This window comes from Cryobacterium lactosi (genome assembly GCF_004403945.1).
GTDB lineage: Bacteria > Actinomycetota > Actinomycetes > Actinomycetales > Microbacteriaceae > Cryobacterium > Cryobacterium lactosi.
In genome coordinates, this window is sequence record NZ_SOHM01000048.1 from 1 (window position 1) to 50971 (window position 50971).

A 50971-nucleotide genomic window follows, 5' to 3' on the forward strand; every position below is an offset into this window, starting at 1 on the left:
CGCCGCCGTCCGGGATGTTGCCGAGTTTCTTCACGTCGACGTGGATCAGCGACCCGGGTTTCTCATGCTCGTAACGCCGGACCGGTTCGCCGGTGCGGACGTCGACATGCCGCAACCGGTTCAGCCGGCACCGGGTCAGCACCGCATGAACAGTCGACGCCGGCATCCCGAGGCGGGCACCGATCCCGACCGGCCCGAGGCGCTTCTTCCACCGCAGGTGCACGACTTTCCGCACCAGATCCGGGCGGGTCTTGGCCGGACTGTGGTGCGGCCGCGAGGACCGGTCAGCCATCCCGTCGCGGCCCATCGCCGCATACCGGTCGGCCCACCGTTTCGCGGTCGGCCATGACACATGGAAGAACACGGCAGCATGGGCAACAGGCCAGCCGTCGTCGACGATCAGCCTCCCAATCCGTAGACGTTGAATCGGGGTGAGCGCAGCATTAGCGTGAGACACGAAGACCTCCGGGTTGAGGAATGGGACCTAGACAGCTCCACCCTCCACCGGAGGTCTTNGCGAGCCGCCTAGGCCGAGGCGCGCTGGATGAGCCGGGTCGGCATGATGTTGCGGTGCGGCACGTCGGGGTCGCCGGTGAGCAACCGCAGCAGCATGTCGGCCATGGCGAAGCCCATCTCGGCGGATGGCTGGCTGATGGTCGTCAGCGGGACCGCGGCGCCGATCGCGGCCGGACTGTCGTCGAAGGCGACGATCGCGATGTCGTCTGGCACCGCATAGCCCTGCTCCCGCAGCACGTCCAGGGCGCCGGTGGCCATCAGGTCGCTGGCCACGAAGAGCCCGTCGAGGTCTGAGCGGCGTTCGAGCAGCCGACGCATCGCCGCGGCGGCGGAGACGGCCGTGAAGTCGGCGTGTTCGACGGCATCCGCGGACAGGCCGGCCTGCTCGAGGGTGCGCTGGAAGCCGGTGAACCTGTCGATGCCGGCGGGCATGTCGATCGGTCCGGTGATGGAGCCCAGGCGTCGGCGGCCGATGTCGAGGAGGTGCTGGGTGCCGACTTGGGCGCCGGCGACGTTGTCGACGTCGACGTAGTACGTGTTCGGTCCGAAATGGTCCGATGGCCGACCGCCGAACACCAGCGGGATCAGGGACTCGATATCGGTCAGGAAGTCGTCGTGGGTGTGGTGCGAGACCACCAGCGCACCGTCCACATTGCCGCTGCGCAGGTACCGCATGGTCTTGTGGCTGGGATCGCTGGAGGCGACCAGCAGATTGAGGATGTACTGGCTCTCGTCGAGGCGCCGGGTGATGCCCTGCACGATGGCCGCGAAGTACGGGTCGCCGAAGAACCTGGTGATGTCCTCGGGGACGACCAGGGCCACGGCCTGGGTTTGCCGGCTGGCGAGCGAACGGGCGGCGCGATTGGGCACGTAATTGAGCCGTTCGATCGCCGCGGTGACCACCGCGACGATCTCCGGACTCACCTTGGTGGAACCGTTCACCACCCGGCTCACGGTGGCACGGGACACGCCAGCGGCTTCAGCCACCAACTCGAGTGTCGGTTGCGCTGGACGCGTCTGGCGCGTTCCGGTTGTCATGAAGGACATTCTATTTTGCGAGGAGCGGTTCCGCTGCCGTGGGCAGCGACCGAGCCGCGATGATGGCCGCGTAGGCGCGGCCGCTGTCCTTGACCGTGCGCCGCTGCGTGTCGTAATCGACGCGGATGATGCCGAAGCGTTTCTGGTAGCCCCAGGCCCACTCGTAGTTGTCCATCAGCGACCAGTAGAAGTAACCCTTCACGTCCACGCCCTCGTCGATCGCGTCGAGGACGGCGCCGAGGTGCAGCTCGAGGAACCGCGTTCGGTCGGCGTCGTGCACGGCGCCATCCGCTGCCACGACGTCGTCGTAGGCCGCGCCGTTCTCGGTGACGCAGAGGTCGGTGCCGGCCGGGCCGGTGTACTCGGTGGAGACCCGCACCAGCAGTTCACGCAGCCCGTCGGGCTGCACGTCCCAATCCATCGCGGTGCGCGGTAGCCCCTGGGAGTGGTTGTACACCCCGTCCGCGGCGGGAAACGGTGAACTGTTCACTCGTCCGACGGGGTCGTGTGAGAGCTGGGGGGACTCGTCCGGTCGGTCGCTCACCAGCGATCCGTTGTAGTAGTTCACGCCGAAGGTGTCGAGAGGTTGGCTGATGAGTTTCAGGTCGCCGTCCTGCACGAACCGGGCGAAGTCCAGGTGGGCCACATCATCGAGGACGTCTGCAGGGTAGCTCCCTCGAAAGAGCGGGTCCAGGAAGAATCGGTTGATCTGGCCGTCGATCCGCCGTGCCGCGTCCACGTCGCCCGGGCGGGCCGGGTCAACGGGCTTGGCCACGGTGAGGTTGAGGGTGATGCCGAGCTCCAGGCTGCTGTCGCGCTCGCGCAGGGCCTCGACGGCGAGGCCGTGGCCGAGCAGCAGGTGGTGGCCGGCGGCGAGGCCGTCGGTCTTGCTCTGCCGACCGGGCGCGTGCACGCCGGCCGTGTAGCCGACGAAGGCGGAGCACCACGGCTCGTTGAGCGTGGTCCAGACGCCGACCCGGTCGCCGAGGGCGTCGTGCACCGAGAGGGCGTAGTCGCGGAACAGTTCGGCGGTGTCGCGGTTGGCCCAGCCGCCCTTGTCCTCGAGCGCCTGGGGGAGATCCCAGTGGTACAGGGTGAGCCACGGCTTGATGCCGGCACCGAGCAGCTCGTCGACCAGGCGCGAGTAGAAGTCGACGCCCTTCGGGTTGACCGGTCCGTTGTCGGGGCGCACCCGCGACCAGGAGGTGGAGAACCTGTAGGTGCCCAGGCCCAGCTCCTTCATCAGCGCCACGTCGTCGGCGTAGCGGTGATAGTGGTCGCAGGCGACGTCACCGTTCTCCGCGTTGACGACAGCGCCGGGGATACGGCTGAAGGCATCCCAGATCGAGTCGGTGCGGCCGTCTTCGTGCGCCGCACCCTCGATCTGGTAGGCGGCCGTGGCCGCACCGAACAGGAAGTCGGACGGGAAGGCCCTGGTCATCCCTTGACCGCACCCTGCATGATGCCGGCAACGAGCTGCTTGCCGAGGAAGACGAAGAGCACGATCAGCGGGATGATCGAGAGCACCACGCCGGAGAGCACCAGCGAGTAGTCCACGTAGTAGGCGGCCTGCAGCTGCTGCAGGGCCACGGGCAGGGTGGGGTTGCCGGGGTCGAGCACGATGAACGGCCAGAAGAAGTTCGTCCAGGTGCCGATGAAGGCGAACAGGGCGAGCATCGCGGCGGCCGGCCGGGCCGCGGGCAGGCCCACGTGCCAGAAGCTGCGGATCATCGAGGCGCCGTCCATGCGCACGGCCTCGATGAGCTCGTCGGGCAGGGCGTCCTTGAGGTACTGGGTCATCCAGAACACCCCGAACGCGGTGACCAAGCCGGGGGCGATGACAGCCCAGAGGCTGCCCGTCCAGCCGAGCCGTGACATCACGATGAACAGCGGCACGATGCCCAGCTGGGTGGGCACGGCCATGGTGGCGATGACGAAGACCAGCAGGCCTTCACGGCCGCGGAACTTGAGTTTTGCGAACGCGTAGCCGGCCAGGGTGGAGAAGGCCACGACGCTCAGGGCTACGGCCGAGGACACGATGATGCTGTTCAGCAGGGCGTTCCAGAACGGGATGCTGTCGATGACGGTCGCGGCGTTGGCGAAGAAGTTGCCGCCGGGCACGAAGATCATGCCGTTCTTGTTGATGGCGGCCGCATCCTGGCTGCCGATCAGGAAGGACCACCAGATCGGGAAGAACGATCCCACCAGCACTGCGATCAGGACGCCATAGACCCAGAAGCCCGGGCGGCGGTCATGTCCGCCGATTGAACGTGACTTTCTCATGAGATTCCTCGTGCCTTGATGGGTCGAACCTTGATGGCTTTATCGCTCGTGGCGCTGATCTTCCGGCTGATGTAGAAGTTGAGCGCGGCGATCAGGATGATGATGAGGAACAGGAGCCAGGAGACGGCGGAGGCTCGGCCGAAGTTCCGCTGGTTCCAGCCCAACTCGTAGATGTAGAGGGTCAGCGTCTGCCATTGCCGGCTGGCGCCGCCCTGGCCGTACTGGTCGAACATGCGCGGCTCGTCGAAGATCTGCAGGCCACCGATGGTGGAGGTGATGATCACGAAGATGATGGTGGGGCGCATCAGCGGCACGGTGAGCGACCAGAAGGTGCGCCAGCGGCCGGCACCGTCGATGATCGCGGCCTCGTAGTAGTCGCGGGGCACTGCCTGCATGGCGGCCAGGAAGATCAGGGCGTTGTAGCCGGTCCAGCGGAAGTTGACCATGGTGGCAATCGCGAAGTGGCTGGGAATGACGTCGACGTGCCAACGGATGGACTCGAGGCCGACGGTGTTCAGCAGCTGGTTGATGACGCCGTACTTGTCACCGAACAGGTCATTGAAGATCAGGGCGACGGCGACGGGGGCCACCACGTAGGGCAGCAGCACGCCCATGCGCCAGAAGGTCTTGCCGCGCAGGTTGAAGTCGAGCACCGCGGCGATGGCGATGGCCGCGATCACCTGGGGAACGGCCGACAGCAGGAAGATGCTGAAGGTGTTGCGCAGGGAGATCCAGAAGTACGGCTGCGCGAGCACGGTCTGGAAGTTCTCGAGGCCGACGAAGTCGCCCTGGCCACCGATGAGGTTCCAGTCGTGCAGCGACACCCAGGCCGTGTACCCCAGGGGGAACAGCCCGATCAGTGCGAAGACGATGAAGAACGGTGAGATGTAAAGGTACGGGGAGAGCTTCACGTCCCAGTGGGAAAGGCGGTGGTTGAAGGCGATGCGGCGGATTGCGCGGGCATCGACTTCGGTCGCGGCTGTCATTCGAGTCCTTGAGGGTGGGAGCAGGTTGAACGAAAGGGAGCCAGGTGGAGGCAGGTGCCTCCACCTGGCGGGTACTGCGTTGGTGCGACGAACCGGCTGGTTAGCCCAGTGCCTTCACGTCAGTGACGAACTGTTCCCACGACTGTTCGCGGGTCATCGTCGCGTCTTCGACGCGAGTGAGGGCCTGCTGCATGGCGTCGTTGATCGGGAAGTACTTCACGCCCTTGAACGGGGTGACGTCAACGGCCGCGGCGCGGGTGGCGAGGATCTGGCCGACCGGTGCGTTGTTGAAGAACTCGTTCGTCGAGTCGAGCAGTTCAGGGCTCTCGAGAGCGTCGACCTGGCTCGGGAAGGTGCCCTTGGAGGCGAACGCCGAGAGCTGCTGCTCCGGGGCGGTCAGCCAAGCGGCAAGCGCCTTGGCTTCTTCGGGGTGTTCGGACTGCGTGGGAACGGTCAGGTACGAACCGCCCCAGTTGCCACCGCCACCGGGGAAGGTGTCGGCGATGTCCCAGCCGGTGACGCCGGCGGCGTTACCTTCGATGATGCCGAGCATCCAGCCCGGGCACAGCATGGTCGCGAAACCATCGTTCTGGAAGCTCGCGGTCCAGTCGTCGCTCCACTGCTGGAGGTGAGCCGAGAGGGTGCTGCTGGCGTCGAGGACGCTGTTGTACGCGGCCTTCACGTCGGGGTTCTCGGTCGCGATGACGGTTCCGTCATTCTCTTCGTAGGCGTTGTCGAACTGGTTGATGACGCCCTGCCAGGTGGCTCCGGCGGAGTCGAACCACGGCACGTTGGTGCCGGCAGCGGCGAACTTGGTTCCGGCTGCGTAGTAGCTGTCCCAGCTGTCGCCGAGGAGAGTGGCGACCTCGGCACGGTCGGTGGGCAGGCCGGCAGCGGCGAAGAGGTCGGAACGGTAGCAGACGCCCTCCGGGCCGATGTCGGTGCCGTAGGCGATCAGGTTGCCGTCGGCGTCCGTCGCGGCCTCTTCCTTCCATTCGAGCCAGCGGCCCTCGACGTCATCGCTGGACAGGTCGACGAACTGGTCGGAGTACTGCAGAAGCTCGGGGAGCCAGTCAACCTCGATGGCTTCGACGTCACTCAGGCCGCTGCCGGCGGCGAGCCGGGTGGTGAGGTTGTCGCGGGCCTCGTTGGATGTCGCGGCCTTCTTGGCGACGACGGTGATGTCCGGGTTTTCTTCCATGTACTTCTCGAACAGGCCTTCGTAGCCGAATTCGTTGAAGGTGGCGACGGTCAACTTGATCTTGCCGCCCTCTGATTCACTCGAGTCACCTGCGGGCGCACAGCCCGAGGCAAGCAAGGCGAAGGCTGCGGCGCCGGCAACGGCGGCCACAATCGTGGGGCGCGGGAAACGCTTCACGGTCACTCCTTTGTGTGTGTGGTGCTGGTGGTGTGGAGCGCCGCCGAAGAAAAGCTGTGAGAGCGCTCTCACGTGTGATGCCCACCATAGAACCCTGCCGGAGGCTGTGTCAAGAGAGCGCTCTCACGAAACCGTGCTGACAACCCATTCGTTATCTTCGCGGCGTTAAACGGCCCCCTTCGAGGGCCAGAAGCGCGACCTACCGGTCGTCAGGCGAAGGCGGCGACCGCGTCGGTCACCGATGCGGGTCCGGAAATGAGGTGCAGGATCGCGCGATCGCCCGCTCCGGTGCGCAGGAGCTCGGCCAGGACCGCGGCCACGTCGGCGCGGGGAATGCTGCCCTGGGTCTCCGGGTGCACCGCTCCGCTCTCGTCGGGTCCGGTGCGCTCGAGCCGCACGGTGCCGGTGGGCGCGTCGTCGGTGAGCGCGCCCGGCCGCACGATGGTCCAGGTGAGGTCGCGCCCCACGAGGTCCTCTTCGGCGCCGAGCTTGGCCTGCAGGTAGGCCACAAAATCGGCCGGCACTCCGTCGGGCGTGGCGCCGCCGCGCACCAGGTCGGCTCCGGTGGAGGAGATCTGCAGGAACCTCCGCACCCCGGCGGCTTCGGCTGCGTCGGCCAGCAGGACCGAGGCGCCCAGGTCGACGCTGCTCTTGCGCGCGTCTCCGCTACCGGCGCCGGCACCGGCCGCGAAGACCGCAGCATCGGCGCCGGCCATAACCTCGGCGACCTGGTCGACCGAGCTGTTCTCCAGGTCGAGGACCACGGGTTCGGCCCCGTCAAGGCGCAGGTCAGCGCCCTGCTCCGGATTGCGGATCAACCCGATCACGGTGTGTCCGTCGCGGGACAGCTCCCGGTTCAGGGATCGGGCGATTTTTCCGTGGGCACCAGCTACAACGATTCGCATACCCGGTTCAACAGGTGGTGGGGCGGAGGAATTCCCCTTTCACCGTATGCGGGAGCTTGCCCGGCGCTGCGGACGCGGGGATGTCGTCCGTGCAGGATAGGCTCGGCATCGTGTCAGAAGAATCGCGCCGGGGGGCGTCGCCGCGCGTGCGCCGTCGACGCACGCTTGTCGCGGTCACCGCAGCACTCCTGATAGTCACCGGCGGGACAGCCGTCATTCTGGGCGGTCTCACCGGGCGCGCCGCCTCGGACGAAACCGCACCGACCCCATCCGCCGTCGCTTCGGCCACCCCGACGGCCAGCACGCCGCCGCGCCCGGCGCCGTCGACAACGCCAGACCCGACACCGGCCCCCACCTTCGACCGCGCGGCCCGATCGATCGACGACCCGACCAGCATCTGGGTGGTCGTCGACAAGCTCCGCCCGCTCAACCCCACCGACTACGCTCCCGACGACCTCGTCGATGTGCCGATCCCGTTCGCGAACGCACCGCAGTTGCGGCAGGAAGCCTCGGACGCCGTCGTGGCCCTGTTCGCCGCGTTCACGGCCGAAACCGGACTGGCTCTGCAATCCCAGAGCGCGTACCGCGGCTTCGACGCCCAGACCCGGATCTACAACAACGATGTCGGCAACCTCGGTCAGGCCGGCGCGGACCTGAGCACCGCGCGCCCCGGCACCAGCGAACATCAGACCGGTCTCACCATCGACATCAGCGCCCTACCCGGCGAATGTTCGCTCAACGCCTGCTTCGCCGACACCCCGCACGGCCAGTGGCTCGCCGCCAATGCCTGGCGGTTCGGGTTCCTGCTGCGCTACCCGGCCGACAAGACCCCGGTGACCGGTTACGAATTCGAGCCATGGCATTTCCGGTACATCGGAATCGACCTGGCCACCGAGATGCACACCACCGGGGTTACCACTCTGGAAGAGTTCTTCGGCCTTCCGGCCGCACCCTCCTACGGCTGAACAACTCGCCGACGGCCGATTCAATCGATTCCATGCTCATGCATGGGTTTCGGAGGTTCTCCACAGGGTCCTGTCATGAGCAGGTGTTTCCCTAACGGGTCCCCACCCCGCCGACGAGAAACGATTCTGTGCGCCCCGCTTCCCCTCTAGACTCCCGAAAATCCAACCGACGTCAGCTCAGACTCCAGCAGAAGAGGGCCAGGCAGAAACGCCACCTCGTCATCGTGGCCGGCCTCACCGCCGGAACCACGGTGGTCGCGATCGTCACCGGCCTCGTGATCGACGGGGGCGCGTTCTCGGCCGAGGCCGGTCTCCCCGCCGCGACGGCCCAGGTCACGTCCGCCCCGACGCCCACCGCCACCATCTCGATGCCCACGGTGATCACCCCAGCCGTTCCGATCATCCGCAGCACGGTGCTCGCCGCCGATGGTGCCCCGGCCGGCCCGGTGACCGGCGGCACCCTGGTCACCGTCACCGGCACCGACCTTGAGGCCGTGACCAGCGCGAGCTTCGGCGCCCAACCGGCCCAGGTGGTGTCGGTGACGGCGGACACCGTGACGCTGCAAACGCCCGCCGCGACGGACCTCGGCGCCGTTCCGGTGACCCTGTTCACCGGCACCGGTGAACCCGTCCAAGTGGCCGGCGGAATCAGCGCCTCCGGCGATCCCGCCGCCTCGAGCAGCGCCGCCACCGCTGCCCTCGCCCAGGCCGTCGAGCCCGCGATCGGAGCCTCCATCGCGGCCGCGACGCCAGCCGCCGAACCGACGACGCCGTCCCTCACCTTCACCTATCTGCCGGACCCGAGGATCACCGCGCAGATCGATTACGCCCTCGCGCACTGGCAGGACTACAACACCGAGGTGTATGGCTCGATTGCCGGCAACGACTGCGTGAACTTCACCAGCCAGTCGCTCATCGCCCGCGGCTGGACGATGGACGCCGAGTGGTCCTTCAGCGCCGGCCAGTACAGCGCCGCCTGGGCCAGCTCAACGGTCTTTGCCGCCTATCTCAGCGCCCACCCCGAGCGGGCGACACCGCTCACGGCCGCTCAGCGTTCCGAGGTCAAGGTGGGCGATATCGTGCAGTTCGATTGGGACGACTCCGGCGACAAAGACCACACCGGCATCGTGACCCGGGTGGAGAACACGGCCTCGGGAGTTCAGGTTTACTATGCCGGTCACACGAACAACACCGACTACAGGTCAGTGGACGAATCGCTGGCCCTGGCGGGTGGCAGCGTCAGCTATTGGAGCGTCGTCTAGGTTCCGGACGGCATCGTCCGAAGACCCCGCAAGGCTCATGGTGCAGTCCCAGACTCTTCACCAAATCGTGTGGTTGGCTTAAAAGATTCGTCCCCTTCGAATAGAGGTAGTTGTGGCTTTAGCTCGACCAGCACGGATTGGCGTCATCGCCCTGGTCCTCGGCGGACTCGTCGTCGGAACCGTGGCCGTGGCAACGTCCGGCACGGATCGAACCGGCTCGGCCCAGGACGGCACGACCGCGGCCGATGTCTCCGCCGCCGGCTCGGCCGGCTCAGACGCTGCGCCGCGCCAGACGCCGGCGACCACAGCTGACCCCGTGGACGTGGACCCCGCGGTGCAGGCGCAGCTGAGCTACGCGCTGGCGCACTGGAAGGACTACAACACCGACGAGTACGGTGTGGTCACCGGCAACGACTGTGTGAACTTCACCAGCCAGTCCCTGGTGGCCAGAGGGTGGGCGATGGACGAGGACTGGTGGACCAGCGGAACCGGCTCCGACTTCGACTTCTCCTCGCCCTGGGTGAGCTCGACGGCATTCATGAACTACCTGGCCGACTCCGGCCGGGCGACCGCCCTGACCGACGACCAGCGTGATCAGGTGAAGCTCGGGGATGTTGTGCAGTTCGACTGGGACAACTCCGGCGATCGCGATCACACCGCCATCGTCTCCCGTATCGAGGGGACCGGCGACAACATCGTGATCTCCTACGCCGGACACACCGACGACACCGACTACCTGTCGGTGGACTACGCGATCACCGAGAAGCACCCGGGCGGGACCGCGTACTACTGGAGCATCCCCTAGCTCCACCCGGCCAGAACCGGTGCGCCCACAATGCCCCATCACGGATCGTGATGGGGCATTTTCGCGCAACTCGCGGGTGGGCGCTAGCTGATGGCGGCGTCGACGATGGCCTTGGCCTCGATCTGCACCTGCTTGAGGTGTTCCTTGCCCTTGAACGACTCGGCGTAGATCTTGTAGACGTCTTCGGTGCCGCTGGGCCTGGCGGCGAACCAGGCGTATTCGGTGAAGACCTTGACGCCGCTGATGGCCGCGCCGTTGCCCGGGGCATGGCTCAGCGCGCCGATGATCTTGTCGCCGGCGAGTTCGGTGGCCGTGATGGCCGCGCCGTCGAGCTTGCCCAGGGCGCTCTTCTGCGCCGGGGTGGCGACCGCGTCGATGCGCTCGTACGCCGGGGCGCCGAAGTGCTCGGCCAGCTCGGCGTAGCGCACGCTAGGCGACTTGCCGGTCACGGCCACGATCTCCGAGGCGAGCAGGGCCAGCAGGATGCCGTCCTTGTCGGTGGTCCAGACCGTTCCGTCGAAGCGGACGAAGCTGGCTCCGGCGCTCTCCTCGCCGCCGAAGGCGACCGAGCCGTCGATGAGGCCGGGCACGAACCACTTGAAGCCGACCGGCACCTCCCACAGTTCGCGGCCGAGGAACCCGGCGACGCGGTCGATCATGGTGGAGGACACCAGGGTCTTGCCGATCGCGGCGTCCGTACGCCAGCCGTCGCGGTGGCTGTACAGGTATTCGATGGCCACGGCCAGGAAATGGTTCGGGTTCATCAGGCCGGCATCCGGAGTGACGATGCCGTGCCGGTCGGCGTCGGCGTCGTTGCCGGTGAGGATGTCGAAGTCGTCTTTGTGCGCCAGCACCGACGCCATCGCGGAGGGGCTGGACGGGTCCATCCGGATCTTGCCGTCCCAGTCCAGGGTCATGAACGCCCAGGTGGGGTCGACGTGCGGGTTGACCACGGTGAGGTTCAGGTCGTAGCGGTCGCGGATGGCGGCCCAGTAGTTCACGCTCGCGCCGCCCAGCGGGTCGGCGCCGATGCGGATGCCGCTGGCCTTGATGGCCTTCATGTCGATGATGTTCTCGAGGTCGTCGACGTAGGCGCTGCGGAAGTCGTAGGTCTCCACGGCGCTCGGCTCGGCCATCCGCACGGCGCGCATCTCATCGGCGATGATCTCGTTGGCCCGGTTGGCGATCCACGAGGTGGCGTCACTGTCGGCTGGGCCGCCGTGCGGCGGGTTGTACTTGAAGCCGCCGTCCATGGGCGGGTTGTGGCTGGGGGTGACGACGATGCCGTCGGCCTGGTCGTCGTGGCCGGCCCGGTTGTAGGCCAGGATCGCGTGGGAGAGCGCCGGGGTGGGCACGTAGTCGTCGAACTCGTCGACCAGGACCCGCACGTTGTTGCCGACGAGTACCTCCAGGGCCGTGGTGGTGGCCGGTTTGCTCAGCGCGTGGGTGTCGGCGCCGATGAACAGCGGGCCGGTGATGCCCTGGCCGGTGCGGTACTCCACGATGGCCTGGGTGGTGGCGAGAATGTGGTTCTCGTTGAAGGCCGTGTTGAGCGAACTGCCTCGGTGGCCAGAGGTGCCGAAGACGACCCGCTGGGCCGTGACGGACACATCCGGCTTGAGGTCGTAATAGGCCCGGATGAGGGCCTCAACGTCGATCAGATCTGATTTCTGGGCCAGGGTGCCTGCGCGTTCGTTCATAGTGCCCAGTCTTGCACTCCAACTAGGCTGTGAGCCATGCCACAGACTCCCGATGTGCACTACAGCTTCCTGGGGCCGGCCGGGACCTTCACCGAAGCCGCGCTCGCCCAGGTGCCCGAAGCCCAGGGCCTGCCCTGGCGGGCGGTCAACAACGTGGGGGAGGCCTTCGCCGACGTGGTGAGCGGCCGCAGCGTCGCCGCGATGATCGCCATCGAGAACTCCGTCGACGGCGGGGTGAGCGCCACCCAGGACGCCCTCGCCAGCGTGCCGAACCTGCGGATCATCGGCGAATACCTGGTGCCGGTGAACTTCGTGCTTGTCGCCAGGCCCGGCACCACCCTCGAGGACGTCAAGATCGTCAACGCGCATCCGGTGGCGTACGCTCAGTGCCGCAGCTGGCTGGAGAGCACCCTGCCCAAGCACGGGCACATCCCGTCGTCGAGCAACGTGGCCGCAGCGGCCGCGCTGTTCGAACCGGGCCCGGCGGATGCCGCTGTGGCCCCGCCCGGCATCGAGAAGCACCACGACCTCACCGTGCTCGCCCGCAACATCGGCGACAACCCCAACGCCGTGACCCGGTTCGTGCTCGTCGGCCGCACCACGGTCATCCCGGCTCCGACCGGGGCCGACAAGACCAGCGTCATCGTTGAGCTGCCCGAGGACCGGGCCGGCGCCCTGCTCGAGATGCTCGAACAGTTCGCCACCCGCGGCGTCAATCTCAGCCTGATCCAGTCCAGGCCGATCGGCGACTCCCTCGGCCGCTACAGGTTCGTCATCGACGCCGACGGTCACATCCTCGACGAACGGGTCGCCGATGCACTGCTGGGACTGCGCAGATTCAGCCCCAAGGTGATCTTCCTCGGCTCGTATCCGCGGGCGGACAAGGCGGCCAATGTGTTCACCGACCGGTACGACAGCGGGGTGTTCATCGAAGCCAGGGACTGGCTGCGCGGGCTTGTCTCGGGGGAGCCGACGGAATGACCGGGTCAGGGGGGCCCGACCGGCCGGTCTTCGACCCGCGGCACGATGCCAGGTTCCAGCGCGGCTACCAGCCCGGCGACGCGCCACGCGCCCCCGAGCGGCCCGGACTGATCGGCGTGCCGCCGGCGTCCCCGGTCGCCGCGGCCGTCGGCACCGACGACTCGCTCGACCTCGACACCCTGGCCTTCGACGGTGATGACTTCCAGGACGAGCTGGAGAGCTCTCGGTGGAACCCCTTCATCGCTTTGCTCTGGGTGCTGGCCATCGTGCTTCCGGCCGGTGGCATGGTGCTGCAGTGGCAGGCCGTGAGCGGCATGTTCGGGAACAGCTCCTTCTCGGGCAACGGGGAACCGCCGGTCTCCTTTGTGCTCCAACAGTTCAGCTATCTGGTCGCGCCGCCCCTGATCTCGGCCGGGATCGTGATTTTGGGCGGCCTGCTGTTCTGGCACGCCGCGGCCTGGCGAGCACGCCGGCGCCGCATCGTCGAGGGTCGCTAGGCCGGACCGGTCAGGAATCGTCCGTCGGCTGTGCCCGGCCGGCCGGCACCCGCACCAGCAGAGCCCCGGCATCCGCCCGGAGGAACACGCTTGTCACCGGCCCGAATTCGTCGCCGTCCAGCTCGAACTCCTGCGGCTTGTCCGGCACGATCCGGATGTCGGTGCCGACCAGGGTGGTCATCGCGCGTTCGTTGTCGGCCTCGGTGAGTTCGATGATCCGCCGGCCGGCGGCCGAGCGGCGCAACACCCCGTTCTGCCAGGTCACCCGGCGCCAGATCTTGAGCCAGCCGAGCACACCCTTGGGCTGCAGCACCGCGATGTCGAGGATCCCGTCGTCCAGGCGGGCGTCGGGCAGGAGCTGGATGTTGCCAGGCAGCACCCCGCAGTTGGCGATCAGGATGGTGCTCACCAGCGCCTGGTGCTCGCTGCGGGTGCCCAGGCTGTAGCGGATGCGGAACGGTTCCGCCTTGGGGATGGCGCGCATTCCCGCATCCACGTAGGCCAGCCAGCCCACCTGCTTCTTGAGGTCGGGGCGTGTTGCGGCGATCATCTGGGCGTCGAGGCCGAGTCCGGCCATCACCAGGAAGACATGGTCGTCGATGCTGTTGTCGGCGTAGGTCACCGAGGCCACGCCCAGGTCGATGGACCTGTCGGCGCCGTCGAAAGCGATGGTGATGGCGTCGTCGAGGCTGTTCAGCGGAAGCTGCAGGTTGCGGGCCAGCAGGTTGCCGGTTCCCACCGGCAGGATGCCCAGGCTCACCTCCGAACCGCGCAGGGCTTCGGCCACCGCACGCACGGTGCCGTCGCCGCCCGCGGCGAGCACCATGGCCACACCCTGGCGGAGCGCCTGCCGGGTGACCCGCTGGCCGGGGTCGGCCACGCTCGTCTCGAGCCAGAGCGGAGCCGCCCAGCCGGCCGCTGCGGCGGCCGCGTTCACGGCCAGGCGCAACCTGTCGACATCCGTCTTCACCGGGTTGTACACCACCGCCGCGCGGCGGGCGCTCGAGAGGATCTCGCTGGGTCCGGAACTCGAGGCTGGCACCAGCACAGGCTAGCAAGGGGGGAACGGCTGGCGCTTGTAGACTGACCGAGTGATTGATCCGGTGCTGCTACGCGAAAATCCCGACCTCGTCAAGCGATCGCAGGAGGCGCGGGGTGACTCCGTCGAGGCCGTCGACGCCGCGCTCGCCGCGGATGCCGACAGGCGATCCTCCATCACAACGTTCGAGGCGCTGCGCGCGTCGCAGAACGCCTTCGGCAAGACCGTGGCGCAGGCCCCGCCCGCCGAGAAGAAGGCCCTCGTCGCCGAGGCTCAGAGCCTGGCCGCCGAGGTCAAGGCCGCCGGCGCCACCGCCGCCGAGGCCGAGGCCCGCTTCACCAGCGTGATGCGCACCATCGCCAACCCCATCATCGACGGCGTGCCCGCCGGCGGCGAAGACAATTTCGCCACCCTGCGCACCCACGGCGAGATCCCCACCTTCGACTTCGAAGCCCGCGACCACCTCGAACTGGGCGAGATGCTCGGAGCCATCGACATGGGTCGCGGCGCCAAGGTCTCCGGCGCCCGGTTCTACTTCCTGCGCGGCATCGGCGCCAGGCTCGAGATCGCCCTGATGAACATGGCGCTGGACCACGCCCTTGCGGCCGACTTCATCCCGATGATCACGCCCACCCTGGTGCGGCCGGAGATCATGGACGGCACCGGGTTCCTCGGCGAGCACGCCGATGAGATCTACCACCTGCCCGCCGACGACCTCTACCTCACCGGCACCAGCGAGGTCGCCCTCGCCGGTTACCACAGCGACGAGATCCTCGACCTGACCGACGGACCGCTCCGCTACGCCGGCTGGTCCACCTGCTACCGCCGCGAGGCCGGTTCGGGCGGTAAGGACACCCGCGGCATCATCCGGGTGCACCAGTTCAACAAGCTCGAGATGTTCACCTACGTGCTGCCCGAGAACGCCGAGGCCGAGCACAACCGGCTGGTGGCCCTGCAGGAGGGCATGCTGCAGGCCCTCGGCCTGAGCTACCGGGTGATCGACGTCGCCGCCGGCGACCTGGGCTCCAGCGCCGCCCGCAAGTACGACATCGAGGCCTGGGTGCCCACCCAGGACGCCTACCGCGAGCTCACCAGCACGAGCAACTGCACCACCTACCAGGCCCGCCGCCTGGACATCCGCTACCGCACCGAGAGCGGCAAGACCGCTCCGGTCGCGACCCTCAACGGCACTCTCGCCACCACCCGCTGGATCGTCGCCATTCTGGAGACGCACCAGCAGGCCGACGGTTCGGTCATCGTGCCCGAGGCGCTGCGACCGTACCTCGGCGGGCTCGAAGTCCTCACGCCCATCCGATGATCCGCCAGACGGACGCGCCCTGGCTCGTCGCCCTCGACATCGACGGCACCACGCTGCACGAGGACGGCACGATCAGCGAGGCCGTGATCCGTCAGGTGCGCAGGGTGCACGAGGCCGGCCACGAGATCATGCTCGCGACCGGGCGAAGCTCCGCGGCCACCCTGCCGGTGCTCGACCGCCTGGAGATCACCCCGCGGTTCGTCGTCTGCTCCAACGGGGCGATCACCCTGCGCCGCGACGCGGATGCCCCGACCGGGTACCGACGCGAATGGGTCGAGACCTTCGACCCCAGCGACGTGCTGCTCTCCATCCGCTCGCACCTCACGGACGCCAGGTACGCGGTGGAGGACGAGCACGGCTTCTACCGCTACACCGAACCGTTTCCCGACGCCACCATCGGCATCGACAGCGAGCACGTCGGCTTCGACGAGCTGCTCCGTCACGACGCCACCCGCGTCGTCGTCGTCTCTCCCGACCACGACATGGAGGACTTCCTCGCCGTGGTCGAGCGGATGGGCCTGAACCGGGTCAGCTACGCCATCGGTTGGACCGCCTGGCTGGACATCGCCCCCGACGGCGTGAACAAAGCCACCGCCATGGAACGGGTCCGCGCCGAGTGCGGCATCCCCCGCAACCGGGTGATGGCGGTCGGTGACGGGCGCAACGACATCGACATGCTGCTCTGGGCCGGTGCCGAGGGCCGGGGTGTGGCCATGGGCCAGGCGCCCGACGAGGTGCTCGAGGCCGCCACCGAGCTCACGGTGAGCGTGCAGGACGACGGCTTGGCCGTGGTGCTCAGTAGCCTCTAGGACCCAGCCGGAGGGCCGAGTCCGGCCGTGCAGGGGCTTGTCAGATTCGCGTGTCAGGCTACATATTCCGTGATCGGCTAAGATCGGGCGAAGTTCGTTGTTGGATCCGACCCGTCACGGGTTGGCCCTGCGCCGAACACGGGAGGGCTGTCCGAGCGGCCGATGGAGCCAGTCTTGAAAACTGGTGGGCAGAAATGTCTCGTGGGTTCGAATCCCACGCCCTCCGCGCCGCTAGGCGCTGCACCTGCATAATGACGAAAGGATCGTAAGTGAGCGACCAGTTGCGCCCCCGCTCGAAACGATCGAAGCAGATCAGCACAATCGCCCGACACGGCCGGCTCAAGCGGTCCAACGCATTCGCCAACATCGCCAAGGTGCTTGCCGCTTGCCTCGCCGTGGTCATGGTCAGTGGCGTGTCTGTCGCCGCCCTCGCCACTCTCAATGTGGCCACCAGCGTGAAGGATCCCATCCGCCTCGAAAGCGAGACCGAGGGTCCGATGCCGCAGATCAGCTCCATCGACGGCGGAGCCAACCTGCTCCTCGTCGGCAGCGACAGCCGGGCCGGCCAGGGCGGCGGCTATGGCGATCCCGAAGAGGAAACCGCGGTCCTCAACGACGTCACCATGCTGCTGCACATTGCCGAGGACCACAGCAGCGCGACCGTCGTCAGCTTCCCCAGAGACACCTACGTGCCCATCCCCGAGTGCACGGGACCCGACGGCGAAACCTACTCAGCGATGAGCAGCCAGAAGATCAACACCACCCTCAACTACGGCGGGCTGTCCTGCACGGTCTCCACGGTCGAGGAGCTCACCGGCCTGCCCATCCAGTACGCCGCCGTCGTGCAGTTCAACGGCGTCGCGGCCATGTCGGAGGCCGTTGGCGGGGTGCCCGTCTGCATCGCAGAGCCCATCGTGGACGAGCACACCGACCTCGACCTCGCGGCCGGCGAGCACGAGCTCAAGGGCCTTGAGGCCCTCCAGTTCCTGCGCACCCGGTACGGCGTCGGGGACGGCAGCGACCTCGGCCGCATCAGCAACCAGCAGGTCTTCCTGTCCTCGCTCGTGCGCACCCTCAAGAGCGCCGAGACGCTGAGCGACCCGATCAAGCTGTACTCGATCGCCAAGGCCGCCGTCGACAACATGGAGCTGTCCACCTCGCTGCAGAGCATGGACACCATGGTCTCCATCGCTATGGCGCTCAAGGACATTCCGCTGGACAAGGTCGTCTTCGTGCAGTACCCGGTTTACAACGTCGACGGCGGCGTCCAGCCCGACGAGAATGCGGCCGGCGACCTGATGGCCTCCATCCTCGCCGACGAGTCACCGTCGCTGGCGCCCGGTGAAGCCGACTTCCGCTCGGTAGCCGACCCTGCTGCCGGCGCCACAGAGGCACCTGTCGACCCGGCCGCCCCGGCAGACCCCGCCGACCCGGCCGCGGCCGAACCGGCCCCCACCGAGTCGGCGCTGCCCAGCAACGTCTACGGGCAGGACGCGTCCCAGTTGACCTGCTCGGCCGGCCGCACTCTGGCCGATCAGTAGGGCCGGCCCCGCCATCCGGGCCGGTGGTGTTCAAACCGGTGCCGCGGTGCAGTTAGTATGGTGGATGTGTGTTTGCGCAAGCAGACATCCGGGAGACGTCGCATAGCCCGGCTTAGTGCACCACCCTGCTAAGGTGGAGTGCCCTTCACGGGGCACCGAGGGTTCAAATCCCTCCGTCTCCGCTCTTCGAAAAGCCCGCAGGATCCTCGAGATCCGGCGGGCTTTTCTGCGCCGTGAGCAACCTTGCCTGTGAGAACTCACAGACAGTAAGGTGGACGGCAGGAGGACGGTACTTGAACATCCGATGAATTTCACCGGCTGGGCTACACGCGGCCGCAATGGAATGAAGCTCGACCTGAACCGCTCGGCGCTGGAACTTCACGGCGATACCGCCCGCGCCATCGAGGTGCGGGTTGCGGGGCGCCGTGTGCTCTCGCTGGCCGCCGACTTCGCCGAACCAGCTGCAGACGGCGTCATCCGTTACCCGCTGCCACCAGCCTTCGGCCTCACCCTGCGAGGCTGCGGGGAGCTCGTTGTGCACGCCGCCGGTGGTGGTGCCGAGCTCGCGAGGGCGCCGGTGCGCTCAGCGGTCGACCCGGACGGCGAGCTTCGCTTCACCGACGCCGCCGGTCAGGCCGTGGTCCTGAACAAGTGGGGCCACCATTCCCTCACCTTCGCTGACGCGAGCGCGGAGACAGTAGCGGACCTGTTGCGCCGTACCACCGAGGTGTTCGCGCAGCTGACCCGGTTCGGCCTGACCCCCTGGATCATGGGTGGAACATTGCTCGGGCCGGTGCGCTCGGGGGCCCTCCTCCCGCACGACGACGATGCGGATGTCGGCTACGTCAGCGCCCACGAGAACCCCGCCGACGTGGCGCTGGAAAGCTACGCCCTCCAGCGTTTCCTGGAGGAGACCGGCTACACGGTGATCCGGTACAGCGCAACGCAGATGCAGATCCTCTTCCCGGAGGAAGAAGGCACCGAGTTCCACATCGACGTGTTCGGGGGCTTCTACAGCGGCGACATGTTCATGCAGCCCTTCCACGTGCGTGCGCCGATACCCCGCGACACCTTCGAGAACCTCGCCGAGATCACCATCGACGGGTGGCCCTTCGCGGCGCCGAACCCACCCGAGCGCTGGCTCGAGGCCAACTACGGTCCGAGCTGGCGCATCCCGGATGCCGGCCACCGGTTTGTCACCCCGCCAGCCGCGGCCCGCCGGTTCGACAGCTGGTTCGGCAACACGAGCCAACAAGTGCATTTCTGGGATGAGCACAACCAGGTGAATCGGGACGAGCCGGCCCGGCCATCCGCTGCCGCCCGTGAGCTCCTGGCTCGAGCGCCCCGGGACGCCACCATCTACGAACTCGCGTTCGGCACGGGCGCTGACCTCCTGCACCTGGCCGGCGCCGGCCATCGCGTCGTGGGCGCGGACTTCTCCCCGTCGGCGGTTGCGGCCCTCACGCGCCGCCTCGGCGATGCCTACCCGGCAGTCGACCTGCGCCAGGTCGATCTGGGCGACCGCCGCCAGACCCTTGCCTTGGCGATCGCCGAGGCGAGGGTGGTCGGGCCGGCCCACGTGTTCACCGCGAACCTTCTGCACGTGATGACCACGGATGCGCGGCGGGCGTTGGTCACTCTGGTCAACGCGCTGTTGCGGCGCGGCGGGGAATGGGTGGTCACCTTCCCGACGGTGCCTGCGCCTTCGCTGAGCAACGACGACCCCACCACCTGGCACCTCACGGTGAGCCAGTTCCGGGAGCTCGTCGCTGCCGAACCGGCGTTGGAGATCAGATCCGTCGCGGTCGCCGGCCACACTGACAGACGCATCGCCACCGTGGGCGTTGCAAGAAAAGGAGGGTCGTCATGACCGCAGTGAAGAGCCTCATCGGCCGCGCCGCGCGCAAGATCGCGCCCGAGACGATGCGCACGCTGGAATACGCGGCCGGCCTCAGGCAACAGGGCGGACGCCTGCACGATGTCGCGCAGAGAGTGGACGACCTTCAGGCTCGGCTGGATCTGGTGGAACACCGACTGGCGGAGGTCGATGACACGTCGCTAGCCGTCGACGAGCTGCGCCGTGACTCGTTGCGGATCGCCGAGCTGACCGACCTCGTGGTCACCACCCTCGGCGCCCTGTCCGACGCGCCGGCAGGCTCCGAACCTCGACGATGACGCCCGGCCGGGTCAGGGAGCCGTGCTGAGTTTCACGATGGTCACCGGCGACAGGTCCACGGTGACCCGGTCCGGGTTGACCCCCGCCGCCTTAAGGGCGCTCTCCAGCCCGGCGGTGTCGGGCACCGGAGGGGCGCCCTGCACGTGCAGGGTCACTTCGGAGCCCTGGGTCGAGACCCCCGTGACCGTCCAGCCGACGCTGCCGGCCCAGTCCTGGCCGACCGACTGCACGGTGCCCTCGAGGTTGCTCCGCGCGGTGACGTCGACACTGGTGAGGGTGAGCGGCACGCCGATCAGCAGCAGCATCACTCCAAGCACCGCAACCGGGCGCAGCAGGCTCGGTGAACTCGTGTCGCCTGGTGCCCGGTGGCGGGTGAGCCGGCTCACGCCGTAGACCGACATCACCACGATGCCGGTGCCGAGGATCGCAACCACATTGGTGACAAAAAGCAGCAGTGCGCCCAGGAACTGGGCGAGGGAACCTGACTCGAGGACCAGGCCGGCCACGGTCAGCGGCGGCACTAGGGAGATGGCGATCGCAACCCCGGGCAGCGTGTCGGAGATGTCCCGCCGGACCAGAGCCACCGAGCCCACGACGCCGGTACCCAGCGCCGCCAGCAGGTCGATCAGGCGGGGGCTCACCCGGGCGGCGACCTGGGCGTTCGTGGCGGCCAGGACCGCGGTCTGCGCCAGCAGCCCGACCGCGAAGCCGATCGCCACGGCGGCCGCTGCACCGCCAAGCACCAGCAGCAGCGAGCGGATGAGGTTGGCCCGGTCGCCCAGCACCGTGGCCAGCATCGTTCCCAGGATGGGCGTCATCAGGGGCGCCACGATCATGGCGCCGATCACCGTGGCGGTGGAGTCGCCCACGATGCCCGCCGAGGCGATGATCGACGCGAGCACCAGCAGCAGCCAGAACCTCGAATACCGCGCGCTGGAGTCCGACCCGTCGAAGAAGACGGTGTCACGCATGCTTTCGCTGGTGTTGAATCGGTCGGCCACGCTGTGAACCTAGCCCTCGGGCGTTCGCGTCGGTAGTCGGGGCAGAATGGGGCATGGCCACCAGACTGCTGCTGATTTCCGACACGCACGTTCCCCAGCGCGCCCGGCGCCTGCCCGCACAGGTCTGGCGGGCCGTCGACGAAGCCGATCTGGTGCTGCACGCCGGGGACTGGGTCGAGCTGAGCCTGCATGACGAGCTGGCCGGCCGCGCGGCGGCGCTTCTGGGTGTCTACGGCAACAACGACGGCGCCGACCTCCGGGCTGTGCTGCCAGAGATCGCCAGGCGGACGATCGAGGGCATCCGGTTCGCCATGATCCACGAGACCGGCCCCGCCACCGGGAGGGAGAAGCGCATGGATCTGGCGTTCCCCGACACCGACGTGCTGGTCTTCGGGCATAGCCACATTCCCTGGGACAGCCACTCGCCCGGCGGCCTGCGGCTGCTCAACCCCGGCTCGCCGACCGACCGGCGGCGCCAGAGCGCACACACCTACCTCACCGCAGTCGCCGACAACGGGCGGCTCACCGACGTCACGCTTGTTGAGGTCTCGCCGGGCTGACGCCTGCCGGAACCGGTCAGGGCCGGGCTGCCGAGCGGTGCACGAGGAACCTCTCGACGAACTCGTCCGAGGGAACCGGCCGCGAGTACAGGTAGCCCTGCGCGAAGGAGCAGCCGCGCTGCCGCAGCCACTCCGCCTGCTCTTCGGTCTCCACCCCTTCGGCGATCACCTGCAGGCCGAGAGTCGCGGCGAGCTTGATGGTCAGGTCGGCGACCGGCGAGTCCCGCCCGGACTCGATCACGGCCACGAAGGACTGGTCGATCTTGAGCACGTCAAGGTCGATCTCGGTGAGCCGGGACAGGCTCGAGTGGCCGGTGCCGAAGTCATCCATGGAGATGAGCACCCCGGCGCCACGCAGAATCCGGATGTTGGCGCGCACGGCCGCCGTATCGGTGCCGAGGTCGGTCTCGGTGACTTCGATGCGCACCAGTCCGGGCGGCAGGCCGGTGTCGGCGCATTCGGCGAGGACGTACGCGCCGTACCCGGTCGAGGCCAGTTCGCGCGCAGAGGCGTTGATGGACACGCTCACCGGTTCGCGGTCCCAGCGACGCAGCCGGCGCCAGTCCGCCGCTCTCGCGATCGACTCGCGAATGACCCAGTGACCCAGCACCTCCATGGAACCGCTGGCTTCGCAGAGCGGGATGAACTCGGCGGGCGGCACCAGGCCCCTGGTGGGGTGCTGCCAGCGCACCAGGGCCTCTGCGCCGATGGCGGCGCCGGTGACCAGGTCGACGACGGGCTGGAAGTGCAGGAAGAACTCACCGTTCCGCAGGCCGTCCCGCACGGCCGCCGGGGAGGCGTAATAGCCGCCGTGCGTGACGATCTTGCCGCGACCGACGCGTTGGGCCTCGAAGAGCGACTTGCCGGCGCGGCCGAAGAATTCGCTTTGGGACTCGTCGCCCTCCCGCGACGAGATGCCGGCCGAGAATCCGGCCACCTGACCTTGGACCCGCGACAGCAGATCACGGGCCTGACCTGACGTGAACGAGGGCAGCAGTATCGCGAAGGCGTCGCCCTCCATGCGGGCAACGGTGGCCGTGGTCGGCAGAGCCGCAGAGACGCCGGTGACGAAGGTCACCATGGCGGCATCGCCGCCTTCCAGCCCCTCGCGACGGTTGACCAGGGCGAATTCGTTGATGTCCAGCCGCACCAGGGAAAGCGGCTCGCCCGGCGCGGTGTCGCGCATGGCGGCGCTGAGCACCTGCTCGAAGCCGCCGAAATTGGGGATGCCGGTGAGTTCGTCGGTCTCGGCCAGGAGGGCGCTGCGGGCGAACCAGGACAGGCCCAGGCCCGTCGCGAGCATGAGGAGCGACGACATGGCGACATCCGCAGCGTGGGTGCCGGGGTGCACGGCGAGCGTGATGATCGCCAGGGGAATGAACACGGCCGGGTAGACCAGGGACTGCGCGGCCGGGATGACCGCAAAAGCGATCAAGGCCAACATGCAGGGGGTCCAGGCGAAGGTGAATGTGATCGCGCTGCCGCCGGTTGCGGCTTGGCACAGCACGGCCGTGACCCCCATCCAGCACAGGGATACGTGGCGCACCGGAATGCTCATCCGGCGGCGGAACCCGGCGGTCAGGGCTCCGGAGGCGAGGAGTGCCGCTCCGACGGCCAGGAGCACGACCTCCGGTTCAGCCTGCTGCGCGGACACAAACCACGCGTAGAGGAACAGGGGCAACCCGAAGCCGATCTGGGAGAAGCCGAGCAGGAGACCGGCCGACTCGGCGGCATTGAAGAGTCCGGGGCGGTAGCCCACTCCAGAGCGCTGCGCAGAATGCGCCATGCCCCCACCCCCTGCCCCACAAGTCTCGGCCTCATCACCGAGTGGTGCCCAACCTACCGTGCCGTCCCCCGAACACGCAGTCCCCGGCTATTCGGCGGGCTTGAGTACCTCGTCGGTGAACCCCTCGAGGCGGGCGAGAAGCCCGGCGCCGCGGGAGGCGACCATCTCGGCGGGGTTCGGCTGCATCTGCGACGGCGGCGGCAGGATGCGGATGAGCGTCGAGCAGGCCAGGTCGGAGCAGATGTAGGTGCCGACGGTGTTGCCGTCCCGGCCGGCCTGGCCGGCCTTGGGCACGCTGAACAGGCTCACCTGATGGGCCGGCTGCTGGGTGCGACACAGCGAGCAGAATGCCGACATCGAACGGTTCGGCCCTCCGGTCGCGGCCCTCAGCACCATGCCAAGGGGAGCGTCGCCCCGCCAGAAGACGATGTAGCCGCGCTGCGGGGACTGCGGGTCGCGCCAGCCCAGGTACTCGCGTTCGGCCCAGATCGTCTCATGCAACCCGGGCAGCGGCATCCGCGCGATCTCGTCGGGCGTCGCGTTCACGATCGAACCCCGGATCTCGGTCGCAGACAGTGGTTTCATGATCTCCCTTGCGATGATCCGTACAGCGTAGTCGAGGCATCCGGCGGGCTCAATGGCTCCGCCCCCGGCGCTTGACGCGCCGGGGGCGGATGCTCAGAACGGCGGCGGCGGCGCCGCTGGGGCGTTACGCGACCGCGCGCAGGCCGTCAACCAGCGGGGTGGTGGGGTGGCCGATCAGGGTGGCCAGGTCACTCGAACCGCCGGCCAGCAGCCCCTCGCGGGTGTTGCCGTCCAGAGCGACGACGAAGCCCACGGTGCCGCCGTCCAGGCCGGCGCCGGTGAGGATCGCGGTGTGCTCCTCAGGGGAGACGGCGCTGAAGACGACCGGGCGACCGACGACCTCGGTGAGGGCTTCGGCCATCTCGGTGCCCGACCAGGCGATGTCGCCGGCGAGCTCGTAGACGGTGTTCTCGTGGCCGGGGGTGGTGAGCACCACGGCGGCGGCCTCGGCGTAGTCGGTGCGGGACGCGCTGGCCACCCGGCCGTCGCCGGCACTGGTGAGGTACACGCCCATCTCGCGGGCCTGCTGCACGGCGGCGGCGTAGTTCTCGGTGTACCAGCCGTTGCGCAGGATCGTGAACCCAACGCCGGACGCCCGGAGGGCTTCCTCGGTGGCCTTGTGCTCCGGCGCGAGGATCAGCGTCGAGGTGTCGGCCTTGGGGGCGCTCGTGTAAACGATGCGGCCCACGCCCGCGGCGGCCGCGGCGGTGATGGCGTTGGTGTGCTGCGCCACGCGCTGGCCCACCTCGCTGCCGGAGACCAGCATCAGCACGTCGGCACCGGCGAAGGCGGCGGCCAGGCTGGCCGGGTCGGTGTAGTCGATGACGGCGGTGGCCACACCGGTCGCGGCCAGATCGGCCAGGCGAGCGCTGTTGCGGCCCACTGCGGTGATCTCGGCAGGGGCGACGCCACGATTGATGAGGTGCTCGACGATGAGCCGGCCGAGCTGGCCGGTGGCTCCGGTGACGACGATAGACATGCGGTGTTCCCTTCGCGGCGCGCAGTCGCGCGCCTTCTGATGGGTGTAACCGACGCCTTCGCCCAATACTTCCCAACCGCAGGTACCCACCTTTTGGTAAGCTACTAACCATGACCGATGCCCTGAGCCGTACCGCCGTTGCGCCCACCACGGCCGACGCCGTCCGAGACCGCCTCTCCCGACTGGTCGGCGACCCGGTGCCGGCCGGGTCGGACACCCCGGCGGCGAACGTATTCGCGGCGGGCTGCGCCAGCCGGGTGGTCCTCGACCACGTCACCAGCAAGTGGGGCGTGCTCGTGATCGTGGCACTGTCGGAGACCAGCCTGCGCTGGGGCGAGCTGCGACGCGGTATTGAGGGCATCAGTGAGAAGATGCTCGCCCAGACCCTGCGCACCCTCGAAGCCGACGGTCTGGTGCTCCGCGACGCGCAGCCGACCATCCCGCCCCGGGTGGACTACAGCCTCACCGCCCGCGGCCACGAACTCGCCGTTCATCTCCTGCCGCTGGTGCGTTGGGTGGGCGCGAACGCCGGCGACATCGTGGGCGGGCGCTGACGGCGAGGAGATCGCCGGTTACAGGTCCGGCAGGAACTGCAACCAGGCCACCCGGCGCTCGCCGCGAGGATCGGATTCCACCCGGTCCTCCTCGTCGAAGATCAGGGTCAGGCGGTCGCCCTCGGTGTACGCCGGCCAGTCCGGCCCGGTGAGGCCGGTGGCCGCAAAGCGCAGCCAGTGCGCGCGCATCCGGTCGCCGGTGCGCAGGAAACTCGCGCGACCGCCCAGGGCCGTGAGCCTGCGCAGCTGCCGGTCAGTGCTCGATGTGGACAGGGCGAGCAATTCGAGCCCGTGGGTGGCGTCGTAGCCGAGCAGGCGCAGCAGCCGGGGAGCCAGGTCGAAGCGGTAGAGGTAGACCGGGGCTGACCGGGAATGCAGCTCGGCGACCTGCACGCTGGGGAACCAGAACGCGTAGTCACCGCCGAAGTCCACTTCGGCGCGCAGGGCCGGCAGGGCCGAGTACACCGCCCGCATGCCCTCATGTGAGCCGGGCGGGGCCTCGTCGAAGAGCGACTGGATGCGGGGGATCGAGCGCGGCAGGATGTCGATCCGGCCGCGGAACATCGAGCCCTCCCGGTCGTTGGTGCCGATGATCAGCGGAACTGGATGCGCGTGGCCACGTCGGAAGGCGTCCAGGGGGCGTTCGGGCAGAAAGCTGCCATCGACGACGGGGGCCATGCAGAAGGTGCCAGGGTCGACATCCGGGGTGCGCTGCTGCAGCACGAGGGCGGCCCGCACCAGGGCCGGCCACGTTACCGTGTCGAGCAGCTCGGCGGCCGGGCGCCGCCCACCGGCCAGCTCCGGAGCGCGGCCCTGCCGCAGCACTTCGATGAACTCGGCGGCCCAGCGGCCGGCCAGGGCGGGGGTGTACGCGGCGTTCGACGGCGGGCTCTGGGCGATGGCCCGGGCGAACAGGCCGCGAGCGGCGGGCGTGGCGAGCAGCGTCACCACGGCGTTGCCGCCGGCGGACTCGCCGATCACAGTCACGTTCGCCGGGTCGCCGCCGAACGAGCGGATGTTGTCCCGCACCCATTCCAGGGCGGCGACCTGGTCACGCAAGCCGAGGTTGCTCTCGAAGGTGCGGGTGCGGGTGCTGAACCGGCTGAAGTCGAGGTAGCCGAGGGCGCCCAGCCGGTAGTTGAGGGCGACGTAGACCGTACGGCCGCTTTGTACGATGGTGTGGCTGCGCTCGGTGAAGTCCTGCGCCGACCCGGAGGTGTAGCCGCCGCCGTGGACGTAGACCATCACCGGGAGGTCCACGTCCTGCGGCCGCCCGGTGGGCCGCTGCACGTTGAGGGTGAGGCAGTCCTCGCCCATCCGGGTGCGACGGCTGACGCCCTTGAACTGGCTGCCCCGGTCCTGCGGTGCGACGGGCCCGAACCTGGTTGCATCGCGGACGCCCGTCCACGGGGTCACCGGCCGGGGTGCGCGGAACCGCAGCGGCCCGACCGGCGGGGCCGCGTAGGGGATGTCGCGCCACGTCTGCACACCAGCGACGGGTCTGCTGCCGCGCACCAGGCCGCCGGTGACGCGCACCTCGAGAGGCCAGTGCTCGGGTGCGGATGCCGTGTGCTGGGCCGGGGCAGTTTCCGGCAGAGGGTGGAACATCGGGTATCCCTCCTGCCCCGTTGCTCGCCCGGGGCCTGTCGTCTCCTCGCGGTGGTTACGGATTCGGTTCGAACCCGAAGCGTTCGCCGGCGTCCCACTCGCGGCGCAGATTGCCGTAGGCGGGGATACCGCGGTTGGCCTTGAGGATCGCGGCCAGGTGCATCAGGTTCCAGGTCATGAACGTGGTGTTGCGGTTGGTGAACTCGTTGTCGGGACCGCCGGAGCCGGCATCCAGATAGCTCGGCCCCGGACCGATCTCGCCGATCCAACCGGCATCCGCTGCGGGCGGGATCGTGTAGCCGATGTGCTGCAGGCTGTAGAGGATGTTGGACGAACAATGCTTCACGCCGTCCTCGTTGCCGGTGACGATGGCGCCGCCCACCTTGCCGTAGTAGATGTACTGGCCCTTGTCGTTGTATTCGCCCGACATCGCGTAGAGCCGCTCGATGATGCGCTTGGTGACCGAGCTGTTGTCGCCGAGCCAGATCGGTCCGCCGATCACCAGGATGTCGGCGGCGGCGACCTTGTCGAACAGCGCGGGCCAGGCATCCGTGGCCCAGCCATGCGTAGTCATGTCGGGGTAGACGCCGGTGGCGATGTCGTGGTCGATGGCGCGGATGACCTCGACGTGCACGCCCTGTTCGCGCATGAGGCGAGCGCTGAGGGTGATGATGCCCTGCGTGTTGCTGATCTCCGGGCTGCGTTTGAGGGTGCAGTTGATGAACAGGGCGCGCAGGCCCTGGTACTCGAATGAGGCCTGCGTGTTCCTGGTCGTGTGCGCCATGGGGGCAGTCAAGCACCGGCCCGATGCCCCGTCTAGGCCGCCGCGGATGCCTCCCGTGAGTTCATTTTGTTCAGACGAAACGTTTCAGGTGCGCTGTGGGCGCGGGGCGAACCGGCGGGCCAGGAACAAGACCGGCACCAGCAGCGCCATCGGCAGCAGGAACGCCTGGGCAAGGCCGGTGGTGTCCGCGAGCAGGCCCACCAGCACGGCGCCGAGCACCGCCCCGGCATAGTTGAACAGGTTGACCCTGGCGATCACCTCGTCGCTGCGGGCCTCGTGCAGGTCGCCGGCGGCGCTGAACGCCAGAGGCACCAGGGCGCCCACCCCGAACCCGGCCAGGGCGAAGCCGGCCACGGCGGCCCAGGTGGCGGGAACCATCGCGACGAGCAGGCAGCCCAGGATCGCAAGTGCCGTGGTGCATGCGGCAAGAACCACCCGGCCGAACCGGCGCACCAGCAGGTCGGCGCCGATGCGGGTGACCAGGATGGCGGCCTGGTAGGCGGCATACCCCAGTGGCGCAATCGCGGCGCCGGTGAGCAGCACGTCGTGCAGATACACGGTGCTCCAGGTGCTCACCGCGGAATCGACGACGAACGCCGCAAGCACCACGGTGCCGAACAGGGCGATGCCGCGCCCTGGCAGCTTGCCGTGGGGCGCCGCATCCGGGGCCGGGGTCAGCTTGGTCAGCCGGGGGTCGAAGCCGCGCACCCCCGCGATCGCGATCGCGAGGGCCACAACGGCGCCCGCCACCAGGGCGATACTCGCGTTCGCCGCTGTGCCGGCCACGGCGGACATCAGCAGGGCACCGACGATGGCGGCGCCGGTGTACCAGGCGAAGAACCCGGCCATCACGGAGACGCCCACGCGCTGCTGCACGAGAACGCCCTGCATGGCGCCGGCGGCGTCGACGATGCCCAGTCCCGCGCCGTAGATCGCGAACGCGGCGATGAACGCCGGCAGCCCCACCGGCGAGGCGATCAACGGCAGGGCGACGGCTTCGAGCAGCAAACCCACCACCAGGGCCACCCGGCTACCCCAGCGCAAGGCCAGCCTGTCGGCCAGCAACGAACCGCCGGCGGCCGAGAGGCAGACCAACAGCACGATCAGCGACACCACGGTGTCGTCGATGCCGTACCGGGTCTTGAGGTTGGGAAGGGAGGTGACCACCACGGCATAGCCGAAACCCTGAGCGGCGTAACTGGCGCTCACCGCCACCCGGGAGCGCCGAATGCTGACCGGTGAGTTGATGATCGTCGGTGCGCTCATACGGTCGGCTCCAGTTCGGGGTGGGAACGCACGACGCCGAAGGCTTCGTGGGGGAACTCCAGGGTGTGGGTCATGTCGGCGGAGAGGAGTGCGGCGTTGAGAAAATGCCTGTGGTGCGAGGTGAAGAAGACCCCCGCTCCGCACCGAGCGAGTCATCGTTGGCGCTGCGCCGATAGTACAGGGCGCGGGCCCCGGAGGGCTGCAGCATGCCCCGTGTTCAGATGTCACCTCACGCAGAACCGTGGCAGCCGCGTGCTGGCAGTGAGCGGCACCGCGCTCATCCAGTGGCTGCCGGGCGCGCCGACAACCGGCCGCAGACGATTTCGCCCGACAGCCGGTTGTTGGTTCAGCTCGCAGGGTCTAGCTCACGCCTGACTCCAGGGGTGAACCGGAGTGCCGGCGGTGATGGGTGCCCAGCAGGAGCAGCAGCATCCCGGCCGCGAAGGGAAGGGCTGCGAGGCTGAGGAGAAACGCGGAGTCGGCGCCGGTGGTGGCCAGGGCCGTCGCCGAGCTTGCCGTGCTGCTCAACGTGCCCTGTGTTGCCGAACCGACAGGCGATCCGGCGTTGACCGGTGTCACGGTGGGGGTAACCGGTGCAACCGGGCTGACCGGGCTGACCGGGCTGACCGGCGTGACGGGCGTGACCGGGGTCACGGGTGTCACCGGAGCCACCGGAACCGTGGTGGTGGTTCCTGTGGTGGTGGAGTCGCCGAGAACGGAGATGGCATTGCCGGTTACGGCGACGGGGATCTCGGGTTCGATGACCGCCTGGGTGCCGCCGAGTGCGCTGTTGCTTCCGTCGGTGCTCGGGTCGGTACCGGTGGTGCCGCCGGTGGTGCCGGCAGTCGGCTCCGTGGTGGCTGTGGTGGTGGAGTCGCCGAGGACGGAGATGGCGTTGCCGGTTACGGCGACGGGGATGACGGGTTCGATGATCGCCTGGGTGCCGCCGAGTGCGCTGTTGCTTCCGTCGGTGCTGGGGGCGGTGTCGGTGGTGCCGGCGGTCGGTTCCGTTGTGGTTCCGGTGGTTCCGGCGGTGGTGGTGTCGCCGAGGACGGAGATGGCGTTGCCGGTTACGGCGACGGGGATGACGGGTTCGATGATCGCCTGGGTGCCGCCGAGGGCGCTGTCGCTTCCGTCGGTGCTCGGGTCGGTACCGGTGGTGCCGGTTGTCGGCTCGGTGGTGATGGTTCCAGTGGTGGTGGAGTCGCCGAGGACGGAGATGGCGTTGCCGGTTACGGCGACGGGGATGACGGGTTCGATGATCGCCTGGGTGCCGCCGAGTGCGCTGTTGCTTCCGTCGGTGCTGGGGGCGGTGTCGGTGGTGCCGGCGGTCGGTTCCGTTGTGGTTCCGGTGGTTCCGGCGGTGGTGGTGTCGCCGAGGACGGAGATGGCGTTGCCGGTTACGGCGACGGGGATGACGGGTTCGATGATCGCCTGGGTGCCGCCGAGGGCGCTGTCGCTTCCGTCGGTGCTCGGGTCGGTACCGGTGGTGCCGGTTGTCGGCTCGGTGGTGATGGTTCCAGTGGTGGTGGAGTCGCCGAGGACGGAGACGGCGTTGCCGGTTACGGCGACGGGGATGACGGGTTCGATGATCGCCTGGGTGCCGCCGAGGGTGCTGTCGCTTCCGTCGGTGCTCGGGGCGGTTTCGGTGGTGTCGGCGGTCGGCTCCGTGGTGGTGCCGGTTGTGGTGGAGTCGCCGAGAACAGAGATGGCGTTGCCGGTCACGGCGACGGGGATCTCGGGTTCGATGACCGCCTGGGTGCCGCCGAGGATGCTGTCGCTTCCGTCGGTGCTAGGGCTCGTCCCCCCGTCGCCCGTGGGCTGAGCGGATGCTGCGGTATCCGAACTGGACGAATCTCCGACGACCGAGATGGCATTTCCGGCCACTGTGACCGGAAGAGCAGTCTCGATCACCGCTTGGGTGCCGGACACGATCCCGTCGGTTCCCGAGGTGGACGGTGCTTCGGCAGCGTGGGCAACACTGGCGCCGATGACCGAGAGGCCCCCGACGAGGAGGGCACAGTAGAGGCCCTTTTTGACGAACGAGTACATGGTTGTGCTCCTTGAGTAGTTGATGGTGTGTTCCCCAAAGGGAACGGTGGTCGCGATCTGCGAGAACTCAGCAGCGCGACCCATCAACCAGGAGTGGACCCGGGGTCGAACGAGGGGGCGGACGGAAGCTCGTCGCTGGAGGGCAGCAACGAGTGAAAACGCATCGCCGGTGCGGGCACGATGCCGACTGGGAGCACGGTGGCGGCGCTCGGGCCGCTCCCCGAGCCGGCACCACCGGCCGAGCTGCCGGATGACCCGGGCAGGACAGCCGAGGTGAAGGGCTCTCCGACCGGCAGAACCGGCGCGGTGGGCTGATGCGAACTGGTCAGCAGGGGAATGTCAGCTGCCTCGACGCCGTCAAAGACCGTCCGGCTGGCCGTAGTGCTCAGCGCGCCACGGTCAAACCGGGAGCTGGTGACCACAGGCTCAGCGGACAGCGGCGGCTCCTGGACCAGGGGCTGGATCGTCCCGGCCCCGGCATTCATCGCTGGGGTGGACGGTCTCAGAACCGGGTCAAGCACGGAGGCAGAGTGGCTGACCGGCGGGGTGACGACGTCGATCACCGGGGTCACGACGGTGTCGAGCACAGGGGCCACGACCTGATCCACAACCGGTTCGAGAACGGGCTGAGCGAGCGGTTCGACCACGCCGGCGACGACCGGAGTGGCTACATTGTCGACAACCGGGACAGCGGCCACTGCGCCGGTCAGGTCGCTGTCAACGGCGTCCAAGATCTCGGCCACCTCGGCCGGCGCCGGCGCGCGAACGATGCCAGCGACGGTTTCGACGTGTCCGTCAACCGAGTCGACGACGGGAGACGCCGTGCCCAACAGCCCACCCAGAAGCGAGTCGTCGCTACTGGACGCCTGAGAAGTCGGGGTTGAAGCGGATGCTGAGACCGGTGCGGAGAGGATGTCGACCAGCAGCCACCCGCCGGCCGCCACGACGGCTGCGGTCAGGATGCGCGCGGCAATGAATCGATTGAACTGATGCTGTCGATCCACTGCGCCCACCCCCTTGGTGCGTGTCGTCTTGCTTCAGCGAACCACACGGCGACCGGGAAGTCGAGCAAATGTGCACAACTTATCGTCTGCTCGGGCGAGACCGGGCCGTCTGGTCGTCTGCGGTGGCACTCACAACCTTCCGCATCCGGCCGGGTTGGGGGTTAACTATGGGGATGACTAACGTCCAGCGGCGCATCTTGATCGTCGCCATCCTGTCGTCATTTGTGGCGTTCCTCGACGGCTCGATCATCAACGTGGCGCTGCCGGCTATCTCCAGGGAACTCGGCGGTGGCCTGCCGCTGCAGCAGTGGGTGGTCGACGGGTACCTGCTCAGCCTGGGTGCGCTGATCCTCGTGGCCGGCTCACTGTCGGACACGTTCGGCCGGGTGCGGGTGCTGCGCGCCGGCCTGATCTGGTTCGGCATCACGTCGCTGGCCTGCGGGCTCGCTCCCACCGGTGAGATCCTCGTGATCGCCCGGCTGCTCCAGGGAGTCGCGGCCGCGCTGCTGGTGCCGAGTTCGCTGGCCCTGATCACCTCCGCGTTCAGCGGCGTCGCGCAAGGCAAGGCCATCGGCGCCTGGACCGGCTGGACCGGGGTCGCGGGTATCGCCGGCCCGCTGCTCGGCGGCATCCTGGTGGATTCGGTGAGCTGGCGGCTGGTCTTCTTCATCAACGTCATCCCGATCGCGGTCACCCTGGTCCTGCTGCGCCGCGTGGAGGACCCGGCCCGGCCCGCCGCCGGCGCCCGGGTGGACGTGCTCGGTGCCTGCCTGGCCGTGGTGGGGCTGGGCGGGCCGGTCTTCGCCCTGATCGAACAGGGCCGGTTCGGCTGGGGCAGCCCGGTCGTCTACCTCCCGATGGCGATCGGACTCGCCTCGTTTGCCGCTTTCCTGTGGTGGGAGGCGCGGGCGCCGCAGCCGATGATGCCGCTCGGCCTGTTCAAGGTGCGCAACTTCGCCGTGGGCAACATCGCCACCGTCGGCATCTACGCCGCGCTCAACCTGGGCTTCTTCCTCTTCGCGCTTTACCTGCAGGAGGTCGGCGGCTTCTCCGCCACCCTCGCCGGTCTTGCCGGCATTCCGGCTACCGTGATGATGCTGCTCTTCGCCACCCTCTTCGGCACCTTGGCCGGCCGGTACGGTCCGCGGTTGTTCATGACGATCGGTCCGTTCGTGGCCGGCGCCGGGTTCCTGCTGGTGACCACGGCTGTACCTCCGGTCAATTTCCTGCTGCAGGTGCTGCCCGGGATCGTCCTGGTGGGCCTGGGCCTGGCGATTACGGTGGCACCGCTCACCGCGGCCGTGCTTGGCTCGATCCACCCCGGTCAGGCGGGCATCGGTTCGGCGATCAACAACGCCGTGGCCCGCGTGGCCGGCCTGGTGGCGATCGCGATGACCGGCACTATCGTCGGATCCACCCTCGATGTCGCCGGCTTCCAGCGCGCGATGGTCGTGGTGGCCGGATTGATGTTCGTGGGCGGCATCGTCTCCTGGCTGGGCATCCGTACGGCCCTGCCCACCGCGGATGCGCCGGCCGCGACCATCGGGAAACCCGCCTAGCCATGGAACATCCCCGGGTGTTCGACGAGCCGGATGCGGCGCTCGACCGGTTGCGCGCCGTCTGCCTGGCGCTCCCCGAGGCGGTCGAGGTGCTCGCCTGGGGGCGGCCGACCTTCCGCGCCGGTAAGAAGATCTTCGTCACCGCCGGGGCGAGTATGGACCGGCCGCACAGCTTGGTCTTCAAGCCGGACCCTGAAGAGCGCCGGGCCCTCGTTCAGGATGCGCGGTTCTTCATCCCGCCGTATTTCGGGCCCGCCGGCTGGCTCGCGCTCGACTTCGACTCGCCCCGCACCGACTGGGTGGAGCTGGCCGAACTGGTGGAAACGTCGTATCGACAGGTCGCCCTCAAGCGCCAACTCGTGCAATTGGACCGCTGGAGGGCCCCTGGCGCACTTGGGGGCTCCAAATAACTGTTATAGTTTCTAAGTTGTCTTCGAGGGTTTCGATCCTGAAGTCATCACTGCGCCCGTAGCTCAACGGATAGAGCATCTGACTACGGATCAGAAGGTTGGGGGTTCGAATCCCTTCGGGCGCACAGCATATTGAAGCAGCACAGGAGAAAGAGTGCCGGGCAACCGGCACTCTTTTTCTGTATTCCGGCCCTGTATTCCCCCGTGACAGGATGGGCTGATGAGCCGTTCCTCGGATCCCCGCACGTATGACCTCGACGCGCTGCGCGACCAGGTGCTGTCCGAACACGGCGGCACGGTGAATGACAGCATCCCCCAGCTGGGCGCCGCCGATCCGGGTCTGTGCGGAATCGCGCTCGTGCTGCCGGATGGCACCGTGCACAGCAGCGCCCAGGCCGACGTGCCCTTCAGCGTGCAGTCGGCCGTCAAGCCGTTCCTCTTCGCCCTGGCCCTGCTCGACACCGACGGCGCAGCATGCGATCGCATCGGCATCGAACCGACCGGTGAGGCCTTCGACGCCATCAAGCTGGAGAGCGGCACCGGCCGGCCGCCGAACCCCATGGTCAACGCCGGGGCGCTGCTCACCGCCGCCCTTGTGGACGGCGGCGACGTCGATGGCCGGAACGAACGCATCCTGCGCGGGCTGTCGGCCTTCGCCGGGCGGTCGCTCGAGGTCGACGAGGAGATCGCCCGCGCCGAGCACCTGCTCGGTGACCGCAACCACGCCCTCGCGCACCTCATGCGGTCGGAAGGCACCCTGCAGGTCAGCGCCGACGACGCCGTTCAGGTGTACGCCAGGGCCTGCGCCGTGCTCGTCGACGCCGAGACCCTCGCGGTGATGGGCGCGACCCTCGCCTGCAACGGAGTGAACCCGGTGACCGGGGAACGGGTGGTGCCGGCCGGGATCGCCCGCGACGTCGTATCCGTGATGGCCACCTGCGGCGTGTACGACGGGTCCGGTCGGTGGATGCAGAGCGTCGGGATTCCCGCGAAGTCGAGCGTCTCCGGTGCCATCGTGCTGTCCGCACCGGGCCGGCTCGGCGCGGCCGTGGTCAGCCCGCCCCTCGACGCGCAGGGCACCAGCGTGCGCGGGCGCCTGGTGAGTGACCGGCTGAGTGCCGACCTCGGCCTGCACGCCTTCGGGTCCACGCCGGACTGATCGCCGCCCGCCGGCGGCGCGTTGGCTAGCCGCGCCGGTGCGCGAGTTCGGTGAGCACGCCCGCCAGGCGCCGCGCGAACTGTGGTGGCACGTTCTCCGGCAGCGCAGCCACCGGCCACCAGGCGACGTCCTCGCTCTCGTCACTGGCCACCGCGGCGGCCTCCGGCCGGGCGATCGCCGCGAAGCCCACGTCCCAGTGGGTACGGCAGCTGAACCCGCCACCGAGGGCGTGCCGGTCCAGGTCCAGGATGCCGCCGCCGACCGGAACGAGGTCGTTGATGCCGCATTCCTCCCGGGCCTCCCGCAGCGCGGTGTCGGCCACGGAGCCATCGACGGGCTCGACGTGACCGCCCAGCTGCACCCAGAACCGGCCCTTCTTGTGGAAACACAGCAGCACCTGGGCCAGGTCGGGGGTGAAGACGAAGCAGCTCCCGGTTACGTGCTCCGGGCCGCCGTGGCGTTCCAGGGCCGTCTCGGGGGAGGCGAGAGCGAACCCGAGGTATTCGTCCCGCAGCGCGGCCTGCCCCGGGTCCAGCGGCAGCCAGGCGCGCAGGCGGCCGATCAGGTCGGCGGCGCGCGTGTCAAGGGCGGGGGAGCGAATCGCGGGATCGGGCATACCTGAGGGTAGCCGCCGGCAACTGTCACCCATCCGGACAATTGCGCCCGGTACGCCGGGCGCAGTTGCCCGCACTGGGAGCAGGTGAGCCGGTCAGCGGGCGTGCTCGACCAAGAAGTCGGTGCCGGGGAAAACCAGGGTCTCGTGACCGTCGTCGAAGGAGACCAGATAGGGCGGTTCACCCTCCGGGCCCCGCACCTCGCGGATGGTTCCGTGCCGGTCGGGCGTCGAATCGGTCTTACCCCGGATGATGATCCGGTCGTTCTCTGTTGCGCGCATAACGCTCACCTCCTGTCGGGCAGGCTACGCCCGAGGTCGCCGCCTGCACAGGGGCAGCGCCGGTCGACGGGTGGAAGCCGGCCCGCAGTGAGCACAAAACTGAGCTAACCTTAGTTTTGTCGTGCGCACGACACATGATTCTCAGCCAGGCAGCGTTCGGGTCGTCTGGCCGAGAAGGCAGTCCTGCAAGGGAGTGTCACGGCGGGGTGAGGGGTAGGGCCCTCACCCCGCCGCCACCCGGACCGGCTCAGGCCGGTTTGTCGGGTCCCAGTCGCAGTCGGTCGCACAGGGCGGTGAGCTGCAGCAGCTCCTCGTCGGTCAGGCTGTCGCCCACCCGGGTGGTGATCGAGCTCATGTGATCCAGCGCCACCCGCCTGAACAGCGCGAAGCCGGCATCCGTCAGTTCGACGATGGCACCGCGACCGTCCTCGGGGTCGGCGTGCTTGAGCACGTACCCCCGCGACGCCAGGCGGTCGACCAGCCGGCTCACGCTGGGCTGGGTGAGCAGCACATGCTTGTTCAGCTCACGCAACCGGATGCTGCGTTCGGGCTGGCGGGACAGATTGAACATCACGTCGTACTCGTTGAACGAGATCTCGCGGGACGGGAAGTCCTCGGCCAGGCTGCGCATGATGGCCACCTGGGCGCGAAACAGTGACTCCCATGCGCCGACGGCTATTGCGCGATCGACCATGTTGCCTCCTCTTCGTGCCCCCGGGCATCCTGTGTTCAACAATATGGGATGGGCGCTCTGTCCCGCGGCAGCCTAGCCCGGTCGATGGCGCATTTCCGCCTGCTAGGCCGGACCGTTCTATAGTGCGCGTATGGATGCTTCGCTGGGTCGGTCCCCGACCGTCGCCGTCATCATCAACCCGACCAAGTTCCCGGATTTCGCGGCCACAAAAGACCAGGTCACCGACGGGGCGCGCCGGTTCAACTGGCACGACCCGCTCTGGTTCGAGACGGACAAGGCGGATTCCGGCGTCACCGCCGCACGGTCGGCGCTGGCGCAGAACCCCGATCTGGTGTGCGTGATGGGCGGCGACGGCACGGTGCGGGCCGTCGCCAGCGTGCTGCGCGGCACCGCGGTGCCCTGCGGCCTACTGCCCAGCGGCACGGGCAACCTGCTCGCCCGCAACCTGGGCATCCCGGTGGATTCCCTCTCCGACGCACTGGAGATCGCGTTCCTCGGTCAGAACCGCGCCATCGACGTGGGGCTGGCCACCTTCGACGACGGTGAAGAACGCGCCTTCATGGTGATGGGCGGGGTGGGCTTGGACGCCGACATCATGGAGCAGACCGATGGCGACCTGAAGAAGAAGGTGGGTTGGGGAGCCTACGTGGTGGCGGGTGGCGCGACCATGTTCCGCGCCGGGTTCGGGGTGACGCTGTCGGTCGACGGCGAGGAACACGCCAGCGGTGACTGCCTGATGGTGCTGGCCTGCAACTGCAGTTCCGTCGTGGCCAACATCGAACTCGCCACCGGCGCCAAGGTCGACGACGGCAACCTGGAACTGGTGATGCTGCGCCCGAACGCGGTGGCCGGCTGGGTGGGAGTGGCGATCGATGTTGCCACCCGGATGCGCAACGGGATGGCTTCCCTGGGCCAATGGTCCGGCCGGGAGTTTAGGTTCGACCTCGACCGGCCCGTGCTCGCCGAGATCGATGGTGACCCGGTGGGCCAGACCCGCACCGGTCGGTTCGGCGTCGACCCCGGCGGCCTGCTGGTGCGCCTGCCGGTCCCAGCCCGGCTCGGCTGACGCTCAGTCCCGGGCAGGGAGCTGCGCCGCCCACTTCGTGAGCAGGGCCTCGAGCTGCGCGCGCTCCGGCGCGCTCAGACCGCCCAGCAGGCGTTCCTCGTTGCGCAGGTGTGCTTCGAACGCCACGTCGATCAGTCGTCTGCCCTCCGGAGTGAGGGCGACGACGCGGCCCCGGCCATCCGTGTCGCTCGCCCGCCGGGTGGCCAGGCCGCGCCCGACTAGTCGATCGATGCGTTTGGTCATCGCTCCCGTGGTGACCATCGTGTGCTCCGCCAGCTCGGTGGGGGTGCGTTCGAATGGCTCTCCGGCGCGACGCAGCGTGGCCAGCACATCGAAGTCGCCCTCGCCCAGGCCGTGCTCGCGATAGACGACGGTCAGCTCCTCGGTCAGGGCGGCGCCGAGCCGGTGGAGGCGGCCGATCACGCCCTGCGGGCTCACGTCGAGGTCGGGGCGCGCCATGGCCCACTCCGCCTGGATTCGGCCGACACGATCAACGGGTTCAGTCACGCCTAGAGCATATCGCTTCCACGGAAGCTATAGTAGCTTCCATGGAAGCTACTTCGAAGTGGGTGCTGGTGACGGCGATTGCGCCGATCGCCTGGGGCACCACGTATTTCGTCACCCGGGAGTTTCTGCCCGCGGACTACCCGTTCTACGGCGCGGTGTTCCGCGCCCTGCCCGCCGGCATCCTGCTCCTCCTCGTGGCGAGAGCCCGGCCCAGGGGGGCGTGGTGGTGGAAGGCCGCGGTGCTCGGAACTCTGAACGTCGGGTTGTTTTTCGTGCTCCTGTACGTGACGGCGCAACTGCTGCCGTCCAGCCTCGCTTCAACCGTCATGGCGGTCTCACCCGTCGCCCTCATGCTGCTCGCCTGGCCGCTGCTGGGCGAGCGCCCGCGGCTGCGCGCGATCGTCGGGGCGCTGGCCGGCATCGCCGGAGTGAGCCTGATGCTGCTGACATCGGCGGGTGCGGTCAACCCTCTCGGTGTGCTCGCGTCGGTCGCCGCGATGTCCTCCTCCGCGGTGGGTTTTGTGCTCACTAAGCGATGGGCGCCCACGACGAACATCGTTGCGCTCACCTCCTGGCAGTTGATCGCGGGCGGCCTCATCGTGCTGCCCGTCGCGATTCTGCTCGAGGGGGCGCCGCCGCCGCTGACCGGCTCGAAGCTGGCCGGGTTCGCCTACGTGAGTGTGATCGCCACCGCGGTGGCGTTCACGGCGTGGTTCGCCGGGCTCCGCCACCTGCGGGCCTCGAGCGTGGGCTTGATCGGGCTGCTCAATCCGGTGTCCGGGGTGCTGCTCGGCGTGGTCGCCGCCGGCGAGGTGCTCGGTGGGCGGCAGGTCGCCGGTCTGGCGCTCGTCGTCGCCGGGATGCTCATCGGCCAACGCGGCGCACCCCGGCTGGCCCGCTGGGCCGCAGCCCGCCGGGTCAGGCATCTCGCCGGGTGAACACGATGAACGCCGGCAGGTGCAGCGCCGCGGCCCAGGCGGTCGGGACAACGGCTCCGGGAATCGGATCGAGCAACCGATCCCCTGTTGCGGGGGTTAGCCCGCCTGCGAGTACGGGAGCCAGCTCGATAGTGCCCGCCGTAGTGCGTCCGTAGCGTCGGAGACAACGAAGTTCCGCCCTGCCGTTCCGGTCCGGGGCGGCCTTCCCGACAGATCGGATCTCCGTGGAGGCGCTCAACGAGCTCGTGGTTTCCTGGGCGGCATCCCCGTTCGTTCTCCTCGTCGTGCTGCTGCTGGTGGCCCTGGACGGGTTCTTTCCGCCGATGCCCAGTGAGCCCGTGGTGGTGGCGGTCGCGGCGATCGGCGTGGCCACCGGGACCCCGAATCCCTGGGCAGTGTTCGTTGTGGCGGCGATCGGCTCGTTCGTCGGCGACAACCTGGCCTTCACGGTCGGACGCCGGATCGACCTCGACCGGTTCCGGTGGAGCCGCGGACCGAAGGCGGCCCGACTGCTCGCCCGTGCGCGAGGCGCCCTCGACCGCCGGGCGGTGTCCGTTCTGCTCACGGCTCGATTCGTGCCGGTCGGCCGGGTCGCGGTGAACGTCATGGCCGGCTCGAGTGGGTTTCCCCGGCGCCGATTCGTGCCGCTCAGCGCCGTATCGGGCGCGGCATGGGCCGGCTACTCGGTTCTCGTGGGCGTCTTCGCCGGTGCCTGGCTACGCGACCAGCCAGTCCTGGGTGCTCTGGTGGCGGTGGTGGTCGCGCTCGCCGGCGGTCTGGCCATCGATCTGCTGCTCAGGAAGGTTCACGGCAGCCGGTCGCCCGCCGGGAGCACAGCGGCTATCGCGCTCACCTCGATGAGGGCGCCGGGCACGCCGAGCCCCGCAACTCGGGCCGCGGTGACCAACGGCGGGGCGCCGGGGCCCGCCAGTCGCGGAGCGATGGCGCCATAGGCGGCGCCGAGGTCGGCATCCGCATCGATCAGCACCGTCCACTGCAGGACGTCGGCGAGAGTCGCTCCGGCTGCGTCGAGCGCGATGGCCACGTTGTCGATCGCCCGGCTGGACTGTTCGGCGATGTCTGCCGACACGACGGCACCGGAGACGTCCACGCCGTTCTGGCCGCCCACATAAATCGTGGTGGCACCGGCCGGCACAATCGCGACATGGCTGAAGGCTGGGCTCAGGACGAGCCGGTCGGGCTGCAAGCGGGTGATCTGCACGGGGTCTCCTTCGTTTCGGCCTCCGCGCAGAGCAGGCGGAGCGCGCGTGTTGGGTGACAACCTACGCTGGTGACGGCGTCCGGGAGGTGGCCGAGCAGGAGGCACATAGCTGCGTCCAAGCGAACGCTAGGTGAACTCGCAGGAAAATAACGATTGGATAACTGGCGCTCCGTTACCTCTTCGTTATATATTCGTAGTGCGTCAACCGTTTGCTGTGGCGGAAGACGCGAATGTGATTGCAGGACACTCTTGGTGCAAGGGAAGAGGGTCGGTCGTTTGCCTCTACGACCGGCCCTCAATCACGTTAACGGCCGGTAGGCCCGCCCGGGTCCTGCGAACGCAACCATGCCGTTGGTCGAGCTTGTCGAGACCCCGCGAGCAGACCTGCGAACGCGACGACGGGGTACTACACGCACGCGCGTCACCGGGTCTCGACAGGCTCGACCAACGTTCGGACGCGACCGACGGCCGGGCGCGACCGAGGCCGCCGACGGCTAGAAGCGGTCGGGGCTCGGGGTGCTGGCCTGGCGGATCGACACGTCGGCGTGACGGTCGAAACGGTAGCCCACGCCGCGCACTGTGCGCACGATGTCTTCGTAGCGGCCCAGCTTGGCGCGCAGTCGACGCACGTGCACGTCGATGGTGCGCTCGTTCGGCGCATCCTCTTCGCTGTCGGCGTCCCAGAGCTTGGAGATGAGCTCGGCGCGCTCGATGGTGCGGCCTTCGCGCAGCACCAGGTACTGCAACAGCTCGAACTCCTTGTAGGTGAGCGCGGCGGTCTCGTTGTCGAGGATCACGCGCTTGCGGGAGATGTCGACGACCACGCCGCCGGGTGCCCGGTCGGCGTCTTCGGGCGTGTTGCGGTGCTTGGCGAGGGCTGCCGGGTCCTGCAGTGCCAGGCGCACGACGTCCACGTCCCGGCCGCCGACGCCGTCCGGCGCCAGAGCCACCGCGGCGTGCGTCTCCGCCGAGGGGGCGATCGCCTGGGTCAGCTTCTTGAGCTCCTCAACGATGCGGTGCAAACTCGTGCCGGCGGCGGCGGCCTTGGCCTCGTCGATGCCCACGTAGAGCACGAAGCCGCGGGCCTGGGTGCCATCGGGCACGGCGCGGATGCGGGGGGCAGCAGGTGCCGGTGCCGGCGCCGGCGCCAGGGTGAGCTCGGGCCGGTAGGACTGAACGGAACGGGCGGAGTCGATGTGTGCGAGAGACATGATGGGAATCCTTGGGGGTGATGATGCGCAAAGAACCCGGCGCATCCGCGCTCATGGGTTCGAAAAAGGTCGGCCACAGCGGCCGGTGGGGCGGGCTGCCTCGATGAGGACGGCCCTGGAGTCGGTCTGCCGCTGTGGCGGCGTCCTCAGCGGCTGCAGATGAGCGGGTGAGGGGCGAGCGACTCGGCGTGGGTGCCTGTCTGGTCTAGCGGCACATTCGGCAACACGCCATCACGCTGCCGGGCATCATCATGCCGGCAGTCCCCAAAGCCTCGATGGAGGTCGGGATGCGTGTGGTGGAAGTCATGAATGCGAGTAAAGCCGACTGTGACGCGGTGTGTCAATTCAATGACGACGGAAGTCGTGGGAGGGGCTGCACCACGTTCACGGGGATTGTGTGAAATCGGAGGATCTCGCACAAAAGTGCTCTTCGTCAAAGAAATCAACAGTGAAATCAAATATTTCAAAGTTTTGTGAATCCAACGACCATCGGCGCGTCGCGCGTCGCAGGATCTGCGTACGGCGGGCGCGCCGAATGTTACGACGTTCGCGGCGGGCCGGATCGGGAACGGCGGATCGGGCCGAGCCAAATCAGACCAGGCCGTAGAGCCTGTCGCCGGCGTCGCCGAGACCGGGAACGATGTAGCCGTGCTCGTCGAGGCGTTCGTCGACCGCGCCCAGAACGATGGTGACCTCACGGCCGGCCAGCGCCTTCTCCACGGCCGCGAGGCCCTCGGGGGCGGCCAGGATGCAGATGGCGGTGACGTCGACGGCGCCGCGGTCGAAGAGGAATTCGATGGCCGCGATCAGCGAGCCGCCGGTGGCCAGCATCGGGTCGAGCACAAAACACTGCCGGTCGGACAGGTCGTCGGGCAGGCGCTCCGCGTACGTGGTCGGCTGCAGGGTCTCTTCGTTGCGTGCCATACCCAGGAAGCCGACCTCGGCCGTGGGAAGCAGCTTGACCATGCCCTCGAGCATGCCCAGGCCGGCGCGGAGGATCGGCACCACGAGCGGCTTCGGGTCGCTGATCTTCACACCCTTGGCCAGCGCGACCGGCGTCTGCACGGTCACTTCTTCGACGCGAACGCCACGAGTTCCCTCATAGGCGAGCAGGGTCATCAGCTCTTCCACCAGCGCCCGGAACATCGGTGACGAGGTGCTCTGATCACGCAGCACCGTGAGCTTGTGGGTGATGAGGGGATGGTCGGCTACGTGGACTCGCATAGGCTCAATCTACTAGCTCACGCGGGCATCCGGCTCTCGTGCGGCGGCCGAAACGAGGTGGCGAGGTGCGGCACAGCGACGAACACGCGGCCTGGATGCGTCTGGCGCTGCACGAGGCCCACGGCGCCCTGGCCAGTGGTGACGTCCCGGTCGGCGCCGTCGTACTGGATGCGGCGGGCCGGGTGGTCGGTCGGGGCCGCAACGAGCGCGAGCTCCACCAGGATCCGACCCTGCACGCCGAGGTCGTGGCCATCCGCGAGGCGGCCGCCGCGACCGGGGACTGGCACCTGACCGGCTGCACCCTCGTCGTGACCCTGGAGCCCTGCGTGATGTGCGCCGGCGCGATCGTGGCCGCCCGGATCCCCCGAGTGGTCTTCGGCGCTTGGGACGAGAAGGCCGGTGCTGCCGGTTCGCTCTACGACGTGCTGCGGGACCGCAGGCTCAACCACCGGGTCGAGGTCGTCTCCGGTGTTGACGAAGCCGAGTGCGGCCGACTGCTCACGGAGTTCTTCGAGGATCCGCTGCGCCGCCCGGCAGGCCCGACAGCCACTCGCTGAACAGGGCGCGGGACGCCTGCTGCATGGCCTCGGAATGCTCGGTGCGTTCCCGCCGCAGCTCGTCGGGGTTCAGCCCCTCCGCTCGCACCTCCGCCTCGGAGGAGGCCAGCCATTGTTCGTGCATCTCGGCGGTGAGTTCGGGGTGGAATTGCACGGCCAGTGCCCAGTCCTCGATGGCGAAAGCCTCGTTGCCGTACGCGGTCGAACCGGCCAGCCTGGTGGTGCCCGCGGGAAGATCGAAGGTGTCACTGTGCCACTGCATCATCGGGATCCCGTTGACGTGGCGCAGGGGCGAGTCCTGGCCGGCCTCGGTGGGCTCGACCAGACGGTAGCCGATCTCGTTGCTTGGGCCGCGGTACACCGATGAACCCAGTGCGCTGGCCATCAGCTGGGCGCCCAGGCAGACCCCGAACACCGGCCGCCGGGCTGCCAGCCGGTCGGCGAGCAGCTGCACCTCCTCGGCGAGCACCGGGAATTCGTCGGCCTGGTAGACCCCCATCTCGCCGCCGAGCACCACGAACAGGTCGGCCGCGGCCGGGTCGATGCCCTGCACTCCGTCGGCGCTCAGGGTGTCGACGTAGCGCACCGCGTAGCCGTGCTCGATGAGCACCTGTTCGAGGTTGCCCAGGTGGATTTCATCCGCGTGCCGGAGGACCAGCGCGACGCGGCTCACTCGAGGCCCTTGATCACGATCGCGTCGGTGGGTGGGCTCACCGTGGCCGGGTCGACGTAGAGGTCGGGTTCCAGGTAGATCACCCGGGCGCTGGGCACCGCCTGCCGGATGCGGGCCTCGATGGTGTCGATTCCCGCGGCCACGTCGGAGAACCTCTGGCTGGAGTCGAAGGAGAGCTTGGCGGCCACGAGCAGCTCGTCCGGGCCGAGGTAGAGGGTCTTCAGGTGGATCAGGTTCTTGGTCTCGGGGCCGTCCAGGATGGCGGCCTTGATGGCGTCGACATCCGCAGCGTTGGCGCCCTCGCCGACCAGCAGGCTCTTGGTTTCGATGCCCAACACGATGGCCACCAATACGAGCAGCACGCCGATCCCGAGGGTGCCGATCGCGTCCCAGGTGGCGTCGCCGGTGACCACGGTGAGGCTGACGCCGCCCAGCGCCAGGGTCAACCCGGTCAGCGCCGCGACGTCTTCAAGCAGCACCACGGGAAGCTCGGGGGCCTTGGCGTGCCTGATGAACTGAACCCAGGTCTCGTTCTTACGGGTGTGGTTGGACTCCTTCACCGCGGTGCGCAGCGAGAAGGACTCCAGGCCGATCGCGACGAGCAACACCAGGATCGGCAGCCAGGCGTTTTCGAGTTCGTGCGGGTTCTGCAGCTTCTCGATGCCCTCGTAGATCGAGAACACGCCGCCGACGGAGAACAGGATGATCGACACCACGAACGCGTAGACGTAGCGTTCGCGCCCGTAGCCGAACGGATGGTCGGTGTCCGCGGCCTTCTTCGACTTCCGGCCGCCGATCAGCAGCAGGATCTGATTGCCCGAGTCGGCCAGGGAGTGCACGCCCTCGGCGAGCATCGAGGATGAGCCCGACACGAACCAGGCGATGAACTTGGTGATCGCAATGCCGAGATTGGCGAGCAGCGCCGCCACAATCGCCTTGTTACCGCCTGATGCGCTCATGCGACCAATCCTAGAACTGTCGAACCACGCCGAAAACTACACTGGGGAGATGACTTCGACCGCACCCGTCACCCTGCCCGCCATCGCCTTCCTGGGGGCCGGATCGATGGCCAGGGCCGTCCTGGCCGGACTGCTCAAGCCCACCGTCACGGTGACCGGCGGCATCCGCACCACCAACCGCTCGGCGGCGAAGGCGGCCGAATTGGCCGGCACCGACGGCGTCACCGCGTGGGCGACCGACACCGAGCCGAACGCCAACCGCCTCGCCGTGGCCGGTGCCGGCATCGTGATCGTGGCCGTCAAGCCAGCCATGGTGCCCGACCTGCTCGCCGAGATCGCCGACAGCCTCGAGCCCGGCACTCTCGTCGTGAGCGTCGCAGCCGGCGTGACCATCGCCACCTTCGAAAAGCACCTGCCCGACGGGGTGGCCGTGATCCGGTCGATGCCGAACACCCCGGCCGTGGTGGGCATGGCTGTCACCGGGCTCAGCGCCGGCACCCGGTCCACGGCCGAGCAGATGGCGCTGGCGACGGCGTTGTTCGAAACCGTGGGGGAGGTGCTGGTGGTGTCCGAAGACAAGATCGACGCGCTGAGCACCATTTCCGGGTCCGGTCCGGCGTACGTCTTCTACCTCATCGAGCAGCTCACCCTGACGGCCATCGACAAGGGATTCACGCCAGCCGAGGCAGCCACCATGGTCAACGGCACGTTCCTCGGCGCGAGCGCGCTGCTGGCCGTCTCCGACCTCACGCCCTCCGAGCTGCGCCGCCAGGTAACGAGCCCCAAGGGCACCACCGAGCGGGCCGTGCAGCAGCTCGAGACCGGCGACGTCAAGGGCCTTTTCGACCGGGCGACGGATGCGGCGCTCGCCCGCGCCCGCGAGCTCGCCGCCTCGTAGCCTGTCGGCCGGTCAGGAGCCGAGCGCCGCGAAACGTTCGATGTCGCCCTCGGTGCCGGCGACGATGATGAGGTCGTGATTGGACACGACGGTCTCGGCGGTGGCGTAGGTGAACGGGCGGCCGGGGCTCTTCACGCCCACGACGGTGACCTTGTGCTTGGTGCGCACGCCGGACTCGGTGAGGTTGAGCCCGCGGATCGGCTTGGGCGGGTACATCTTGACGAGCGCGAAGTCGTCATCGAACTCGATGAAGTCCAGCATCCGCCCCGACACCAGGTGCGCGACGCGCTCGCCGGAGTCGGCCTCGGGGTAGATCACGTGGTTGGCGCCGATGCGTTCGAGGATCTTGCCGTGCGACTGGGAGATGGCCTTCGCCCAGATCTGCGGGATCTTGAGGTCGACGAGGTTGGCGACGATCAGCACACTGGCCTCGATCGAGGAACCGACGGCGCACACCGCCACGGAGAAATCCTGGGCGCCGATCTGGCGCAGCGCGTCGATGGACTTGGCGTCGGCCTGCACGGCGTGGGTGACACGCTCGGACCACTTCTGCACGAGCGCCTCGCTGCTGTCCACGGCGAGGACCTCACGGCCCAAACGGTCGAGCTTGCCGGCCGTCGCGGCACCGAACCGACCCAGTCCGATGATCAGAACGGGGGCGTCGTGCTTGATCCGGTCAACCAACGATGGGCCTTTCCTCGGGGCGTTTGAACAACTGTCTACTTTGGCTCGCTGCCAGCGCCGCCGCGAGAGTCACTGTACCAACCCGGCCCATGAACATCGTGGCGGCCAGAACGTAGACCCCCTCGGGCGGCAGCTCGGCGGTCAGCCCCGTTGACAGCCCCACGGTCGCGAACGCCGAGATCACGTCAAAAAGCACGACGTCAAGCGCCTGCTTGGAGATGTGCAGGATCAGGATGCTCGACACGGCGACCGTGGTCGCGCCCCACAGCACCACGCTGACCGCCAGGCGCAGGATGTCGCTGGGGATGCGGCGGCCGAACGCTTCCATCTGTTCCTTGCCCTGGGCCTCGGCGAACGCGGCCAGGAACAGCACCGCGAGGGTGGTCACCTTGATGCCGCCTGCGGTGGAGGCCGAGCCGCCACCGATGAACATCAGCATGTCGCTGAGCAGCAGGCTGGAGCCGTGCAGGTCGGCGATGTCGATGGTGGCGAAACCGCCGGACCTTGTCATCACCGACATGAACATGGATTGGAAGATGGTGTCGCCGGCGTTCAACGACCCAAAGGTCTTCGGGTTGTCGAACTCCAGAATGATGTAGAAGATCATGCCGATGACCAGCAGCAGAACCGTGGTCCAGAGGGTGAGCTTCACGTGCACCGACCAACGGCGGGGGGTGCGCCAGTGCCGGGCGAAGGTCATCAGCACCGGGAAGCCCAGGCTGCCCAGGAACACGCCGGTCATCAGGGCGCCGAGGAACCAGTAATCGTTAGCGAACTGGCCGATGCCCTCCGCATTCGGGCTGAACCCGGTGTTGGTGAAGGCCATTGCGGCGTAATAGATGCTCTGCCACAGGGCCTCGCCGGTGGGCACGCCGTCGATCAGCATCCGCGGGAACAGGAGCAGGGCGACGGCCGCCTCGATGGCCAAGGTGCTGATGGCCACGGTGAGCAGCAGGCTGCCGACCTCACCGAGCCGCACGGCCTGACCCTCGTTGACCGGGCCCATGTGGATGCGGGACGGGTTCGAGTCGCTGGCCGCCATGAGCTTGGCGCGCAGGCCCAGGCGGCGGGAGATGACCAGGCCCATCAGGGACGCCAGGGTCAGCACCCCCATGCCGCCGATGTTGACGCCGACGACGACGAGAACGTTCCCGAACGCCGACCAGTGCGTGGCCATGTCCACAGTGCTCAGGCCGGTGACGCAAATCACCGACACGGCAGTGAACACGGCGTCGTGCAGCGGGGTTTCCGTGTCGCCGGCGGAGGCGATCGGCAAGGAGAACAGCAGGGTGAAGAGCAGGATCAGGGCGGTGAACACGAACAGCGCGAACCTGGACGGCGACTTGCGCACGATCCCGTCGACAGAGTCGCGGATGCGCCCGTACCAAGTCCCGGAATTCTTCGTGAACCGTGTGGTGGGGGCCTGCGTTTTCACGTGAATCGCCTCGCCTGGCCGGTGGTCGCTGACAACTTGTCATAGTACCCGCACCGGGAATGACTAGCCTTGGGGCATGGCAGACATCTTTGGCGTGGTGGCGGACTCGACCCGACGCGATATCTTACGCATTCTCCTCGAGCGCTACAACCAGTCCAGCGCCGCCCAGGGGGAGTTGAGTGTCTCCGACATCGTCAGCTCGCTGGGGTTGAGCCAGCCCACAGTGTCCAAGCACCTCAAGGTGTTGCGCGAGGCCGGCTTGGTCGGCGTGCGTGAAGAGGGCCAGCACCGGTACTACCACCTCGACTATGCACCGCTCGAGGAGATCGAGGACTGGCTGATCCCGTTCCTCAGCATCGATGTGGACACCTCTCTCGTCGGCGCCGTCGACGACACCGAGGTGCTCAAGGACGAGCAGCGTGCCTTCGCTGCGGCGATCGGCAAGGCCTTCGCCGACACTTCTTTCCAGATGCAGCACGTGGTCAAGGACTCCAGCGTGAAGAAGAGCGTCAAGAAGTGGCGCAAGAACGACTAGCGGCCGGCGGGGCATCGCTCTAGAGTTACGGCACATTCACCAGCCGAACGAGGGAGCCGCCCATGTCACGCGAGCTCCCCGACCCGCGACTGGACGATCTGCGCTTCCTCACCGTCGCCGAAGTCGCCGACGTGATGAGGGTGTCCAGGATGACCGTATACCGCCTCGTGCACGCCGGCGAGCTGCCTGCCGTTCGCTTCGGACGCTCGTTCCGGGTGCCCGAAGCGGCCGTCCGGCGGGCCATTGAACCCACTCTCGGAGGAAGTGAGTCGGACGGGACTTTCTTTATCCGTTAGAATGGGGTTTTCGTGTCGGTCGCGAATCCCGCGGCTAAACCAAATCTTTGTGAGGTCCGTGTGGGTTCTGTAATCAAGAAGCGACGCAAGCGTATGGCGAAGAAGAAGCACCGCAAGCTGCTTCGTAAGACTCGCCACCAGCGTCGTAATAAGAAGTAGACGGTTCCGGCCGTTTTTATGAGCTGAGCGCTAGGTCTGTGACCTAGCGCTTTTTGCTTGCTCGCGCGGCCTTGAGCTGGGCGACTTTCATGTGCATGATCGGCCAGCCGCGCGCCACAGCGTATCGGCGCAGGGTGGTGTCCGGGTTCACGGCAACTGGGTTGCCGACGAGCTCCAGCAACGGAATGTCGTTGTGTGAATCCGAATAGGCCCAGCAGCGGGCCAGGTCGATGTCGCGCGCCTCGGCGATCCCGCGAGCGACGACGGCCTTGCGCTCGCCGTGGCAGATGCCATCGACCAATTGCCCGGTGAAGATTCCGTCGACCGTTGCGAGCTTGGTGCCGAGCGCGCCCGTGAGCTCCAGGCGCTCCGCGATCACATCGGCGACCTCTTGCGCGGTCGCGGTCACCAGCCAGACCTCGCGGCCGGCCTCGAGGTGGGCGTGGGCGACAGCGACGGTCTCCGGCCAGAGCCGGTGGATCAGTCTGGAGTCGAAGATGTCGTGGCTGAGCGTGATGAGTTCGGTGCGGGTGTGCCCGGTGATCATGTCCATCGCCCGCAACCTGAGCCGGGCGATGTTGATGCCGTCTTCGCCGACCGCCAGAAACCGGGTCTGATTCCAGCCGAACGAGAGGATGTCGGCAAGGGAGATGAATCGCATCCGCCAGGCGCCGACGCCCACATGATAGAGGCTCGCGCCGCGGAGCAAGGTGTTGTCCACATCGAAGAACGCGATTGCGCGGGGGCCGGATTCTTCGGACATTGCGCCTGAGTCTACTAACGGTTGCCGCACCGCGGCGGCCTAGGCTGGGGGCATGTCCACCGCGCACCTGACCCTGATCGGCAAGCCGGGGTGCCACCTCTGCGACGACGCCAGGGCGGTGGTCAACACCGTGCTCGAGCAGCTCGGGACCGAGCCCGGTGCGCCGGAGGTGGCGCTCGAGGAGAAGTCGATCCTTGACGACCCGGCGCTGCACGAGCTCTACGTCGAAGACATCCCGGTGCTGCTGATCAACGGCCTGGTCCACAACTACTGGCGCATCGATCCGGTGCGCCTACACACCGCACTCCTGGAGGTCCGATGACCATTCTGCATCTCGTCTCGTGGAAGCTGACGGCGACGGACCCCGCCGAAAAAGCCGAGCACGCCGCCCAAATGGCGGCCAGGCTCGGTGGGCTCGTCGGGGTGGTTGATGAGATCCAGTCCCTGCGCGTAGGCCCCGACGTCGTCGGCGGTGCCAACTGGGATGTGGCGCTCGTCGCCGAATTCGCCGACGAGGCCGCGTTGGCCCGATACCAGGTGCATCCGGCCCACGTCGAGGCCGGCGCGTACGTGAAATCGGTCACCGCCGAGCGGATGGCCGTCGACCTCGTCGTGTAGCGCCAGACCGGGTGCCCACGCACACGAAAAACGGCCGAGCGGGTAGCTCGGCCGTTTTTCGTGTGCTGCGGGTGGTGCGGGGTGTTACTTGGTGTTGACGGTGATGGTGGCGATGCCCACGAGGAGCTGGT

Annotated in this window: 54 protein-coding genes, 3 tRNA genes and 1 pseudogene; 28 read left to right on the forward strand and 30 right to left on the reverse strand. The window is 68.2% G+C overall.

The window, feature by feature from the left end; translation table 11 throughout:
* The 7 genes from E3T61_RS20550 to E3T61_RS20580 form a co-directional block, all read right to left on the reverse strand.
* Window positions 1–457 (reverse strand): leucine zipper domain-containing protein (locus E3T61_RS20550; protein WP_166793342.1); only part of this gene is annotated, 457 nt, incomplete at its 3' end.
* 68 nt (window positions 458–525) lie between these two features.
* Complete coding sequence (locus E3T61_RS20555; RefSeq protein WP_134642702.1) at window positions 526–1554, reverse strand: LacI family DNA-binding transcriptional regulator; 1029 nt, start codon at window positions 1552–1554, stop codon at window positions 526–528.
* A 10-nt stretch (window positions 1555–1564) separates the two neighbouring features.
* Window positions 1565–2995 carry a GH1 family beta-glucosidase gene (locus tag E3T61_RS20560; protein ID WP_134642703.1) on the reverse strand — a complete coding sequence of 477 codons (1431 nt, stop codon included), beginning with the start codon at window positions 2993–2995 and terminating at the stop codon, window positions 1565–1567.
* A complete protein-coding gene (locus E3T61_RS20565) occupies window positions 2992–3837 on the reverse strand; it encodes a carbohydrate ABC transporter permease (protein ID WP_134642704.1) in 846 nt (281 codons plus the stop codon). Before E3T61_RS20565 ends, E3T61_RS20560 begins: the two co-directional genes overlap by 4 nt.
* A complete protein-coding gene (locus E3T61_RS20570; RefSeq protein WP_134642705.1) occupies window positions 3834–4823 on the reverse strand; it encodes a carbohydrate ABC transporter permease in 990 nt (329 codons plus the stop codon). The genes E3T61_RS20565 and E3T61_RS20570 overlap by 4 nt, the downstream gene beginning before the upstream one ends.
* Before the next feature lie 100 nt (window positions 4824–4923).
* Entirely contained in the window at window positions 4924–6207 is a 1284-nt protein-coding gene (locus E3T61_RS20575; RefSeq protein ID WP_420898510.1) for an ABC transporter substrate-binding protein, read from the reverse strand.
* 203 nt (window positions 6208–6410) lie between these two features.
* Window positions 6411–7106 (reverse strand): NAD(P)H-binding protein, encoded by a 696-nt coding sequence (locus E3T61_RS20580; RefSeq protein ID WP_134642707.1) that lies wholly within the window; start codon window positions 7104–7106, stop codon window positions 6411–6413.
* Between the two features lie 110 nt (window positions 7107–7216).
* On the opposite strand from E3T61_RS20580, the gene E3T61_RS20585 reads away from it, so the two are divergent.
* The 3 genes from E3T61_RS20585 to E3T61_RS20595 all read left to right on the forward strand — a co-directional run bounded on the left by E3T61_RS20585 (window position 7217) and on the right by E3T61_RS20595 (window position 10138).
* Window positions 7217–8071 (forward strand): M15 family metallopeptidase, encoded by an 855-nt coding sequence (locus E3T61_RS20585; protein ID WP_241992727.1) that lies wholly within the window; start codon window positions 7217–7219, stop codon window positions 8069–8071.
* A gap of 224 nt (window positions 8072–8295) precedes the next feature.
* Entirely contained in the window at window positions 8296–9333 is a 1038-nt protein-coding gene (locus E3T61_RS20590; RefSeq protein ID WP_134642709.1) for an amidase domain-containing protein, read from the forward strand.
* Between the two features lie 112 nt (window positions 9334–9445).
* A complete protein-coding gene (locus tag E3T61_RS20595; protein ID WP_166793343.1) occupies window positions 9446–10138 on the forward strand; it encodes an amidase domain-containing protein in 693 nt (230 codons plus the stop codon).
* Window positions 10139–10221: 83 nt separating this feature from the next.
* Here E3T61_RS20595 and pgm read toward each other — a convergent pair whose 3' ends face one another.
* Window positions 10222–11838 carry a phosphoglucomutase (alpha-D-glucose-1,6-bisphosphate-dependent) gene (pgm, locus tag E3T61_RS20600; RefSeq protein ID WP_134642711.1) on the reverse strand — a complete coding sequence of 539 codons (1617 nt, stop codon included), beginning with the start codon at window positions 11836–11838 and terminating at the stop codon, window positions 10222–10224.
* A 36-nt stretch (window positions 11839–11874) separates the two neighbouring features.
* Between pgm and pheA the strand changes: the two genes are divergently transcribed.
* Both pheA and E3T61_RS20610 read left to right on the forward strand, forming a co-directional pair.
* Entirely contained in the window at window positions 11875–12819 is a 945-nt protein-coding gene (gene pheA / locus E3T61_RS20605; protein WP_134642712.1) for a prephenate dehydratase, read from the forward strand.
* Window positions 12816–13316, forward strand: coding sequence for a hypothetical protein (locus tag E3T61_RS20610; protein ID WP_134642713.1), 501 nt, complete (start codon window positions 12816–12818; stop codon window positions 13314–13316). The genes pheA and E3T61_RS20610 overlap by 4 nt, the downstream gene beginning before the upstream one ends.
* 10 nt (window positions 13317–13326) lie before the next feature.
* Here E3T61_RS20610 and E3T61_RS20615 read toward each other — a convergent pair whose 3' ends face one another.
* Complete coding sequence (locus tag E3T61_RS20615; RefSeq protein WP_241992728.1) at window positions 13327–14358, reverse strand: diacylglycerol/lipid kinase family protein; 1032 nt, start codon at window positions 14356–14358, stop codon at window positions 13327–13329.
* A 49-nt stretch (window positions 14359–14407) separates the two neighbouring features.
* On the opposite strand from E3T61_RS20615, the gene serS reads away from it, so the two are divergent.
* The 7 genes from serS (at window position 14408) to E3T61_RS20650 (ending at window position 20198) form a co-directional block, all read left to right on the forward strand.
* Window positions 14408–15673, forward strand: coding sequence for a serine--tRNA ligase (serS, locus tag E3T61_RS20620; protein ID WP_134642714.1), 1266 nt, complete (start codon window positions 14408–14410; stop codon window positions 15671–15673).
* On the forward strand, window positions 15670–16482 hold the full coding sequence (locus E3T61_RS20625) for an HAD family hydrolase (RefSeq protein ID WP_134642715.1): 813 nt from the start codon (window positions 15670–15672) through the stop codon (window positions 16480–16482). The genes serS and E3T61_RS20625 overlap by 4 nt, the downstream gene beginning before the upstream one ends.
* Window positions 16483–16623: 141 nt before the next feature.
* Window positions 16624–16708: transfer RNA gene (locus E3T61_RS20630), tRNA-Ser, on the forward strand.
* A 43-nt stretch (window positions 16709–16751) separates the two neighbouring features.
* The gene (locus E3T61_RS20635; protein WP_134642716.1) at window positions 16752–18023 is read left to right on the forward strand and encodes an LCP family protein; all 1272 of its coding nucleotides are present in this window, start codon (window positions 16752–16754) and stop codon (window positions 18021–18023) included.
* A gap of 91 nt (window positions 18024–18114) precedes the next feature.
* Window positions 18115–18205: transfer RNA gene (locus E3T61_RS20640), tRNA-Ser, on the forward strand.
* Between the two features lie 161 nt (window positions 18206–18366).
* Window positions 18367–19893 (forward strand): class I SAM-dependent methyltransferase, encoded by a 1527-nt coding sequence (locus E3T61_RS20645; RefSeq protein ID WP_166793344.1) that lies wholly within the window; start codon window positions 18367–18369, stop codon window positions 19891–19893.
* The gene (locus E3T61_RS20650) at window positions 19890–20198 is read left to right on the forward strand and encodes a hypothetical protein (protein WP_134642718.1); all 309 of its coding nucleotides are present in this window, start codon (window positions 19890–19892) and stop codon (window positions 20196–20198) included. Before E3T61_RS20645 ends, E3T61_RS20650 begins: the two co-directional genes overlap by 4 nt.
* Before the next feature lie 12 nt (window positions 20199–20210).
* Here E3T61_RS20650 and E3T61_RS20655 read toward each other — a convergent pair whose 3' ends face one another.
* Window positions 20211–21200, reverse strand: coding sequence for a DUF389 domain-containing protein (locus E3T61_RS20655; protein ID WP_198418740.1), 990 nt, complete (start codon window positions 21198–21200; stop codon window positions 20211–20213).
* Window positions 21201–21253: 53 nt separating this feature from the next.
* On the opposite strand from E3T61_RS20655, the gene E3T61_RS20660 reads away from it, so the two are divergent.
* On the forward strand, window positions 21254–21760 hold the full coding sequence (locus E3T61_RS20660; RefSeq protein ID WP_134642719.1) for a metallophosphoesterase family protein: 507 nt from the start codon (window positions 21254–21256) through the stop codon (window positions 21758–21760).
* Between the two features lie 16 nt (window positions 21761–21776).
* Here the strand turns inward: E3T61_RS20660 and E3T61_RS20665 are convergent, their stop codons facing one another.
* The 3 genes from E3T61_RS20665 to E3T61_RS20675 form a co-directional block, all read right to left on the reverse strand.
* Window positions 21777–23546, reverse strand: coding sequence for a putative bifunctional diguanylate cyclase/phosphodiesterase (locus tag E3T61_RS20665; protein ID WP_134642720.1), 1770 nt, complete (start codon window positions 23544–23546; stop codon window positions 21777–21779).
* 87 nt (window positions 23547–23633) lie between these two features.
* Complete coding sequence (locus tag E3T61_RS20670; protein ID WP_134642721.1) at window positions 23634–24131, reverse strand: FBP domain-containing protein; 498 nt, start codon at window positions 24129–24131, stop codon at window positions 23634–23636.
* A gap of 124 nt (window positions 24132–24255) precedes the next feature.
* On the reverse strand, window positions 24256–25110 hold the full coding sequence (locus tag E3T61_RS20675; protein ID WP_134642722.1) for an SDR family oxidoreductase: 855 nt from the start codon (window positions 25108–25110) through the stop codon (window positions 24256–24258).
* Window positions 25111–25220: 110 nt separating this feature from the next.
* Here E3T61_RS20675 and E3T61_RS20680 point away from each other — a divergent pair, with 110 nt between their 5' ends.
* The gene (locus E3T61_RS20680) at window positions 25221–25664 is read left to right on the forward strand and encodes a winged helix-turn-helix transcriptional regulator (RefSeq protein WP_134642723.1); all 444 of its coding nucleotides are present in this window, start codon (window positions 25221–25223) and stop codon (window positions 25662–25664) included.
* Between the two features lie 18 nt (window positions 25665–25682).
* Here the strand turns inward: E3T61_RS20680 and E3T61_RS20685 are convergent, their stop codons facing one another.
* From E3T61_RS20685 to E3T61_RS20705, 5 genes are all read right to left on the reverse strand, one after another.
* Complete coding sequence (locus E3T61_RS20685; RefSeq protein ID WP_134642724.1) at window positions 25683–27272, reverse strand: carboxylesterase/lipase family protein; 1590 nt, start codon at window positions 27270–27272, stop codon at window positions 25683–25685.
* Window positions 27273–27327: 55 nt separating this feature from the next.
* Window positions 27328–28056, reverse strand: a complete 729-nt coding sequence (locus E3T61_RS20690) for a flavodoxin family protein (RefSeq protein ID WP_134642725.1) — start codon at window positions 28054–28056, stop codon at window positions 27328–27330.
* Between the two features lie 84 nt (window positions 28057–28140).
* A complete protein-coding gene (locus E3T61_RS20695; RefSeq protein ID WP_134642726.1) occupies window positions 28141–29322 on the reverse strand; it encodes an MFS transporter in 1182 nt (393 codons plus the stop codon).
* Between the two features lie 360 nt (window positions 29323–29682).
* Window positions 29683–31374 carry a hypothetical protein gene (locus E3T61_RS22015; protein ID WP_166793345.1) on the reverse strand — a complete coding sequence of 564 codons (1692 nt, stop codon included), beginning with the start codon at window positions 31372–31374 and terminating at the stop codon, window positions 29683–29685.
* A gap of 83 nt (window positions 31375–31457) precedes the next feature.
* Window positions 31458–32378, reverse strand: coding sequence for a hypothetical protein (locus tag E3T61_RS20705; RefSeq protein ID WP_134642727.1), 921 nt, complete (start codon window positions 32376–32378; stop codon window positions 31458–31460).
* Window positions 32379–32551: 173 nt separating this feature from the next.
* On the opposite strand from E3T61_RS20705, the gene E3T61_RS20710 reads away from it, so the two are divergent.
* From E3T61_RS20710 to glsA, 4 genes are all read left to right on the forward strand, one after another.
* Entirely contained in the window at window positions 32552–33937 is a 1386-nt protein-coding gene (locus tag E3T61_RS20710; RefSeq protein WP_134642728.1) for a DHA2 family efflux MFS transporter permease subunit, read from the forward strand.
* Window positions 33938–33939: 2 nt separating this feature from the next.
* Entirely contained in the window at window positions 33940–34347 is a 408-nt protein-coding gene (locus tag E3T61_RS20715) for an MmcQ/YjbR family DNA-binding protein (protein ID WP_134642729.1), read from the forward strand.
* 52 nt (window positions 34348–34399) lie between these two features.
* A tRNA-Arg gene (locus E3T61_RS20720) sits at window positions 34400–34472 on the forward strand.
* Between the two features lie 95 nt (window positions 34473–34567).
* Entirely contained in the window at window positions 34568–35506 is a 939-nt protein-coding gene (gene glsA / locus E3T61_RS20725) for a glutaminase A (RefSeq protein ID WP_134642730.1), read from the forward strand.
* A 25-nt stretch (window positions 35507–35531) separates the two neighbouring features.
* Here the strand turns inward: glsA and E3T61_RS20730 are convergent, their stop codons facing one another.
* The 3 genes from E3T61_RS20730 to E3T61_RS20740 all read right to left on the reverse strand — a co-directional run bounded on the left by E3T61_RS20730 (window position 35532) and on the right by E3T61_RS20740 (window position 37095).
* On the reverse strand, window positions 35532–36122 hold the full coding sequence (locus tag E3T61_RS20730) for an NUDIX hydrolase (protein WP_134642731.1): 591 nt from the start codon (window positions 36120–36122) through the stop codon (window positions 35532–35534).
* Between the two features lie 93 nt (window positions 36123–36215).
* On the reverse strand, window positions 36216–36401 hold the full coding sequence (locus tag E3T61_RS20735; RefSeq protein ID WP_134642732.1) for a DUF1918 domain-containing protein: 186 nt from the start codon (window positions 36399–36401) through the stop codon (window positions 36216–36218).
* Window positions 36402–36648: 247 nt separating this feature from the next.
* Window positions 36649–37095 (reverse strand): MarR family winged helix-turn-helix transcriptional regulator, encoded by a 447-nt coding sequence (locus E3T61_RS20740; RefSeq protein ID WP_134642733.1) that lies wholly within the window; start codon window positions 37093–37095, stop codon window positions 36649–36651.
* A 130-nt stretch (window positions 37096–37225) separates the two neighbouring features.
* Between E3T61_RS20740 and E3T61_RS20745 the strand changes: the two genes are divergently transcribed.
* Window positions 37226–38161: a diacylglycerol/lipid kinase family protein gene (locus E3T61_RS20745; protein ID WP_134642734.1), complete on the forward strand. Its 936-nt coding sequence runs from the start codon at window positions 37226–37228 to the stop codon at window positions 38159–38161.
* 3 nt (window positions 38162–38164) lie between these two features.
* Here the strand turns inward: E3T61_RS20745 and E3T61_RS20750 are convergent, their stop codons facing one another.
* Entirely contained in the window at window positions 38165–38620 is a 456-nt protein-coding gene (locus E3T61_RS20750) for a MarR family winged helix-turn-helix transcriptional regulator (protein ID WP_134642751.1), read from the reverse strand.
* A gap of 89 nt (window positions 38621–38709) precedes the next feature.
* On the opposite strand from E3T61_RS20750, the gene E3T61_RS20755 reads away from it, so the two are divergent.
* Both E3T61_RS20755 and E3T61_RS22430 read left to right on the forward strand, forming a co-directional pair.
* The gene (locus E3T61_RS20755; RefSeq protein ID WP_134642735.1) at window positions 38710–39606 is read left to right on the forward strand and encodes a DMT family transporter; all 897 of its coding nucleotides are present in this window, start codon (window positions 38710–38712) and stop codon (window positions 39604–39606) included.
* Between the two features lie 323 nt (window positions 39607–39929).
* A pseudogene (locus E3T61_RS22430) lies at window positions 39930–40292 on the forward strand (DedA family protein); the annotation flags it as partial.
* A gap of 119 nt (window positions 40293–40411) precedes the next feature.
* On the opposite strand, the gene E3T61_RS20765 reads toward E3T61_RS22430, so the two are convergent.
* The 3 genes from E3T61_RS20765 to upp all read right to left on the reverse strand — a co-directional run bounded on the left by E3T61_RS20765 (window position 40412) and on the right by upp (window position 43263).
* Complete coding sequence (locus E3T61_RS20765) at window positions 40412–40828, reverse strand: RidA family protein (protein ID WP_134642737.1); 417 nt, start codon at window positions 40826–40828, stop codon at window positions 40412–40414.
* Window positions 40829–41322: 494 nt separating this feature from the next.
* Window positions 41323–42039: a winged helix-turn-helix domain-containing protein gene (locus E3T61_RS20770; RefSeq protein WP_134642738.1), complete on the reverse strand. Its 717-nt coding sequence runs from the start codon at window positions 42037–42039 to the stop codon at window positions 41323–41325.
* A 591-nt stretch (window positions 42040–42630) separates the two neighbouring features.
* Entirely contained in the window at window positions 42631–43263 is a 633-nt protein-coding gene (upp, locus tag E3T61_RS20775; protein ID WP_134642739.1) for a uracil phosphoribosyltransferase, read from the reverse strand.
* A 65-nt stretch (window positions 43264–43328) separates the two neighbouring features.
* Between upp and tadA the strand changes: the two genes are divergently transcribed.
* Window positions 43329–43820, forward strand: a complete 492-nt coding sequence (gene tadA, locus E3T61_RS20780; protein ID WP_255455720.1) for a tRNA adenosine(34) deaminase TadA — start codon at window positions 43329–43331, stop codon at window positions 43818–43820.
* Here the strand turns inward: tadA and E3T61_RS20785 are convergent.
* On the reverse strand, window positions 43762–44493 hold the full coding sequence (locus tag E3T61_RS20785; protein ID WP_134642740.1) for a glutamine amidotransferase-related protein: 732 nt from the start codon (window positions 44491–44493) through the stop codon (window positions 43762–43764). The genes tadA and E3T61_RS20785 overlap by 59 nt on opposite strands.
* Window positions 44490–45452: a cation diffusion facilitator family transporter gene (locus E3T61_RS20790; RefSeq protein WP_134642741.1), complete on the reverse strand. Its 963-nt coding sequence runs from the start codon at window positions 45450–45452 to the stop codon at window positions 44490–44492. Before E3T61_RS20790 ends, E3T61_RS20785 begins: the two co-directional genes overlap by 4 nt.
* A 49-nt stretch (window positions 45453–45501) precedes the next feature.
* Between E3T61_RS20790 and proC the strand changes: the two genes are divergently transcribed.
* Complete coding sequence (proC, locus tag E3T61_RS20795) at window positions 45502–46350, forward strand: pyrroline-5-carboxylate reductase (protein ID WP_134642742.1); 849 nt, start codon at window positions 45502–45504, stop codon at window positions 46348–46350.
* Window positions 46351–46362: 12 nt separating this feature from the next.
* Here proC and E3T61_RS20800 read toward each other — a convergent pair whose 3' ends face one another.
* Both E3T61_RS20800 and E3T61_RS20805 read right to left on the reverse strand, forming a co-directional pair.
* Window positions 46363–47034, reverse strand: a complete 672-nt coding sequence (locus E3T61_RS20800; RefSeq protein WP_130176992.1) for a potassium channel family protein — start codon at window positions 47032–47034, stop codon at window positions 46363–46365.
* Entirely contained in the window at window positions 47027–48469 is a 1443-nt protein-coding gene (locus tag E3T61_RS20805; RefSeq protein WP_134642743.1) for a TrkH family potassium uptake protein, read from the reverse strand. Before E3T61_RS20805 ends, E3T61_RS20800 begins: the two co-directional genes overlap by 8 nt.
* A gap of 76 nt (window positions 48470–48545) precedes the next feature.
* Here E3T61_RS20805 and E3T61_RS20810 point away from each other — a divergent pair, with 76 nt between their 5' ends.
* The 3 genes from E3T61_RS20810 to E3T61_RS20820 all read left to right on the forward strand — a co-directional run bounded on the left by E3T61_RS20810 (window position 48546) and on the right by E3T61_RS20820 (window position 49459).
* On the forward strand, window positions 48546–49004 hold the full coding sequence (locus E3T61_RS20810) for an ArsR/SmtB family transcription factor (protein WP_134642744.1): 459 nt from the start codon (window positions 48546–48548) through the stop codon (window positions 49002–49004).
* Between the two features lie 62 nt (window positions 49005–49066).
* The gene (locus tag E3T61_RS20815; protein WP_134642745.1) at window positions 49067–49300 is read left to right on the forward strand and encodes a helix-turn-helix domain-containing protein; all 234 of its coding nucleotides are present in this window, start codon (window positions 49067–49069) and stop codon (window positions 49298–49300) included.
* A 60-nt stretch (window positions 49301–49360) separates the two neighbouring features.
* Entirely contained in the window at window positions 49361–49459 is a 99-nt protein-coding gene (locus E3T61_RS20820; protein WP_003792170.1) for a 30S ribosomal protein bS22, read from the forward strand.
* A 43-nt stretch (window positions 49460–49502) separates the two neighbouring features.
* Here E3T61_RS20820 and E3T61_RS20825 read toward each other — a convergent pair whose 3' ends face one another.
* A complete protein-coding gene (locus E3T61_RS20825) occupies window positions 49503–50222 on the reverse strand; it encodes an HAD family hydrolase (RefSeq protein WP_134642746.1) in 720 nt (239 codons plus the stop codon).
* A gap of 52 nt (window positions 50223–50274) precedes the next feature.
* Here E3T61_RS20825 and E3T61_RS20830 point away from each other — a divergent pair, with 52 nt between their 5' ends.
* Both E3T61_RS20830 and E3T61_RS20835 read left to right on the forward strand, forming a co-directional pair.
* Complete coding sequence (locus E3T61_RS20830; RefSeq protein ID WP_134642747.1) at window positions 50275–50544, forward strand: glutaredoxin family protein; 270 nt, start codon at window positions 50275–50277, stop codon at window positions 50542–50544.
* Window positions 50541–50840, forward strand: a complete 300-nt coding sequence (locus tag E3T61_RS20835; RefSeq protein WP_134642748.1) for a Dabb family protein — start codon at window positions 50541–50543, stop codon at window positions 50838–50840. The genes E3T61_RS20830 and E3T61_RS20835 overlap by 4 nt, the downstream gene beginning before the upstream one ends.
* Window positions 50841–50971: the final 131 nt, after the last annotated feature.

What these genes read in the sequence shown, in the direction of transcription:
- E3T61_RS20625 (WP_134642715.1), top strand. Translation starts at nt 15,670, where the DNA reads ATGATCCGCCAGACGGACGCGCCCTGGCTCGTCGCCCTCGACATCGAC.
- E3T61_RS20830 (WP_134642747.1), top strand. Translation starts at nt 50,275, where the DNA reads ATGTCCACCGCGCACCTGACCCTGATCGGCAAGCCGGGGTGCCACCTC.
- E3T61_RS20755 (WP_134642735.1), top strand. Translation starts at nt 38,710, where the DNA reads ATGGAAGCTACTTCGAAGTGGGTGCTGGTGACGGCGATTGCGCCGATC.
- glsA (WP_134642730.1), top strand. Translation starts at nt 34,568, where the DNA reads ATGAGCCGTTCCTCGGATCCCCGCACGTATGACCTCGACGCGCTGCGC.
- E3T61_RS20690 (WP_134642725.1), bottom strand. Translation starts at nt 28,056, where the DNA reads ATGGCGCACACGACCAGGAACACGCAGGCCTCATTCGAGTACCAGGGC.
- E3T61_RS20730 (WP_134642731.1), bottom strand. Translation starts at nt 36,122, where the DNA reads ATGCCCGATCCCGCGATTCGCTCCCCCGCCCTTGACACGCGCGCCGCC.
- proC (WP_134642742.1), top strand. Translation starts at nt 45,502, where the DNA reads ATGACTTCGACCGCACCCGTCACCCTGCCCGCCATCGCCTTCCTGGGG.
- E3T61_RS20570 (WP_134642705.1), bottom strand. Translation starts at nt 4,823, where the DNA reads ATGACAGCCGCGACCGAAGTCGATGCCCGCGCAATCCGCCGCATCGCC.
- E3T61_RS20735 (WP_134642732.1), bottom strand. Translation starts at nt 36,401, where the DNA reads ATGCGCGCAACAGAGAACGACCGGATCATCATCCGGGGTAAGACCGAT.
- E3T61_RS20660 (WP_134642719.1), top strand. Translation starts at nt 21,254, where the DNA reads ATGGCCACCAGACTGCTGCTGATTTCCGACACGCACGTTCCCCAGCGC.
- E3T61_RS20680 (WP_134642723.1), top strand. Translation starts at nt 25,221, where the DNA reads ATGACCGATGCCCTGAGCCGTACCGCCGTTGCGCCCACCACGGCCGAC.
- E3T61_RS20650 (WP_134642718.1), top strand. Translation starts at nt 19,890, where the DNA reads ATGACCGCAGTGAAGAGCCTCATCGGCCGCGCCGCGCGCAAGATCGCG.
- E3T61_RS20770 (WP_134642738.1), bottom strand. Translation starts at nt 42,039, where the DNA reads ATGTCTCTCGCACACATCGACTCCGCCCGTTCCGTTCAGTCCTACCGG.
- E3T61_RS20565 (WP_134642704.1), bottom strand. Translation starts at nt 3,837, where the DNA reads ATGAGAAAGTCACGTTCAATCGGCGGACATGACCGCCGCCCGGGCTTC.
- E3T61_RS20750 (WP_134642751.1), bottom strand. Translation starts at nt 38,620, where the DNA reads ATGGCGCGCCCCGACCTCGACGTGAGCCCGCAGGGCGTGATCGGCCGC.
- E3T61_RS20665 (WP_134642720.1), bottom strand. Translation starts at nt 23,546, where the DNA reads ATGGCGCATTCTGCGCAGCGCTCTGGAGTGGGCTACCGCCCCGGACTC.
- E3T61_RS20715 (WP_134642729.1), top strand. Translation starts at nt 33,940, where the DNA reads ATGGAACATCCCCGGGTGTTCGACGAGCCGGATGCGGCGCTCGACCGG.
- E3T61_RS20675 (WP_134642722.1), bottom strand. Translation starts at nt 25,110, where the DNA reads ATGTCTATCGTCGTCACCGGAGCCACCGGCCAGCTCGGCCGGCTCATC.
- E3T61_RS20560 (WP_134642703.1), bottom strand. Translation starts at nt 2,995, where the DNA reads ATGACCAGGGCCTTCCCGTCCGACTTCCTGTTCGGTGCGGCCACGGCC.
- E3T61_RS20810 (WP_134642744.1), top strand. Translation starts at nt 48,546, where the DNA reads ATGGCAGACATCTTTGGCGTGGTGGCGGACTCGACCCGACGCGATATC.
- E3T61_RS20645 (WP_166793344.1), top strand. Translation starts at nt 18,367, where the DNA reads ATGAAGCTCGACCTGAACCGCTCGGCGCTGGAACTTCACGGCGATACC.
- E3T61_RS20835 (WP_134642748.1), top strand. Translation starts at nt 50,541, where the DNA reads ATGACCATTCTGCATCTCGTCTCGTGGAAGCTGACGGCGACGGACCCC.
- E3T61_RS20685 (WP_134642724.1), bottom strand. Translation starts at nt 27,272, where the DNA reads ATGTTCCACCCTCTGCCGGAAACTGCCCCGGCCCAGCACACGGCATCC.
- E3T61_RS20555 (WP_134642702.1), bottom strand. Translation starts at nt 1,554, where the DNA reads ATGACAACCGGAACGCGCCAGACGCGTCCAGCGCAACCGACACTCGAG.
- E3T61_RS20710 (WP_134642728.1), top strand. Translation starts at nt 32,552, where the DNA reads ATGACTAACGTCCAGCGGCGCATCTTGATCGTCGCCATCCTGTCGTCA.
- pgm (WP_134642711.1), bottom strand. Translation starts at nt 11,838, where the DNA reads ATGAACGAACGCGCAGGCACCCTGGCCCAGAAATCAGATCTGATCGAC.
- E3T61_RS20670 (WP_134642721.1), bottom strand. Translation starts at nt 24,131, where the DNA reads ATGAAACCACTGTCTGCGACCGAGATCCGGGGTTCGATCGTGAACGCG.
- E3T61_RS20740 (WP_134642733.1), bottom strand. Translation starts at nt 37,095, where the DNA reads ATGGTCGATCGCGCAATAGCCGTCGGCGCATGGGAGTCACTGTTTCGC.
- upp (WP_134642739.1), bottom strand. Translation starts at nt 43,263, where the DNA reads ATGCGAGTCCACGTAGCCGACCATCCCCTCATCACCCACAAGCTCACG.
- E3T61_RS20580 (WP_134642707.1), bottom strand. Translation starts at nt 7,106, where the DNA reads ATGCGAATCGTTGTAGCTGGTGCCCACGGAAAAATCGCCCGATCCCTG.
- pheA (WP_134642712.1), top strand. Translation starts at nt 11,875, where the DNA reads ATGCCACAGACTCCCGATGTGCACTACAGCTTCCTGGGGCCGGCCGGG.
- E3T61_RS20610 (WP_134642713.1), top strand. Translation starts at nt 12,816, where the DNA reads ATGACCGGGTCAGGGGGGCCCGACCGGCCGGTCTTCGACCCGCGGCAC.
- E3T61_RS20745 (WP_134642734.1), top strand. Translation starts at nt 37,226, where the DNA reads ATGGATGCTTCGCTGGGTCGGTCCCCGACCGTCGCCGTCATCATCAAC.
- E3T61_RS20815 (WP_134642745.1), top strand. Translation starts at nt 49,067, where the DNA reads ATGTCACGCGAGCTCCCCGACCCGCGACTGGACGATCTGCGCTTCCTC.
- E3T61_RS20790 (WP_134642741.1), bottom strand. Translation starts at nt 45,452, where the DNA reads ATGAGCGCATCAGGCGGTAACAAGGCGATTGTGGCGGCGCTGCTCGCC.
- E3T61_RS22015 (WP_166793345.1), bottom strand. Translation starts at nt 31,374, where the DNA reads ATGTACTCGTTCGTCAAAAAGGGCCTCTACTGTGCCCTCCTCGTCGGG.
- E3T61_RS20825 (WP_134642746.1), bottom strand. Translation starts at nt 50,222, where the DNA reads ATGTCCGAAGAATCCGGCCCCCGCGCAATCGCGTTCTTCGATGTGGAC.
- E3T61_RS20695 (WP_134642726.1), bottom strand. Translation starts at nt 29,322, where the DNA reads ATGAGCGCACCGACGATCATCAACTCACCGGTCAGCATTCGGCGCTCC.